This window comes from Desulfonatronovibrio hydrogenovorans DSM 9292 (genome assembly GCF_000686525.1).
GTDB classification, from domain to species: domain Bacteria; phylum Desulfobacterota; class Desulfovibrionia; order Desulfovibrionales; family Desulfonatronovibrionaceae; genus Desulfonatronovibrio; species Desulfonatronovibrio hydrogenovorans.
The window spans coordinates 57,672-115,342 of the sequence record NZ_JMKT01000016.1 but is presented as its reverse complement, the minus strand read 5'-3'; the positions used below and the strand labels follow the sequence as shown (position 1 = coordinate 115,342).

Below are 57,671 nucleotides of genomic sequence, written 5' to 3'. Positions count from 1 at the left end.
ATGGGCTGAATCATCAGCTTCACTCATGATCCTGTCCAGAAAACCTTTTTTGTAAGACTCACTCATGAAAACTCCTTGAACTGCCTGATGGAAACTGGTTCTCCAGGCAAAATATAACCTTCAAAACCAGGATATTATTCTAACCGGGCTCACCAGGCAAGGAAAAAATAACAAATATGTAATTTGCCAGACTGCCCGGCTTTGCCTCAGGTAGAAATCTTTTCAGCCAGGTCCATCATTTTTCTGGCTGCTGGACTGTCAGGATGGGTTTTGACATATATGTACCCTTCATCGCCACTGCGGACGATTTCCGGGTCAATGGGAATGCCGCCCAGAAAAGTTACGCCCATTTCCCGGGCCAGTTTTTCTCCTCCGCCTGTATTGAAGATGTCCAAGTGTTCATTGCACTTGGGACAGGAATAACTGCTCATGTTTTCCAGTATGCCCAGGATAGGAGTTTCCATTTCCCTGCAAAAGGTAATTGAGCGGCGTACATCGTCCACTGCAACAGCCTGGGGAGTAGTAACGATAATGGACTTGGCATCAGAACCCAGCAGCTGAAGTGCAGACATGGGTTCATCTCCGGTTCCAGGGGGGCAGTCCACTATCAGGTAATCCAGTTCACCCCAGGCCACATCCTGCAGAAACTGCCGAATTAGACCCATTTTTACCGGTCCGCGCCAGATGACAGCTTCCCGGTTGTCAGGCAAAAGAAATCCCAGGGACATGACCCACAGATTGCGGCCCCAGGGAACTGGTTCAATATAATCTTTTTCAATATGCGGTTTTTCTGATGAAAGGCTTAACAGTCTTGGAATGGACGGACCGTGTACGTCCACATCTAGAAGTCCAACCTGAAAACCCTTCATGGCCAAAGCAGCAGCCAGATTAGCGGCCACAGTACTTTTTCCGACTCCGCCCTTGCCGCTCATGACCACCAGCTTGTTTTTGATTTTGCCCATCTTCTGTTTTAATTTGGCATCCTTGTCTTCTTTTTTCTTGTCAGAAGAACAGGCGCATGATGAGGCCATTTTCAGATCCTGCATTGGAAAACCTCCGAAATTGTGTCCGGTGTCCTGCTGTTCCCAGTAACTGAGCATGCTCAGTTGCCGGGAGGCTAAAAAGCCACCGGTTTTTTGGTGTTAAGCCAAAATGTCTTGATTCAAAAAGACAATAACCACGAAGCACTCCCGGACCAGAATCTTAAAGATCCAAGGTCCTGGGCTATTCGTGGTCAATTAAAAGTGATCAGCGACCTTTTTATCACGAGTCTTTCTTTTTTATCACTTCCTGCCTAAGCCAGTCATACCATGAATCAAGACCTTCCCTGGTTTTGGCTGAAACCGGAAAAATCTCGATGTTTTTGTTGAGACTCTTTGCAAAGTTCGATGCCTTTTCCAGACTGAAGTCAACATAGGGCAGAAGATCGGTCTTGTTCAGGAGCATGACCTTTGACTCGGCAAATATAAGGGGATACTTTTCAGGCTTGTCATCTCCCTCCACCACGCTCAGGATGGTGATTTTATAGTCTTCGCCTACGGAAAATTCAGCCGGGCAAACCAGATTGCCAACATTTTCAACAAACAGGATATCCACTTTTTCCAGATCCATCTGTCCGGCAGCTTCCAGGACCATGGAACCGTCCAGATGGCAGCCACCTTCAGTGTTAATCTGTATGGCCTGAGCTCCGGTGGCCGCGACCCTTTCAGCGTCGTTGCTGGTCTGCAGATCTCCCTCGATGACGGCCATGTTAAACTCGCTCTTCAGGTCGGTGAGGGTTTTCTCCAGGAGAGTGGTTTTGCCGGCTCCTGGGGAACTCATGAGGTTCAAGACCAGGATTTTTTTCTCCTGAAACATGGCTCTCAGCTGATCGGATATGCGATCATTGGCTTCCAGGATTTTTCTGACTACCTTGATTTGCATCTTCAATCTCCGATTATGGGTTATCTATAAAGTAAGGTCGACTCTGTGACTGTTGAAGGATCAGCCCATGCCAGGGAATATGCTGGTTATGTTCAACCAGGCAGGGGACCCCTTATTCTGCTTCGATTTCGTCGATATAGAGCTCTTTTCCGGACACAATGTCGTGTCCGAACTCAGCACTGCAGTGCGGACAGGTCATAATCATCAGGTCATCTTCAGGAGAAAACTCCTTCTGGCATTCCCGGCACTTTGCAACCAGGGGAACCTCTTCGATTTCCAGGGCAGAACCCTCTAGGGAGGTCCCGGCGGTCATGGCTTCAAAAGCTGTTTGCAAAGCCTCGGGCACTATGGCTGAAATCCGACCGAATTTGACCTTGATCCTGATGAGCCTGGTCACGTTGTGCTTGGCCATCTCCTGTTCAATAATCCCAACCAGACTGTGGGCAATGGACATTTCATGCATATGCTAAGACCTGTGGGCAACCTGGTTGCCGGTCCAGGCAGGAGATGAAAATATGTCCAGACCTGTCCCATCCCGGCCACCAGGAAGCCCAGGGATTTATAGGTTCAGATTGTAGCTCTTAATAAAGTCCTTGATCCGCTTGGAAGACTGCTCCATCCGGACCTTCAAGGATTTTCTGTATTCAACCAGGTCTACTGTGGATCTGGCAACGCCGGACTTCATGGCTGCCTCTGCCACAGCTGTTGATTCCCATTCAATTATCCTGGGATCAAGTGGTTTGGGAATTACGTAGTCAGGGCCGAATTTCAGCTCCTTTAGTCCATATGCTTCAAGCATTTCTGACGGAACCGGCTCCTTGGCCAGTGCAGCCAGGGCATTGGCTGCGGCGATTTTCATATCTTCGTTGATTTTCCGGGCGTTGACATCCAGGGCTCCGCGAAAGATGAACGGAAAGCCTGAAACATTATTGACCTGGTTGGGAAAATCAGACCGTCCTGTTCCCATAATGCAGGCAGGGCTTGCCTCCATGGCCTCGGGATAGGATATTTCCGGATCCGGGTTGGCCATGGCGAAGATTATGGGAGAATCGGCCATGGTCCTGACCATGTCCTTGTTCAAGAGGCCCTTGACTGAAAGGCCGATGAAGGCATCGGCCCCCTTGATGGTTTCGGCCATTGAACCGAAATCTTTGGTCTGGGCAAACTCCAGCTTGTACTTGTTCAGGTCGGTCCGGCCTTTGTGCAGCAGGCCCTTGGAATCATACATGAAGATGTTTTCAGGTGGAAGCCCCAGGCTGACATAAAACTTGCAGCAGGCAATGGAGGCAGCTCCTGCACCGGAAACGATCATTTTCAGGTTTTCAATCTTCTTGCCGGTGATTTCCAGAGCGTTGAGCAGGCCGGCTCCTGAGATGATGGCTGTACCATGCTGGTCGTCATGAAAGACCGGGATATCCATTTCTTCAATGAGGGTTTCTTCGATCTGGAAGCACTCAGGAGCCTTGATGTCTTCAAGATTGATCCCTCCAAAGGTCGGTTCCAGCATTTTTACAAATTCAATAATTTTTTCCGGGTCTTTCTGGTTGATGTTCAGGTCATAGACATCAATGTCGGCAAAGGCTTTGAAAAGAACACCCTTTCCTTCCATGACCGGCTTTCCGGCCATGGGGCCGATATTGCCCAGGCCCAGCACTGCTGTTCCATTGGATATGACTGCCACCAGATTGGCCCGGTTGGTATACTCAAAGACCTTGGCCGGATTTTCAGCGATTTCCAGGCAGGCCTGCGCAACTCCGGGACTGTAGGCCATGGAAAGATGTTTCTGGTTGGCGCAAGGCTTTACAGGCACGACTTCGAGTTTGCCCTTCCTGCCCATGCTGTGATATTCAAGCGCCTCTTCTCTGGTAAATAAAGCCATTTTTGCCTCCAAATGAGAATTATGCATAAGAAATTTGACGATTTTGCCATATTTGGTCAATGCCGGTCTAAATTCATAGGTCAGATGACCATGGTTTTCAAGCACATATTTTGAGGAAAGATTGGACAGATTCAATAATTTTCAATCATTCAAGGATAATCTGGACTGTCTGGGTCAGTTTCGGATGGAACTTGGCCTTGGCCGGATGAAGCAGGCCATGGCCAGACTCTTTGCCAAGGGATTTGAGGTGACTTCTGCCCAGATTGTGGGGACCAACGGAAAGGGCTCAACAGCAGTTTTTCTGGAGAGTCTGGCCAGGCAGCATGGTCTTAAAACCGGCCTTTACACTTCCCCTCATCTGGTGAGCATGAAGGAAAGGATAAGAATCAGAGGCAGGACTATACCAGATGAAGACTGGCTTCAGGCGGGAAATGAGGTTTTTTCCAAGTGCCATGGGCTTGACCTGACCTATTTTGAGGTCCTGACCCTGATGGCCATGGTGATCTTTCAAAGACAAAAAGTGGAGCTGGCTGTGCTGGAGGCTGGTCTGGGCGGCAGATTTGATGCCACCACAGCCGTTGATCCGGCAGTCAATATCTTTACCCCAATAAGTTTTGATCACACCAAAATTCTTGGAAACAGTCTTGAGAAAATAGCATGGGACAAAGCCGGAGCCATGAAAAAGGGCCAGGTGGTCCTGGCCGGACAGGAACAGAAGGTCATGGAAGTCCTGTTGCAGAGGGCAGCAGATTTGGGGGCAAGTATCTGCCTGGTCAAAGATCATTTTCAGTTTGCAGATCAAGCTGTAAAGCATAGACATGACCCTTTAATGCTCATCAGGGATCTGGACCTGGGACTCAAGGGGGGGCATCAACTGGAAAATGCGGCCTGTGCTTTTCTGGCCTGGAAGGTGCTGGCTGAAGAAAAAGGCTGGAGGCTTGATCCCGGCCTTTGTGCCAGAGCCCTTAAAGAAGTTCACTGGCCGGGCAGGCTGCATGCGGCCCAGGAAAAACCTTTACTGATTCTGGACGGGGCTCATAATGAGCAGGCCCTGAATGCTCTTAAAAAAGCCCTGGATCAGATGGGTGTCAAACCGGAGATCCTTGTTTTTTCCTGTCTTAAAGACAAGGATGTCAGCAGGCTGGCCAAAATAGTGGCATCATTTGATGCCAGAATAATTTTTGTACCTGATATACATGGCAATCCCCGGGCCATGCCCAAGGAGGAACTGGCCCTGATTATCGGCCAAAAGGCCCGTCTCCTGAGTAATGTAAGTCAATTTCTGGCCGGTCTCAAAGATAACGACGGTCCGGTCCTGGTCTGCGGCTCCCTGTACCTGCTGGGTGAGATCTATTCAGAGTTTCCTCAATGGCTGGACAGCCGGGCAGACAGCTCCTGATATTGCCGGCTGAACTGTCTGGATTTTTCAGAACTGATTGATTAAAGTTGATTTTTTAGGTTTCAACAAGAAGTGCTCTGCTCATGTCCCATGGACTTATTTTTGGGAGCGACTCTTTTGGGGTAGATGTTGACTTGAATCCGTCCAGAGGCAACAATCCGGTTCTTAGGTGCACCCACTGGGTGCACATTTGCCGGAGATTCAGGTAGCTCTTGAAAGCTCACCATATATTGCCGGCAGCCATGAGTCTGCCTTTGGGTTTAAAGTCCAGGCGAATGCAAAAACTTGAGAAAAAGGTGTTCTTAGCATGATTTGCCCTTGTAAAATGATGACCGTTTCAGGAGGTTTTCTTGACCAGTTTATACAGACTGCTGCCATCAGTTGACTCCATCCTGGCTTACGTGAGCACTGAAAAGACTTATGGTGATCTGCCCAGGGCCTTTATCAGGGATCTGGTCAATGATTTTCTGGAGGTATGCCGGGAAGAGATCAGGGCCGGAGCAGTTAGAGATGAGCAGGATCTTGATCCTTCAAGGCTTAAGTCCAGGCTTGAGGCATATCTGAAGGTTCAGACCAGACCTCATTTTAGAAGGGTGATCAACGCCACCGGCGTAGTCATCCATACCAACCTGGGAAGGTCCATTCTAAATAAAAAGGCTGCTCAGGCCGTGTGGGAATCCTGCCTGGGTTATTCCAACCTGGAATTTTCTCTGGACACTGGCAAGCGGGGCAGCAGATACAGTCATGTGGAGGAACTTTTGTGCAGAATCACCGGGGCTGAAGCCGGGCTGGTGGTTAATAACAATGCCTCGGCTGTGCTCATAATCCTGGATACCCTGGCCAAGGGAAAGGAAGTGGTTGTTTCCAGGGGGCAACTGGTGGAGATTGGAGGTTCTTTCCGCATTCCAGAAGTGATGGCCAAGTCCGGAGCCATTTTAAAGGAGGTGGGTGCAACCAACCGGACCCATCTCAAAGACTATCAGGCTGCAATTAACGAACAGACCGGAGCCCTGCTCAAGGTGCATACATCCAACTACCGGATCATCGGCTTTCACAAGGAAGTTTCGTTGAAAGAACTGGTTGTCCTGGGAGAGAAATATGGTCTGCCAGTGATTGAAGACATGGGCAGTGGCAACTTTTTTGATTTTGCCGCCCATGGATACCATTTTATGGTTGAACCCACTGTCCAGCAGGTGGTCAAGGACGGGGTGTCAGTGGTTTCTTTCAGTGGCGACAAGCTTCTTGGAGGCCCCCAGGCTGGAATAATTGTCGGCAAAAAGGAATTTATTGATCAGATCAAGAAGAACCCCATGAACAGGGCCATTCGGATAGACAAAATGACCCTGGCCGCTCTGGAATCCACTCTGCGGTTCTACCTGGATCCTCTGGTGGCCATGAAGGAAGTGCCCACCCTGCGCATGATCACCATGAAGGCCGAAGAAATAAAAAAAGAGGCCCATAAACTCAGATCCCGTATAAAAAGAAACCTGGGACAAGAAGTCAAGCTTTCCATATTGCCTGCCCAGTCCAGGGTGGGTGGGGGAGCCTTTCCTGAACAGGATCTACCCACCTGGCTGGTGGGAATCAAAGTCATGTCTCTGACCTGTGACCAGTTGAAGGAAAAATTCCTGCGCACTGACCCGCCCCTTATCGGCAGGATTGAAGACGATTTTTTCTGTCTTGATCCCAGGACCATCAGCAGTGATGAATACAGTCTGGTGTGTGATGTCTTGAAGCAGGCTCTAAAATAGGAGGACTGACCATGGCCATACTGGAGGGAGATTTTAAAAGTCTGGTCCGCAAAAAGATCCTGGTGACCGGGGGAGCAGGATTCATTGGTTCTCATTTATGCCAGAGGCTTGTTGAGCAGGGGCATGAGGTTGTGTGCTGCGATAACTACTTTACCGGTCAAAAGGACCACATCCGGTCCCTGTTGACAAATCCTCAGTTTGAACTCCTGCGACATGACATTACTTTCCCCCTCTACATTGAAGTGGATGAGATATACAACCTGGCCTGTCCGGCCTCGCCTGTTCACTACCAGTTTGATCCTGTCCAGACCACCAAGACCTGTGTGCATGGTGCCATTAATATGCTGGGGCTGGCCAAGCGGGTCAAGGCCAGAATTTTTCAGGCCTCAACCAGTGAAGTGTACGGCGATCCGGAGGTGCATCCTCAGCGGGAGGATTACTGGGGATGGGTCAATCCCATAGGTCCCAGATCCTGTTATGACGAGGGCAAGAGATGCGCTGAAACTCTTTTTTTCGACTATCGGCGTCAGCACAATCTGGAGATCAAGGTGGCCAGGATATTCAATACCTATGGCCCCAGAATGCATCCCAATGACGGCCGGGTGGTGAGCAACTTTATCATGCAGGCCCTCTACAACAAACCCATTACTGTATTTGGAAAGGGGGAGCAGACCAGGTCGTTCTGCTTTGTGGACGATCTGGTTGAAGGTTTTCTCAAGTTCATGGCTTCACCGCCTGGACTTACGGGTCCGGTGAATCTTGGCAACCCTGTGGAAATAACCATTCTGGAGCTGGCTGAAAAAATTATTGCCATGACCAGGTCAGAATCAAGGATTGTGTTTAAGCCCCTGCCCAGAAATGACCCCAGGCGCAGAAGACCGGACATCACCCTGGCCAAAGAAAAGCTTGGGTGGGAGCCAAAAGTGGATCTAAAGAGCGGCCTGGAAAAGACCATTGAATATTTTAAACAGCTGATCCAGGACCAACCCTCTGTTTGAGCTGAGAGCACGGGCTGAGGGCAGTTTTTGACTGTCATAAAGCAATAGATAATTTATATAAAAAAATACGGAGTTTTAAATGGAGTTTGAACCCAAGAACTGCTGGGAAGTTTTTAAAAGTAAAAAACACGTTTCAGCCATGGACAGGCTGGCTGATCAGTATATTGACTTTTTGAGCCGGTGCAAGACTGAACGCGAAACCGTGGACTGGATTGTGAAAAGGGCTGAAGGGTCTGGGTTCAGACCAGGTTTTTCCAGTGCCGGATTCATGAAAGTTCATAAAGGCAAAAGCTTGATCATGGTCAGAAAGGGGAAAAAGCCCCTGGCTGAAGGCCTGAGGATCCTTGGAGCCCATGCAGACACACCAAGGCTTGATCTGAAACAAAGGCCCCTGTATGAAGAATGCCGGGTCAGCCTGGCCAAGACTCATTATTACGGTGGAATCAGAAAGCATCAATGGCTGGCCAGACCCCTGGCCCTGCATGGGGTGATAGTCAAGACCGATGGAACCAGGATCAACGTCTGCATCGGCGAAGACCAGCTTGATCCTGTTTTGACCATAGCCGACCTGCTTCCCCATTTGGCCTACAGACAGATTGAAAAGAAATTGTCCGAAGCCTTTGAAGCTGAAAAACTGAATGTAATCCTGGGGCATGTCCCTGAATTGTCGGCCAAGGACAAGGAAAAAAAATCAGCAAGGCATAATGTTTTGAAGATCCTCAAGCAGCGTTTCGGGATCATTGAAGAGGACCTGTACAGTGCAGAGCTTCAGGCGGTTCCGGCTGGCCCGGCCAGATATGTGGGGCTGGATAAAGGGCTGATCGGAGGCTATGGCCATGACGACCGGGTCTGCACCTTTACCGGATTTGAGGCCTTTCTAAAACAGGACAGTCCTGAATATACCCAGGTCCTTCTGATCTGGGATAAAGAGGAGATCGGGTCTGAGGGTTCCAGCGGAGCCAAGTCCCTGTTTATGGAATACTCCATAGAAGACATTATTGATGCCTGGGAGCCTGATACAAGAATCCGGACCGTGTTTGAAAACACCAGGGCTGTTTCGGCTGATGTGCATGCGGCCATGGACCCGGATTATCAGGATGTTCACGAAAAGCTCAATGCCTCACTCCTTGGATATGGACCGGTATTCTGCAAGTTCACCGGACACCGGGGCAAGGTGGGAGCCAACGATGCCCATGCCGAGTATGTGGGCTGGTTGAGGGGCATCCTGAACAAGGCCGGGATTCCCTGGCAGATGGCTGAAACAGGCAAGGTGGACCTGGGCGGGGGAGGAACCGTGGCCAAGTTCCTGGCAGTTTACGGAATGGACATTATTGATTTTGGTCCCGGAGTCCTGGGCATGCACAGTCCCTTTGAGATCTGCAGCAAGGCTGATGTGTATGCTACCCTGCTGGCCTATGAGCAGTTTTTAAAGAACTAGGGACTGCTTCTGAATGGGGTTTTTCTGGTGTCTTTGATTTCTAATGGATTTTAATTCCCACCGGGTTTAGTTGATTAGTTCGGGGCAGGACCTGGATTCAGGCAATCCCTTTGGAGCTGATCACAAGGAAAGCTTTTTCTGAGGAGACATAATGCCGGTAATCATGGGTACGGCCGGGCATATTGATCATGGCAAGACCACCCTGATCAAGGCCTTGACCGGAATAGAGTGTGATCGTCTGGTTGAGGAAAAGAAAAGGGGAATCACCATTGAACTGGGTTTTGCCTTTATGGACCTGGACAAGGATTTCCGTTTGGGCATCATTGACGTTCCCGGCCATGAAAAATTTGTCAAAAACATGGTTTCCGGGGCTTCGGGTATTGATTTTGTCCTGCTGGTCATAGCAGCTGACGAAGGAGTAATGCCCCAGACCAGGGAACATCTGGATATCTGCACCCTTCTTGGGATTGAAACCGGTCTGGTGGTTTTGACCAAGACCGACATGGTGGATGAGGAATGGCTGGAGCTGGTTCAGGAAGATGTGAGCGAGTATCTTCAGAACTCCTTTCTGGCTGATGCCCCGATTATCCCGGTTTCTGCCCATACTGGACAGGGTCTTGAGGACCTTAAGTCCCAGCTGAGAGAAATTGCTTCATCCTTTAAGCCCCATCGCCGTTCCGACCTGTTTCGTCTGCCTGTTGACCGTATTTTTTCCATGAAGGGACATGGTACGGTTATCACTGGGACCACGGTTTCCGGAAAAATATCCGTTGGTGAAGACATCATGATCTATCCTTTGGAGATAACCTCCAAAGTCCGGTCGCTGCAGGTCCACGGGGAGCAGAGACAGGACAGTCAGGCAGGAATGCGCACAGCGGTCAACCTCCATGGTCTCGAAAAAGAGGACCTGGAAAGGGGGTTTGTGCTTGGCAGGCCGGACACTCTTTTCCCCAGCCAGGTATGGGACCTGGAACTCAGTTATCTGCAATCCGCGCCTAAGCCGCTTAAGCACAGGACCCAGATCCATTTTCACCATGGCTCCAAAGAGGTCCTGGCCAGGATTTATCTGCTGGACCGGGACAAGGTTGAACCGGGGGAAAAGTGCGTCTGCCAGGTCAGGTTTGAAGATCCCATGGCCGGAGTTTACGGGGACCGATGTGTATTGCGTTCTTTTTCACCGTTGCGGACCATTGCTGGAGCCCGGATCATCAATCCGGTAGGCGGCAAAATCAAGCGGTTTTCCCGCGATGTCCAGATCCTGGAAAAGCTGGCTCAGGCCAGGGCCGAGGAAGTTATCCTGCTTCAGCTCGAACTGGCCGGGAGTCGGGGACTTTCCCAGGCCCAGCTGGTGATAATGACCGACATGGAAGTCAAGGAGCTGGAAAAAAAGCTTCAGATTATGGGGGGAAGGCAGGAGGTTTTTCTCTTTGACAAGGACAAGCGGATCTACGTGTCCGGGGATATGGTCCGGGAAATAGAAAAGAGCATGATGGAGCGTCTGGAGCAGTTTCATTCGGACAACCCCATCAGGGAAGGTTTGTCCAGGGGAGAATTGTCCGGCAAGTGGGCCAGGGACATCCCGGAAAAACTCTTCTTTTCTGTCCTGGAAAGACTGATCCGCCAGGAACAGATCATATCCGAGCAGGAATATTTAAGACTGCCAAGTCACAAAGTGTCTCTGGCCGCTGATCAGGAAGAGCTCAAGAAAAAAATCATGTCTGCGTACAACAGTTCAGGGATCCAGCCCCCCACAGTCAAAAAGCTGCTTGAAGACCTTGACCTGAAGATGAAGGAAATTGCTCCGGTACTCAGGATGTTGCAAAATCAGGGCAGCCTGGTCAAGATTAATGAGGACTTTTATTTTTCCAGCCAGGCTGTTGAGGACCTGAAAACCAGGATCGTGGGCTTTTTTAAGTCCAACGAGGAAATGGGCCCGGTGGAGTTCAAAGAAATCACCGGGTTGTCCCGCAAGTTCGCCATCCCCCTGCTTGAGTTCATGGACAAAGAAAAGCTGACCATCAGAGTGGGGGATAAGAGAAAGCTTCGCGGCCGGGGGTGATTTCAGGCCAGGGAAAAAAATGCGAATTCTGAATATCAGCGGAACCCATTTTGTATCCTCGTTCAGGTTGCTGGGACACCAGGTTCTCAGCATCGGCCTGTCAACAGATTGTGATGTGCCCATCACCAATCCCCTGGATATCAGAGGTCTCTGGAATGTTCTTGACTCAAAAGGGTTCTACCCGGATCTGGTCTTCTGGAACGATACCTGTCGGCCGCCTGAGGTATTCGGGATTGAAAGGCTTCCCGGGGTAACCATAGGCTTGACAATTGATCAGTACTGCAATCCCTGGCATATTCCCTACAGCTGGGCCTTTGACTGTCTACTGGTGGCACAGAAGGACTATCTTCATTTCTTTTCCGACCATCGTCTGCCCAGGAAGTCCATCTGGTTTCCTCTTTTCTGCAATGAACAAAGGGACAAAGACCATGGTCTGGAAAAAGATATCCCGGTAAGTTTTGTTGGTACACTGAACCCACCTCTAAATAAGGACCGAACGGTCTTCTTAAAAGAATCACCCCCTGTACATGCATCAGGGCAAATACTCGGAAGTGTTTTCCAGAAGCATGATAGTACTCAACCAAAGCGCTGTGGGCGAGCTTAATTTCAGGCTGTTTCAGGCGGCCTGCTGCGGAGCTGCCGTGTTGACCGAGGATACCGGCAACGGGCTGTTAGACCTGTTTGTTCCTGGAGAAGACATCCTGGCTCCCTATGAACGCGGCAATCCGGTACATGCAGCCAGGGCTGCCAGGGCTGCCCTGGAAGACCCCGAAAAAATCAGGGAAATAGCCAAATCCGGGCAGCTTAAAGTTAGAAGAGAACACAGCGTAACAGTCAGGGCCAAAAGGATAGTCAGCCTGGCTGAGCGGCTGATACATAACAGATCCAACTCCTGGAGAAAGGAAAATCTTAAACTCATTGACCAGGAGTTAAGGAAGAGTTTTGTTTTTCTTGCCTCTGACGACCAGCTCCCTTTATCCAGGGAGTTAAGGAGATTCTATCTGGATCTTGCCCAGGGTACATCCTGAGCCAGCTGCAGGAAAAAAGGACAGCTAAAATCCCGCAGGCACGGGCCATAATCATGGAGAGGATGAAAATGTCTGCATCAACCAGCACTGACCACTCCTTGAGCTCTGAAGAGTTTGTGCAGCTGCAAAAGGCGGTTGAACAGTTCAACAATAAAGCCTTTTATGCCTGTCATGAGACTCTGGAAGAGCTCTGGCTGGCAGATAAATCCAGTCAGCGTGATGTTTATAAGGGGATTCTGCAGATTGCAGTAGCTCTTTTCCACATGGAGCGAAATAATATCAGGGGAGCAATGAGGCTCTTGGAATCAGGAACAGGGCTGATCAGATCTTTTGAACCGGAATGGTCCGGGCTGGACACCCAAAGGCTGGGCAGTGATTCCAGGGAGCTTTTAAACTACCTGGCAACAGGCGGTGATATCCATGATCCAGCAGTTCCGGTTCCCACTATCCACTGGGTTGGCAGCAGCCTGGAAAAGCCTTAACATGGATGTTTTTTATCTGATTAAAAAAGACCCTGTTTTTCATCCGGAGGCAGCTTGGCCTCCGGATGAAAAAACCGGTTAAATGGCAATGATCATGGAGTTCTGACCCAGACCGGATTGGTCATAGCCAGGTTGCCCTGCTTATCTTCAACCACCAGAGCGTACCATGTGTCGTTTTCAGGGGTCAGGGCGGCAGAAACGATCTTTTGTCCTGCCCCGTCCAGGTCCTGCTTGTATACTGCCCCCTCGATCTCTCCATCTTCATTAATACTTGAACCACTGGATACCACAAAGGCCTTTTTCAAGCCATTGACTGACAATGCTTCAAACCTGAAGTCAAAGGTGTCTGAGGAAAGCTGGACAGTACTTCCGAAGTCGTACTCCGGATAGATGATAGGTCCGTATGAAGCATAGGAACGGCCCTTTTTCAGGGATTCGTAGAACTTTTCCAGGCTGAATTGACCATTTACCCTGGCGATGGTCCTGATGTTGCCTGAAGGATAGAGCCAGACATCATGGACGTCGCTTCCTCCGGCCAGATAATATCGTTCATTGTTGGTCCAGAAATCCCAGGTTCTTTGCAGGGCCTTGTAGTTATCCCTGTCGGCTATGGCACCGTTGATCTCAATGAGATCGAAATCCGGGTCCCATCCCCCTGGGGCCATTCCCTGGTCCAGGCTGTGGAAGTAGCCATAGGTGATGTAGGGATGGGCGATCATGATCAATGCATCCAGTTCCCTGGCCTTGGCAAATATTTCGCTGACCTTGGCCGATGGATCAATAAACACATCTTGACCACCCAAGGGTATGGGCAGAACATTGATATGTCCCCAGTTAGGCGAGACCTCAATTCCGGATATGGATGGCACATCCCTGGACTGGGCAAGCTTTTTGATCTTAAGGTTATTGGCAATGGAGTCATGGTCGCTGACAAAAATGATGTCCAGTCCGCTGGCCAGCTGGGATCTGACCATGTATTCCGGCGGTGTGACCCCATCCAGGATGTCTGAATGGTGGTGGAGATCTGATGAGTACCACCCTGATGCCGGGAGATCCAGGATGATTTCCAGCTCCTGGCTTAGATCATGGGTTCCAGATGGCTCCACCGAAACCTTGAGAGTTTCACCTTTTGAGATGAATCCCTGCCCGTGAGAAACTGTCAGTTCGTAGTCACCAGGAGCAACTACAAAATTTGCCTTGCCAGGGTTGTCAAGTTCAGTGAAAAAAGTCCTGGCTCCAACATATTCTACAAGTATTTCCGGTCCCTGGGTGACTTCAATCCGAGCATCCACAGGTTCTTGACTGTCTTTCTCAGTCACCTTTAAGTTTACGTTTCCGCCTTTTTCAATATCATTGAAGTTCAGCTCCATGCCCTGGTCCAGGCGGACCTGAGCCTTTTGCTTGGAAGTCAGGGAGTATCCTTTGGCTACTGCATGGACCTGGTATTCTCCTGGGGGCAGGTTTATTTCATAAGCCCCTTTGCGCCCAACAGTCCAGGCATAAAGGAGGTCCTTTCCTTCCGGTGTAGGCCTTTCAAAAATGACCACCGGACTGTCAATCAGGTTGCCATCAACAGACTTTACAGTCCCGCTCACTCTACCATAAGGCTCACCTTTGATGGCCAGGTTGCTCTCCACGACCTGGGCCGTGCTTCCCATATCTTCGAACTGTATCCAGGCGTCAAGTACAACATGATCACCAGGTTTCAGGGTTTGGTTCTGATAAAGGTCTCTCCAGCCAGTTCCCCAGGCAAAGTCTGTAACCCCTGGATAGTGGAGGGCCAGAGTGAAATTTTCGTCGTAACCCAGGACATAGTCCCCAAACCATTCTTCGGCTTTCTGACCATAGCCCCTTTCAGTCGTACCCCAGGGACCAAACATGTATCCGCTGAGGGTGCACAGAGAATAGCCAGCCAGAAGATCTTCGTAAGTCTTGTCACTGTTATTGGTCATGGAGGTGGAAACCTGCAGGGTCCTGCTGCCGGATTCAACAGTATAAGTGGTGACCAGATCTATGCCCTGATCATAATCCCTTCTGACTTCAATGACTGCAGTATCAGCGGTGCTTTCCAAAACATTGACTTCCTGGTAGGTGCTGGGCCAGGCTGACCAGCTGTGAGGCAGGAAATCAATGAGGGCGGTACGGTTGTCAGTCCACTGGCCGTCGACAAAGATGGCTGAATCAACTATTGACCCATGCGGAACACCCCATGGAGGAGTTGTACCTATAGCAAAGGAGATCTTATAGAACTCATTTGATACAGTTAGATCTTCTTCATGAAGAGCTATGCCGTTGACGATATCCGTGGGCCCGGTTTTAACCTCGACTCCCTGGGGGGAGGCAAAGGCTTGCCCGGAGACACTTGTCGCCAGGAGAATAAGTGAACAGAAAAAAAGCAGTAGGTTTTTCATGCTTACCTCATAAAATAGTATTTGGTTTATTGTTAAGACCAGATTACCCAAAAGTAACTGAATGTCTTATAGCTCCCTCCTTTAATTGATGGTTTTTTGTTTACTGGCAGTCTTTGTCCGTTTTTATGACCAAAGACTAGAGAGAGAAACTCCTGTCCAGGGGCACCCCTGTTTTTTCCAGGATGTCTCTGGCAGGCAGGCCTTTCTCATCCCAGCCTCTGATTTTGTAGTAGTCCTGGATCAGGTATTTCATATCTTTTTGAGAAATCCTGTGACCCTTGTATGGTCCGCTTTTAAGAGGTTCTTCAACAAATCTGCGGGGAAGCTTTTCATCTGAGGTGTCCATGCCTTCCCTGATGTTGAACAGCCGGGTGGTATTCCAGATTCTTTCACCCAGGTGGTTGAAGAATGATCCGTCCACATCAGTACCTGCGGCTGCATTCAAAAGCAGGGCATAGGTGTCCGGGGTTACGCCCATGGCCCCGAAGTCGCATTTGACCAGACAGTCGGTTCCGGCCAGGTAGTTCTGCAGGGAAAAAACCAGCTCAGCCTTGCCTTCCAGATCCAAAGCCTTGACCGGTTTACCTTTCCACTCCATGCCAGTAGCTTCATATCCAACTGGAAATCCCCGCTGATGGCAGGCTCCGCGGTCAGCAGTCATGTAGGCCAGGCCCATGCCGGGTGTACCTCTGGGTCCCCAGGCCGGCATTTCCATGCCCTTGACGTGCAGGGCCAGAGACTCGGCTTCATCCCCGAGCTCCTGGGCCGCTTTTTTTACCCCCATGGCCAAAAGTTCGCCCAGTTTACCCTTTTTGTGGGCAATCAGTCTGATCAGTTGGGCAGCTGCCTGGACATTGCCAAATTCCAGCTTGAGTTCAGACAGGTGACTGATCAGTCCCCTTTCTGCTGCTTCAAAGGCAAAGCTCAGGCTGGCCCCGGCAGAGATTGTGTCAAGACCCAGCTCATCGCAGAGCCTGTTCAGATGGGCCACTGCCCTGGGGTCTCCGATTTCCAGGTTGGTCCCAAGCATGGCAGCAGTTTCATATTCCACAATATCCGTGACAAAAGAGGCGAATTTGCCGCTTCGAACCGCACCCATCTGGGAACAGGCAATAGGACAGCCAAAGCAGGCCGATCTGCTCAGCCATAGTTTTTTTGCCTGCCCCTTGTCGCCCAGTTTGGCAGCCAGGGGCGAGGTTCCATCTGAAAAATTTCTGGCCGGGATCAGTCCGGTTTCATTGGCAAACTCAACTGATCCGGCAGTGCCGGTGGCCATTAGTCCCTGGCAATCCAGGCTCTGGGCAACTTCCTCATTGGCCCTGGTGACTGCCTCATTAAAGGCCTTGTGATCAAAGATTCTGACCAGCTGGTTGCCTTTAACGGCTAAGGCCTTGAGGTTTTTTGAACCCATGACTGCTCCGGCTCCGCCGCGGCCGGCCTGGCGGTTGGGATCGCAGCAGATCAGGGCGTAGGGAACCATGTTTTCACCTGCTGGTCCGATGGTGGCGGTTTTCAGTTCAGAGTCACGGTGGATTTTTTTTATGTTCAGGCTGCTTTCAATGGCTCCCTGTCCCCAGATATCTTTGGCCGGCTTCAGGGTTGGACCGGTGTGATCCAGGTGCAGATAGACCGGTTCAGGTGATTTTCCAGTGAAGATGAGTCCGTCATAACCAGCATACTTTATTTCCGGTCCAAAATATCCGCCAAAGTAGGAATCCAGAAAGGAATTGGTCAAAGGGGACTTGGTCACTACACAGGCCCGCATGGCTGGAGCAGAGGTGGAGGTCAGGGGTCCTGTCAGGAACATGAGCACATTTTCCGGCCCAAGGGAGTCAGCCTTGTCAGGAACAAGATCCAAGAGGAGTTTGGCTCCAATCCCTTTTCCGCCGATGTATGACCTGGTCAGCCAGGAAGGCAGAGCAGTATCGTTAAATTTTCCTGTGCTAAGATCAATGTGCAGAATTTTTCCCATAAGTGAATTAGAAGACATTAGATACTCCGGCTTTTATTCCTGACTTAATATTTCCAGGGCGTTGAAGGGACAGGCCCTGACGCACTCAGGGTCGCCTCCGCAGAGATCGCATTTGAAAGCCTTGCCTGTATCAGGGTCTTCGTGGATCATTTCTAAAGGACAGTACTTGGCACATAATCCGCAGGACACACACTTGGCCTGGTCGATGACTACGGTTTTGTTTTGATCATCTCTGGTAATAGCTTTGGCAGGACATACCTTGAGACACATGGGATGAACGCAGTGTTCGCAGACAACCGGAATATGGGCCAGGTTTTCCCACACGTGCTTTATTCTGATCATGGACTTGTTGGGATTAAATCCACCGAACATATGCATGGAACAGGCAGACTTGCATAGTGAACACCCTGTACAGAGATCAAAGTGAGTCCGAATGAATCTCTGTGGCCTGGGCTTTTTCATGGTCAGCTCCGAAAAATGCTAAAGGATAAGGTTGATTGATACGACATCACCCCAAAGACATGAAAGAAGGTAATTCATGTGTCTGGGACAGGTTCGCGGTGTGCTATAAGCTTTGGTATTGAAAAACAGCCAGGACCTGATGACCAGGAAGGAATCAGGCCCTGGCTGGATAGTCATTTTTTTAATTAGTTGGCTATGGCAGCTTCCACAATCGGCAGAGCGGGTTCACCGTCCACAGTGGTTACCCCATCCATCCAGCTCCTGTAGACCTCAGGGTTGCTACGAAGCCAGGCCAGGCCCGCATCCAAATGTTCCAGGGTGTTGTCTTCGTGGAGCATGGTCATGGCTTCATTGACCATGTCAATGGGTACGAGAAAGTTGTTCAGGAATTTGGCTACATTGGGCTGTTCCTGATCAAATCCGGATCTGATGTTGATGTAAACTGTAGCTGTTCCGTCATTCTCGCCAAAGGTGGTTTCATCGCTGCCTTTAAGGTACTGCATGTCAATGATGTTGTTCATCCAGTGTGGGGACCAGCCCAGAAAAACAATCCACTCCTGGTTTCTGGCGTAGCTCTGGACCTGGGAGAGCATGCCGGTTTCACTGGAGGGTATGAGTTCAAAATCACCCAGGCCGAACATGTTCTCGTTGATCATCATTTCAATGACTTCATTGCCATCATTGCCTTCTTCAATGCCGTAGATTCTGTGGTCCAGCTTGTCAGCGAATTTGGCAATGTCTTCAAAGTGCTGCAGACCGCCTTCATAGGCATAGGTGGGAACGGCCAGGGTGTACTTGCAGTTTTCCATGACCGGATCAAGCTGTTTTACATTGCCGCTTTCAAAGTGAGGTGCGGCAATGCTTTTCATGGTGGGCATCCAATTGCCCAGAAACACGTCTGCTTCATTGGTGGCCAGGGCCTGATAGGCAATGGGCACGGAGAGCATCATGCTGGTGGCATCATAACCCAGTTTGTTCAGGATGAATTCAGCCACTTCGGTTTTAACCGAGACACAGGTCCATGGAACGTATACGAATCGGACCTGGTCTTTGGCCCAGGCATTGGAAGAAAAGCCCAGAGTCAGTAGAAAAGTTAAAATCACCAGTGTTCTCATCAGTTTTTTTCCCATCTTAAAAGCTCCTTGGTTGATGGTTGTCAAAATATAAAACAATTATTTTGGGTGCTTGTAGAAATCCAGATCGGATTTGGGCAGAGGCGTATTGCCCAGGATAATGTCAGCAGCCTTTTCTCCGATCATGAGAACAGGGGCGCAGATGTTGCCGTTAGTTATCTCGGGCATAATGGATGCATCCACAACCCTTAAGTTTTCAACTCCGTGGACTTTGAGCTTGCTGTCTACCACAGACATATCATCATAGCCCATTTTGCAGGTGCAGCTGGGATGGTAGGCACTTTCACCCTCCCTGGCCACGAAATCCAGGATCTGTTCATCAGTCTTGACGCCTTCACCCGGGGAAATTTCTTTTTCCCTCAATTGGTCAAAGGCTTTCTGGCTGAAGATTTTTCTGGCGCATTTTATGGCCTCCACCCATTCCTTGCGGTCTTTTTCCGTGGAAAGGTAGTTGAACAGGATTTTGGGGTATTTCGTTGGATCACTGGAAGTAATTTTTACGTATCCCTTGGCATCACTATACATGGGGCCCACATGGACCTGAAATCCGTGACCTTCACTGGGCGCTGTGCCGTCGTAGCGAATGGCTATGGGCAGAAAGTGGAACTGGAGATTGGGGTAGTCTACTTCGTCGTTGCTGCGGATGAATCCCCCGGCTTCAAAGTGGTTGCTGGCGCCTATGCCCTTTTTGGCAAACAGCCATTCCAGTCCGATTTTGGGCATGTTCCAGGGCTTTAAGGCCGGGTACAGGCTGACCGGTTTTTTGGCAGCGCACTGGATGTATACTTCCAGATGATCTTTGAGGTTTTCACCCACTCCTGGCAGATCCATAACCACTGGTATATCCAGGGCTTTAAGATCGTCTCCGTTTCCAATGCCTGACAGCTGCAGGAGCTGTGGGGAATTAATAGCACCTCCGCAGCAGATGATTTCCTTGCCATGGACAGTATATTTGTTTTTCCCTTTCATGTATTCTACTCCAACGGCTCTTTTGCCCTTGAAAAGAATCCTGGTGGTTAAAGCCTTGCTTATGACTTTAAGGTTGGAACGATGCATTACAGGGTGCAAATAGCCTCTGGCCGTGCTCCAACGTCTGCTGCGGTAGGTGGTGCTTTCAAACTTGGCAAAGCCTTCCTGCTGATAACCGTTGACGTCTTTGGTCAGGGGATATCCGGCCTGCTGAACCGCCTTGAAAAAGGCGTCAAACAAGGGATTATCGCACTTTGGCGTAGTCAGGTACTGTCGTCCGTTATCCCCCTGATAGGCGTCGGCTCCTTTGAGCCTGTATTCCATTTTCTTGAAGTAGGGCAGGCAGTGGGCGTAATCCCATTCTTCCAAGCCTTTGATGGCTCCCCATTTTTCATAATCCATGGCATTGCCCCGGATGTGAATCATGCCGTTAATAGAGCTTGAACCTCCAAAGACCTTACCCCTGGGCTGGGCAATTCGACGGTTGTGCATGTATGGTTCGGGTTCGGATTCATAGGCCCAGTTGTAAAATTTATTGGTCAGGTTGAAAGACAAGGCTGAAGGCATGTGGATCCTGAAGTCAAGGCGATGGTCCCGGCGACCTGCTTCCAGGACCAGAACCTGGCGGTCCGGGTCGGCACTGAGGCGGTTAGCCAGGATGCTTCCGGCTGTTCCTGCTCCAATAATGATGGCGTCGTATTTCTTTGGCATATTTTCTCCCTGTGAGTTTTTCGGGTTGACAGTGTTTTGATGACGTTGGTTTTTACAAAAAAGCGGTAATTCTTTTCTTTTTGTTCTTTAGCCTGGCAAGGCCAGGCAGCCAGGCTGATCTATTCTGAACTGTCCGGGGGCTGAGGGCTGGTTTGGTCTAAAGTCCTGGCAGACAGCTCTTTTTGGATCTGTTCCGCTTTTTTTCTCAAAATCATATAGTGATAGCTGATAAACGATTTGGCCTTGATGGGATCAGAAGCAGCGATTTCTCTGGCAGTGTCCTGCCAGTTTTTGACAGCATAGTTTCTGTACTCATGATCTTCATAAAGGGCATTGTCCATGGAACTGAACCCCAGCTGGACCGCGCGCATAATCCATTCAAAAATAGGATTCTTGGTCATCTTGGCAAAAAGAATATTCAGTTCCTTGTCCAGCTCTACCAGCTCTTCCTGGCTGGTCCCGTTGTTTTTGACAGCCTCAGCCAGTTGGTCTGCTTTAGTGCTGAGCAGTTTTTTTTCTTCAACACTGCCCTTGGCAATGGCCAGGTCGGTTATAACGTAGTCAATGCTTTCTCTAAACTCGATAAGATGCATTGGATCTGTCTGGTTCTGGCGAAGGAAAAGGGCAAAAGATTCACTGACGCTGACCACTTCAAGATTCTTAATGTAAGCCCCGCCTTTTGCCCCTTTTCGGATTTCTATCAGCCCTTTGTGCTTAAGCACCTTGAAGGCCTCACGGACAACTCCACGTCCGGTTTTGAAAAGGTTCTGAAGCTCGCGCTCGCTGGGCAGCCTTTCTCCAGGCACGATACTGCCGCTTAAGATGGCCGCCTGGATCTGCAGGGCTATGTCCTCGCCTGCCCGTCCGGCTTTGACCGGTTCAAAAAGATGTTCAACTCTCACTGGTTTTCCTTATTAATGGGCCTACCATTTTTTGGGTCTTGCTGAAAGATGTTCTGAGGATTTATCTTAAAACATATTTAAATGACTAGTATTACCCGCAGCTTGGGTCTTTTGTCTTGCTTAATGGTCAGACCATTATATGGGTTGAAAAAGTTTTGTCAACCTCATCCTGGTGGTGGACAGCAGGTTAGAATCGGTGTGGACATGTCCTGGACATTGGATCTTTACAGGATATCCTGTTCTAGGGTACTATTTTTTATGATCCACCCAGAGTCCGATAAGCTGGTCAAGAGCTATTCTGGGCTGGATGGACAGTATGATAGCGGACCTTGATCTTTTGATATCTCAAATAAGCATCAGTAAACCAGGATCAACAAGTTAATGTCATTTTTCAGTTCGCAGCCTCTGGGTCTTCGCACTACCACCCCCTTGACTGATAAGGAGTTTGAGGAACTGCGCTCTTTTATCTACCAGCTGGCCGGGATAGATGTTCCCAAGCAAAGAAAGTATCTGCTTGAAAACAGGCTGCGTTCAAGGATTATTGAACTCAAGCTCAAGAGTTTTTCCGAATACTATCAATATCTTCGTCATGGTGCAGACAGAAAACAGGAAATAGAGGTCTTCTGTGAAAAGATGACCACCAATGAAACCAGCTTTTTTCGGGATCAGAAACAGTTGGATGTGTTCAGGGATTCCATCCTGATGCCCACTCTTGACGAGCAGAAAAACTCAGGCAGAAAAAGTCTGAATATCTGGTCAGCTGGCTGTTCGTCAGGTGAAGAGCCCTACACACTGAGCATGATGCTTCATGAAATTCTCAAGCTGGGCATAATCGGATGGAAAATAAGGATTACTGCCAATGATATATCAAGCGCAATGATTGAGAAGGCAAAGCAGGGTCTTTATAATGATTATTCACTTCGCAATACCCCCAAAGACATCATAGCCAGATATTTCACCAAGGAGCCGGGCGGATACCGAATCCATCCCAAGGTCCAGAAAAATGTCAATTTTCAAAAGATTAACCTGAACGATACTGCTGCCTTGAAAACCATCCCAAGATCGCAGATCGTATTTTGCCGCAATGTGATTATTTATTTTGACCTGGCCATGAAAAAGAAGGTCATAAATGCCTTTTACGACAACCTTCAGCCTGGTGGATATCTCATCCTCGGCCACTCAGAGTCACTGCACAGTATAACCAACATATTTCAGCCTGTGAGAAAACCCGGAGGAATGGTCTATCAAAGAATGGAATAGGCCCGGAGTAGAATGTGACTGACTTGATTGAAGCTTATTTTGGCCATCAGCTGGTGGTTTACGTTGAAATTTGGAGGTTCAGGAGTGAAAAAAGTCTGTACTGAGCACCTTCAGCCTGGAATGGAGATAGGCAAAGACGTGCCTGGAGTGGATGACAGTGTTTTCATTCCCAAGGGTACTCTTTTGTCCGTTGGACATATCCAGGGTCTGATTGATCTGGGCATCAGCTGGGTCCGTGTCATATCTCAAGGGGAGCAAGAGGATCTGGAAGACCTGGCCAGGCGCTGCCAGGAGCATGTCCGGCCATATTTCAATTATGTTGATCCGGACAGCCCAGTCTTCAACAGCCTGTACAGGGAGGTCCTGGAGAGTACCATGTCCCGCCTGGTCCAGGCCGGTGACTGGGTCCTGCCATGCGGGCATGAATTCCGGGCCACTGAACATCAGGGGATGCGGGATCTTTTCTTTAAGGAAGAGGGAGGTCCTGAGGATATTGTCAGCCATGAGATGGAGCTGATTTCAGTTCCAGATACCTATTTCAGGTTGCAGGAGATTTTAAAGTCTCCGGACAGTTCAGCCCGGCATGTAGCCGATGTTGTGCGTCTGGACGTCAATCTTACCGCCAAGCTGTTGCGTCTTGTCAACAGCCCCATATATGCTTTCCCATCTCAGGTAGATTCAATTGAAAGGGCTGTGGCCATCATCGGAGTAGAGGGTGTATCCAGTCTGGCCCTGGGGATTATCGCCATGCCCATGTTCAAGGACATTCCCTCGGACCTGATGGATGTGTCTACTTTCTGGCGCCACTCCATAAGCTGCGCTATTTTTTCCAAGGAACTGGCCAGGTTGTGCGGGTTCGAGGGCGAGCAGTTTTTTACTGCCGGGCTTTTGCATGATGTGGGGCGTTTATTGCTTTTGAAAAACCTTCCCCAAGCTTACCTGCAGGTTCTGCTTCATGCCAGAGGAAATACTCTTCCCCTGCCTGAGGCTGAAGAAGTTATTCTTGGCTTCAATCACGCCGGACTGGGAGAAAAACTCCTGAGGGCCTGGGGCTGTCCGGACAGGCTGGCCAGCCTGGTTGGCAATCATCATCAGGCCAAAGGTTCAGACCTGCCCCGCCAGGCCGCAATAATCCAGCTGGCCGACAATATGGCTGTGGCTTTTGCTATTGCCGGAGGCTGGAGTTATGTTTTGCCTGGAATGGAGGATGATTTCTGGCAGGAACTGAAGCTCGGCACAAATCAAGTGGTTGATCTTTTCCAAAAGCACGGGGAAGCCTTGAGACAGGTTTCCCACATGCTTATTTGAGTATCCAGGCCAAGAGGCCTGGGTTTTGCCCGGAAAAAATTGCCATTTAACAGTTGACCCTGAAAAAAGTGGAGTCCATTATAACTCCATGGCTGAGCAATACAATGTCGAATTCATAAACCCGGTTCTAAACGCAGTCCAAAGTGTCCTCTCCAGTATGGCGAATATCGAGGTTGTTCCTGGAAAGCCTTACCTGAACAAAAAAAGAACATCTGTCGGCGATATCACTGGTCTTTTGGAAATAGATGGCTACTCCAAGGGAGTGTTGTCCCTTAGTCTTGGCAAAGACGTTATTTTATCCATAGTCAATAATATGCTTTTTGAGAACTATACTGAACTCAATGATGATATTGCTGATGCTGTGGGCGAGTTGACCAATATGATATCCGGCCAGGCCCGTAAGGAGCTGGCCGAGTCAGGCATGGTTTTTAAGGCTAAAACACCAAGAGTAGTTCAGGGAAAAGGCCGTAAACTTGACCATATTCCTTCTTCCCCTATCCTGTCTGTTCCTTTTTCCTGTGCCAAAGGCAAGCTGGTCGTGGAAATAAGCATTGCAGGCCAGTAGAAACTGGTTGCCTTGCTACCAGGTTCTGAGGACTCTTTTCTATATATATCCAAATAATCTGGCCGGCTTCTCCGTTTGGATTCCAGCAAATTAAATTCAATAAGTTTTTAAGGATCTGGCATGAAGAAAATTTTGATTGTTGAAGATGACCAGACTGCAAGGACCATTTTAAAAAAGACGGTTCAGAAACATGGCTATGAAGTGTGTGCTGAAGCCGGAACAGGGGATGAGGCTATCAAAAGCATTGCCCGGCAACCACCGGATGTGGTCTTAATGGATATCATGCTGCCTGGTGAAATGGACGGCATAGAGGCCGCAGGAATTATCAGAAACAACTGGTCCATACCTGTAATCTTTATTTCTGCTCTGTATGATGAGCATACCATTCAAAGGGCTGCCGAGACTCTTCCATATGCTTATCTTAGGAAACCAGTGGAAAGCGGGCAGCTGGTGGCTGAAATTGATCTTGCTCTGCGCAGGAAGCAAAAGGAAGCCGAGCTGGAGCTGAAGCGTAGAACTGTAGAAAATAAACTGAAAGACAGTGAGGAAAAGTTTCGCCGACTGTCTCAGGATATGCCCATCATGGTCTGCACTTTTCATAAAGATTCAACTCTTTATTTTGTAAACAATGCCTATTGTGATTTTTTTGGAAAATCTGCTGATGAACTCATAGGAAGAACGTGGCATGACCTGTTGCCGGCAGAAGTCAAGGCTGAAGCCCACAAAAGGCTAAATAAACTGACCAGAGAGAATCCGATTGATTATTATGAGTTTGCTGCCACCAGGCCTGATGGATCTGTGGGTTGGCAAAAGTGGACTGCCAGGGCAATGTATGATGGAAACGGGGAGTTTCTTTATTATCAGGCAATCGGAGAAGACACCACCAGCCGGAATAGGGCGTTGATGGGCCTTGAAGAAAACGAAAGGATACTCAACTCTGTTCTGCAGGCCATCAATGTATCTCTGGTGGTGGTGGATATTGAGTCCAGAAAGATAGTCAGGTTAAATGAAGAGGCTGAAAAATTATTTAAGGACAATGACCTCCTGGGTAAAGATTATGATCAGGTGGTTAGAAAAGTCTTTGACGGGCAAGAACTTGGTTTTGATTTTTGTACTGAATGCCTGCCTGTGTATCATAAAGAGATCAAACTCAAAGATCATGCCGGAGAAGTGGTTCCTGTTTCCTTTTGTGCTTTTGAGGAAGAATTTCAACAGAAAAAATCAGTCGTCCTAATTTTCCACGACATTTCTGAGCGCAAATCCCTGGAGATGCAGCTGGCCCATGCCCAGAAGCTGGAAGCAGTGGGAGAACTGGCTGCCGGCATAGCTCACGAAATAAACACTCCAGCCCAGTATGTTGGGGATAATACCAGGTTTTTGAAGGACGTCTTTGAAGATATCATGGGTCTGGTTGACGAATATGACACAATTGTCAGGGAGTTGTTGGACCGGGATTTAGTCAAAAACCTGGATGCAGCCAGGGAGAGGGCAGATTATGATTTTCTCGTTTCCGAAGTTCCCAGATCCATAGAGCAGTCCCTGCAGGGGCTGGAGCGGATCAGTACTATAGTCAAGGCCATGAAAAAGTTTTCCCACCCTGGTGAACGTGATGAAATGACCTACTTTGATCTCAGGGATTCTCTGGAAAACACCATCGCCATATGCAGAAACGAGTGGAAATACGTGGCAGAAGTTAAGACTTCTTTTCCCCCTGACCTGCCAGGTATCCGGGGCTATCCTCATGATCTTAATCAGGTTTTTTTAAATCTTATTGTTAACGCAGCCCAGGCTATTAAAGAAAAGGTGCAGGGTACGGATGAGAAGGGACTGATCAAGGTCAGGGTTGGTGTAGCTGAAGGTTATGTGGAAATACAGATTGAAGATACCGGAGCAGGGATTCCTGCTAAATACCAGGACAGAGTGTTCAACCAGTTTTTTACTACAAAACCCGTGGGTAAGGGCACGGGCCAGGGCCTGGCCATAGCTTATTCCATCGTTGTAGACAAGCATGGGGGCAGCATCACATTTGATTCAACGCCTGGCCAGGGAACTCTTTTCTCGGTCAGGATACCTCAGCCGTAAGCAAAGGAGGAGGCTTGTGCATGTAAAACAGGTTCTTTTTGTAGATGATGAGCAGAACATCCTTAGTGGCTTGAAAAGAATGCTCAGGCCTATGCGGACCGAGTGGAAGATGTTTTTTGTTCAGAGCGGGTCAGAAGCGCTGGCCCTTATGGGTAAAGAGCCGATGGATGTCGTTGTTACAGACATGCGCATGCCGGGTATGGACGGTGCAGAACTGCTGACCCAGGTAATGACGAAATATCCGCGCACCATCCGGATCATCCTGTCAGGACACTCGGATATTGACTCAGTCATCCAGACAGTCCTGCCTGCTCACCAGTATCTCTCAAAACCCTGCAGTTCTGAGCAGTTGAAAGCAGTGATTGAAAAGGCCGTGGCTATCAAGGACTTGATCGAAGATGACTCAGTCCAGTCTGTTATAAACAGCATCGGTTCTCTTCCGGCTGTGCCTGAGGTTTATCATCAGGTAGTCAGGGAGCTTTCAGGCCCAGAGCCTTCTCTGGCCAGAATCGGCAAAATTATTTCCCAGGATGTGGGGATGTGTGCAAAGCTGTTAAAGCTGGTTAATTCTTCATTTTTCGGGTTCTGCAGGCATATTTCCAGTCCGGAACAGGCCGCCACCCTCCTGGGCACAAACGTGATCCGGTCCCTTATATTGTCAGTACATATTTTTTCTGTATTTGATTTTTCCAGGGTCCCGGGTTTCTCTCTTAAGGATCTGTGGGAGCATTGCCTGACAACAGGAAGGCTGGCTGAAAAGCTGGGGCGGGCTGAAGGAATTACCAAGGATATGGCTGATGAATGCTATATTGGAGGTTTGCTCCATGATGTGGGCAAGCTTGTTCTGGCAAGTCAGCTTCCAGACCGTTACAACATGATCCTGGAAAAGGTGCGTCAAGAAAATCGGTCTGTACATGAAGTGGAGCTGGAGATCATGGGCACGACCCATGCCGAGATAGGTGCATATCTCATGGGGATATGGGGACTGCCGATTTCCATTGTTGAGGCCATAGCCTTTCACCACAATCCCTCCAAGCCGGTCCAGACCTTTAACCCGGTCAGCGCAGTTTATGCGGCCAACATCCTGGAACGCAAATACTATATCGTTAACCCTGACTACTTCGTTCCTGATTTTGACCTGGAATATCTGGGCAGAATGGGGCTGTTAGACAGACTGGAGTCATGGCAGGCTCTGGCACTTAAGGACGGCAGGACAGCAATGGAGTCTGATGAAGACTGACTGGAGTCTGTCTGAAAAAAACCGGGGCAGGTCAACCTTCCCGGGTTAATGATTCTTTTTTCCTGCGGATTTCCTTTGGAGGAATCAATACTGAAATGGGCTGTTTGACTCCATAGGTCTTTTCCAGACTGTTCAGTCTCTCCACCTGGCTCAGAGTCAATTCGCTTCCTTTTTGAAGCAGGAGCATGCCGCTTAAAGACAGGATCTCATCTCCAGCAATCATGTAAGGCAGCAGATCTTTCACTGAGACCCTGCTATATGAGTATTGTTCCTCCAGCTGAAGGACTTCAATAAATGCCTTTATTACTTTTGGATCATAGCGTCCCTTTCTGTCCAGCATCCGCAGTAAACTGTCTTTTCTCGAAAACCCTCTGTTTATGAGCAGGTCATAGTCCAGAACGATCTTTAGAATCCGAGATCCCAGAGGGATATCCCTGCCTTTGACCGTGCCAGCTGGGAACCCATCTCCATTGTAATGTTTTTCCTGGTAGGCGACCATGTTGCCCAGCTTTTCCAGTCTGGGTATCTTGCTGATCAGATTCGAGGCAATAAAGGGGTGTTGACTGAACAGCTCCAGCTCTTCATCTTCAAGTTTTTCCCCGGTTTTAATTTTCTGCAGGATTGCCTGGGGCAGGACAACGCATCCGATCTGGGACAGTAAAGCTCCGGTCTCATAAAACCAGACATCTGTCTCACCCAGGTGCAGAGCCACGTCCCGGACGAATCGTTTGATTCTTGTTGCTCTGCCCATGGCTTCTTCATTGGTGATGGTCAATATGTCCGTCAGGGTGTCGGTAATCCCGGTAACAGTCTTTTCCATGATGTCCTTTTCCAGGGTGACCAGACGATACTGTTCAATCCCTGCCTGCAAGGCATTGTCAATCTCATGGGGTGCGCACGGTTTGACCAGGAAGCGAAATACATTTCCCTGGTTTATGGCTTCCATGGCCACATTCAGGTCTCCATGTCCGGTCAGCATTATTCTGACAGTCTCTGGAAACAGTTTTTTGACTCTGGAAAGAAATTCAATGCCGCTGATTTTGGGCATTTTAAGGTCGGCCACCACTACAGCGTATGGACCTTTTTCATTGATGGTCCGAAGTCCCTGCATTGGGCCAGTTGCAGTTTCCACCTGGAATTTTTTGCGCAGGGTGCGCTGGAATCCTTCAAGGATGTTTAGGTCATCGTCAACAAAAAGGACCCTCTGATTTACCATATGCTGCTCCGGGATATTGAAAAGAAAGGGATCAGGATAAGTTACAACTTGTTGATCTTTAATAGGTGTATAGGTACTAATAAGGGAAGTTGTCAAAAGAAATCGATGAATGATCAGGCGGTCTCAGGAATCCTTGGAGATGAATGAAAGTAATGCAGATTGAAACGGAGCTGAAGTTCAGGGTAGAGGGCTTCAGGGAAATAACCACAAGATTGGCTGGAATGGAAGCTCATTCCAGCCCATGGTATTTTGAGCAGAATATTGTGCTTGATGACCAAACCGGGCGACTCAGGAAGAGAGACTGTCTTTTAAGGATTCGTTCTGGAATGGCCAATAAACTTACCCTTAAACTTCCTGTCCCTGATGCCGGGCCTGGGATCGCTAAAACCAGGCAGGAATTTGAAACGACCATTGGAGATGCCGGAGAAGTCTTTGCAATTTTCTGTTCCCTAGGATACTCTATTTGGCTTAAGTATGAGAAGTTCAGACAGGTATGGAAAATGCAAGATGTCAAGATCTGCCTGGATATTCTCCCTTTTGGCAGATTTGTAGAACTGGAGGCAGCTGAAGAGGTTATTGTTAAGAAAGTTCAGTGCCTTGGTCTGGACATGGAAAACTCCACTGCAAAGACATATCACGAACTGAATCAGGACTGGATTGCTGAGCTTGGTCTGGAACCAACCAATGACTTTATTTTTAGCCCTGAACAGATTATCAGTCTAATGCACGAATTGAACATCAAAGGAGATGAAAATTGTTTACCACGGAAGAATTGGACAGGTACGCCCAGGTCATGATCTGGGGCATGAAAAAGGCCCGTAAAAATCCATTTGTCAAAGATAATATCGTTTTGATCAGGACTGATAAGGCCTGTCTTCCACTGGCTGATGAAATATACAGGCAGTTGCTGATAATGGAACTCAACCCGGTGGTCAGGATCAATCTGCCTGAAGATCTTGAAAAAACCTTCTTTACCAGTGCCCAGGACCATCAGCTTGAGTTCAGAATCCCGGGGGATGCTGAACTTTATTCCTCTCTTAATGGTCTTATTTCCCTTTTGGGGCCTGAATCACTGACCCACCTCAAAGATGTCGATCCTTCAAGAATTGGTAAATATGCTGTTACCAAGAAATACTTAAGAGACATACTGGAAGACAGGGAGAATAAGGGTGAATTTGGATGGAGCCTTTGCCTCTACCCCACCGGGGAACTTGCCTCCAAGGCTGGGATGGAGATTGATGAGTATAAAAGGCAGATAATCAAGGCAGCATACCTGGACCAGGCTGACCCTGGAGCCTTGTGGCAGAGCATTTTTGAGACCTCAAAAAAGGTCAAGACCTGGCTCAATCAGATGGATGTGGAATACTTTCATGTTGTGTCCGAAAATACGGATTTAAAGGTCTTTCCGGGATTGAAAAGAAAATGGCTGGGTGTGTCCGGTCATAACATCCCCAGTTTTGAAATTTTTCTTTCTCCGGACTATCGAAGGACCCAGGGTGTTTTTTATGCTGACCAGCCCTCGTATCGGAGTGGCAACCTGGTCAGGGGGGTCCGGCTTGAGTTTCAGGACGGCAAGGTTGTCAAGGCCGAAGCAGAGGAAGGGCAGGAATTTTTGCTCAAACAGGTAGCCCTTGATGAGGGAGCTTCTTTTCTGGGCGAGTTTTCACTGACAGACAAACGGTTTTCACGCATAGACAAGTTTATGGCTCATACTTTGTTTGATGAGAATTTTGGTGGCCCTAATGGCAACTGCCATGTTGCCCTTGGAGCTTCCTACTCAGATACTTTTTCAGATGACCCAGACACACTGACCAAGGAACTGAAAAAAGAGCTGGGCTTTAATGATTCGGCCCTGCACTGGGATCTGGTGAACACTGAAAAGAAAACAGTGCGTGCGCATCTGAAAAATAAGGATGTGATAACTATCTACGATGATGGAATGTTTACCATGGGCGGGCTTTAGAGCGTTTCAGCCCTGACGGTCTGGTTTCTGCCCTGTTTCTTGGCCTGGTAAAGGGCCGCATCAGCCATTTTCAGGAGTTGATCCTGGTGGAGGGAGTCCAGCTGATATTCGGCTACTCCAAGACTTATGGTAAATTTAATGACGGTTTGGTCATAATTGAAACTTGTTTCCTCCATGGCCGTTCTTAAGCGTTCAGCCATCATGTAGGCTCCATTCATATCAGTCTGAGGAAGGATGATGGCAAATTCCTCGCCGCCCAGCCTGCCCGGAACATCAACCTGACGCAGGTGTTTTTTGACCAGTCCGGCCAGGTGCTCCAGGATACTGTCTCCTGCATCATGCCCGTATTGATCATTGATCTTTTTGAAGTGATCAATGTCCAGCATGATCAGGGAAAATCTCTGGTTGTAGCGTCTGGCCCTTTCCATCTCTTTGTTTAGTGTGTCCATGAAGTGTCTTCTGTTCCAGAGTCCGGTCAATTCGTCAGTTGTGGCCAGATAACGCAGGCGTTCTTCAGCTCTCTTTCTTTCAGTGATGTCCTGGGCAGAACCGACAATATGTGTGATTTTATCATTCTGAAAAACAGGAGTCAGGGTTGTGGACCATACTCTTTCTCCTCCTGGCAGGCTAAGCTTTTCTTCATAGGAAACAGACTCCCCAGCATCCAGGCATTTTTTGTAATTTGCGGCAACCAATGATCCTACTTTCTGTCCAAGAAGGTCCTGAGGTGTTTTGCCCCTGAGTGCTTCCAGGGTTAAGCCGGTGGCTTGCTGGTGAAACAAATTGTTTCGGATGAATCTAAAGGTGGTTTCGTTTTCCACCTGCATCAGAAACAAAGCGTCCTGCGTACCGTGAAAGACTTTTTCGTATTCGTTGGATACCTTGTTGAGCTGGTCCTGGGTAGCTTTAAGAGAACTGATGTTTCTGGCCACATGTACGTATCCGGTGATCAGGCCTTTATGGTCTGTCATGGGGGTGACCTTGACTAGAAAATGCCCTCCCAGGGTTTTACTGAAGATTTCTTTGGTCAGTTCCAGGTCGTTTTCCAGCATGCCTAGATCAGGAAATTCATCAAACGGGTTTTCCTCGGTGCAGGCCAAAGAAGAACACTGCCGGCCGCGAATCTGCTCCAGATCAAGGCCCAGAGAATGAAGAAACTCCTTATTGGCTTGCATAATCCTGTGGCCTTTATCCAGAATGACAATGGGGTCGGATATGGAGTCAAAGGTCTCTTGCCACTGCAACTGAGCTTTTTGCAAGGCCTTTTCTTTATCCTCCAGTTCTTCCTCAATAATTCTGGACCGGAGCAGAGTCCTGATCCTGGCCAGCAGTTCTTGAGCATGCAGAGGCTTGATCATATAACCATCAGCACCTGCATTCAGACCTTGAGCCTGGTCAGTCGGGGAAACCTTCATTCCGGAGATCATGATTATTCGGGTGGTTGAGAGGGCTGGATCATTTTTGATCATGCGGCACAGCTCCAGTCCAGAGACATCGGGAAGCATGATGTCCAGCAGGATAAGGTCGGGACGCCGGTAACGGGCCATTTCCAGACCCTTGGTCCCGGAATTAGCTGAAAGTACATTGAATCCGGATTTGGAAAGAAGGTGTCCCAAAGAAGTGAGCATAATCTGATCGTCGTCAATAACTAGGATCGAACGGTTTTCAAATTCAGAGCCTGTGTTCTCTCTAAATTCCGGTGAGAGAGCCCTGGAATTGTTTTCCTGATTGATCATTTGGCTCCTTTGTAAAACTTGCAGCAATATGATCCAGCAGTCTGCTCTTGCTCATGCAGACTTTGACCTTATGCCACCATTGTTTGGTTTCTGCCCTGTTCCTTGGCCCGGTAAAGGGCCTGGTCTGCCATCTTGAGAAGCTGGTCCTGGTCAGTAACTCCTGGTTGGTGCACGGCCAGGCCCACACTCACAGTGAATTTTATTTCCTCTTTATCATCGTAAATGACCAGAGCCTGTTCCAGGGCAGTCCGCAGCCGTTCAGCAGTTCTATATGCCCCATCCTGGTCGGTCTGGGGAAGAATGATGGCGAATTCTTCTCCGCCCAGCCTGCCCGGTACATCCACCTGACGCAGGCTGGCTTTTAATATCCCGGCCAGGTGTTCCAGGACCTGATCGCCGGCTGCGTGGCCGTACTGGTCATTGATCTTTTTGAAGTGATCAATATCCAGCATGAGCAGGGAAAACCTCTGGTCGTAGCGTCCGGCCCTTTCCATTTCTCTATTTAATGCCTGCATGAAATATCTTCTGTTCCAGAGTCCGGTCAGTTCGTCAGTGGTGGCCAGAAAATGCAGCTTTTCCTCGGTTTTTTTTCTTGCACTGATATCGCTGAAAACTGAAACCCCACCGGTTACTCTGTTGTTTTCAATCATGGGTCCGGCAGTCACCTGAACAGGAAGCACGGTCCCGTCTTTGCGCTGGAACCTGGTTTCCTGGCTGAACACATCACCCCTGGATATGGTTTTAAAAAGCGGGCAGTCGGCAAGAGATTTCTGACCTTTTTCTTTTTCACACGGTACAAAGAGTTCGTATCCGATTTTGCCTACCAGCTCCCGAGGCTTGTAGCCGAGGATGGATTCAGCCGCTGGATTGGCAAAAGCAATGCGCCCTGTCTGGTCCACAACATACAGTCCTTCAGCCATGGTATTGGTCATGGTCCTCAGGGTAGTCCGCTCCTTGCGGACTCGTTCCCGGTCTTTGATAACCACTACAATGCTCCAGGCCAGGGCGATCATGAGGACAGTGGCCAGAAATAAATTGAAGAGGAACAGGTGCTGGGTGGCTTTGATCTGGGGTGCAGGTGCAAATGACACCAGGTATGCTGCCGGGCGCTGGGCAATATCGTGGATGGCTGTAAAGGCAACGGTATAGTAGCTGTTTCCGATTTTTGCTTTGAATGCACCAGACTGCCCATGATTAAGGGTTGTTACCAAGTGTGGATTCCTAGACAGGCTGCTCCCCAGAACCTTGGCGATTCCGGACAAAGGAGAATAGGGATGGTTCTTGTCTGGAGTCTCCACTACCCAGTTGGGATGGATCAGGCTGGGCTTGTATGACCCGGAAAATTCTTCCAAAAGTATGGACCCGGCCAGGGATCTGTTAATCAAAAAAGCATGCTCGCCCTCTCTGTCAAGATCAGCAAGCTCCTTGAGATAAGCGGTTAGCGGCTGGCTCAGTTCAACGCTGCCCAGGTGATCATTATTCCAGATTATGGGGAAGATATTTCGGAATGCAGGGGCCATTATCCCGATTTCAAAACCATGCACCGGCTTTAGCTCAGTATTGGCAATTCTTATGCCGGGACGGACTTCAGCCAGGGAGTCGCCAAATCTTTCAGGTGAATGAAGCCTTAGAAAGCTTATCTTGTCCGGGGTGTGGAAGTGGAGAAGCTGGATGTCCCGGCTCAGGAATATTTCTTTGTACAGGGGAGTCAAATGACTGAGGATCTGAGACCTGGCAATGGTTTCGCGCTGGCCGCCTTCTCTGGCCACCTGGAGCATGCCCATTATTTCAGGCTGCATGATAAAGGTGGTGAAATAGGCTCCCATTCCCATTTTGTGCTGGTTTAAAGTGGCCTGCAAGGCAGTCTGCTGAATGGACAGGCGTTCTCTCAGGATGTTATGAATATCCTTTTGTCGCTCATGGTTCAGGTAGGCAACTGTTCCTGACCACAGAATTGCAAAGGAGACAATAATGGTCAGGGGGTGCAGAAGAAATTTGAATCTCAATAGTTTCTTCATACTTGAACCTTGGGTCAGGAACACAACATGGTAAAGGTCAATCAGCCCGGCCCGGAGCATGCCAGTCAGGATATTCTTATTAAGTTGGTTAAAAACTGGATGATGCGGTCCTGCTGTCCCAGGTTGTTGCTATTTTCAGCCGGGATAAGTATCTGTCTGAAAACCTGCTGGATCAGACCTGAATACTTTCATATCTGCCACTGGTTTTGAAACCTGTCCACTTTTATTTGGCGCCCAAATAAATGGTTGCCGGCTAAAAGGAGCAGGAAATTTATGGACTAGGGGTTTTTCAAAACTGAGGTAAGTGAACCAAGGGCGGCCAAACAGCCTGGGAAGAATATCAGGGTCAAAAGGATTGATGAATCTCAGCCTGTACAACTGACTTGTCAAGTTATAGAAACCGCTAATACCCTCATCATCAGACATGGAAATATCATTTTTAGTATATCCTGTGATTTTTCTGGCCTCCTTTGTCCTGTCCATGGCCGGGCTGGGCGGAGGGCTGGTTTTTGCGCCTCTTTTTGTTCTGATCGGGTTCGGACAGACCCCGGCTGTGGCTTCGTCTTTGCTGCTCAACGCTCTGGGCGCATCAACTGCTTCGTATGTGTATATCCGCAGCAGGCTTGTTGATTTTTCCCTGTCCATCCCCCTGATCATCACTTCCGGTCTGGCCGCTCCAGTGGGGGCTCTGGTCAATAATATGGTTGACCAGAAATACTTTATGCTGGTCTTGTCCCTGGTCATCCTGGCTGCTGGCCTGCGAATGCTGATCGCCTCCGGCATGCAGCCGGGAAGCATCAATCAGAAACATGTCTGGTCCATGACCAGGCTGATCCAGTCATCGCTGATGGGTCTGATCATCGGTTTTATCGGCGGCATGCTGGGCATAGGCGGAGGGGTGTTTGTCGTGCCCCTGCTGGTATACTTCCTCCATGTTCATCCCAAGACAGCTGCAGCCACCACCGCCTTTATTGTCTGTTTTTCATCTTTTGCCGGGTTTTTCACCCATGCGGCCATGGAAGCCCTGGACTGGAAATTTTTGATTCTGGCCGGATTATTTTCATCAGCCGGAGGGCTGCTTGGGTCAAGGCTGATGAGTACAAAACTGAGCGGTAATTTTGTCAAAAGGCTGTTTGGAGTAATTCTTTTGTTTCTGTCTATCTATCTGTTTTACAGAGGAATTTTAAGTTGACATGGTTTTTCTGGCTGCTAGGACTGGTATCTGCTGATTTAATAACCAAGGAAAGGTTATGATGATTCCCTACAAGTTCAACCGTCACGAATTTGCCGGGTCTCTAGGTGATCTGGGTGTGGTCCTGCCCATAGCCATCGCCATGGTCCTGGTCAACGGGCTGAGTCCTCTGGGTCTGTTTTTTTCTGTGGGCCTTTTCTATCTTTTATCCGGAATGTACTACCGAGTCCCGGTTCCGGTGGAACCCATGAAGGTCATTGGTGCATATGCCATTGCTGCGGGACTTTCAGCATCCGAGATCATGGCTTCCACTCTGCTTATGGGGATCGTGCTGCTGGTTATTGCTCTTACCGGGGCCATGAGCCTCATTGGCAAATACACTCCCAAGGCTGTCATCAGGGGAGTCCAGCTGTCCACCGGGCTTTTACTCATGGCTGAAGGAGTCAGGTTCATGATCGGGACTTCCACTTTTCAGAAGTTGCGTCAGGCTTCTGAACCATATCTTGTACTTCAGGACCTGGGCTTTCTGCCTATTGGAATCGTACTGGGTATACTGGGCGGACTTACAACCCTGCTGCTTCTGGATAACAAACGACTTCCGGCCGCCCTGGTGGTGGTTCTGGGTGGAATGTTCATCGGTCTGGCCCTGGGAACCAGAGAAGGACTGGACAAGCTGAGCATAGGCATCAATATTCCCGAAATATTGCCATTTGGTTTTCCCTCAAAAGCAGATATTTCCTTTGCCTTGCTGGCTCTGGTCCTGCCCCAGCTGCCCATGACCCTGGGTAATGCAGTTATAGCCAATGCTGATCTGTCCAGACAGTATTTTGGCGAGGCTTCCAAAAGGGTTACCTACAAGGCTTCCTGCGTGAGCATGGGGCTGGCCAATTGCTTCAGCTTCCTGGTGGGAGGAATGCCTCTGTGTCACGGGGCTGGCGGACTGGCTGCGCATTACAGATTCGGGGCCAGGACACCTGGTTCCAACGTGATCATTGGGGTTATCTTTATCATTCTGGCCGTACTTCTAGGGTCGCACATTCTGAGCGTCCTCTACCTTATACCCATGGCTGTTTTAGGGGTACTTCTGATCTTTGCGGGCAGCCAGCTGGCCCTGACCATTATGGACATGAAGGAGCGCAAGGACTTCTTTGTGCTGTTCACCATTGTGGGCATTACTCTGGCCACCAATCTGGCAGCTGGATTTATAGCAGGCATGGTGGTGGCCTATATGCTTAAGTGGGAGAGGCTGTCTATATAGCCAAAGGGCTGATCATGGCCAAGGTTCATCATGTAAAAATATGACAATCAATTTGGTGCTGGTATAATGCCTGGAAACACAAACATATCAAACAGGTCCTTGGAGCAGGCCGGATGCACCCCTGGTCAGCCGGATGCATCCGGCCTGGATGCTGAATGTCCATGTTCAGGGTTGAAGACACTTAAGGAAGTAGAGCCCTGTGGTCCGGACATAGAGGACAGAGCACCTTGCTGAGGTCCGGAAAACATTCTGCCGCCGGAGGCGGCAGGTGAGAGGGCCGGTCTCAAGGCCTGGCATTTTGTTGAGGGATGGGTACAGACTCCTCTTGGAAATGTTCCCCGAGTCAGGAATATATTGTCCTGGAAAGACAAGATAGGTGGGCTTGGTGCTCGAACCGGGATCATTCGGGACAACTACCGCATTTGTCCGGGTCTTTACGCTCTGGGTCAGCCTGACCAGGACAGCCCGGTCCTGGTTACCTGTAACTACAAGCTGACCTTTGATATCCTGCGTAAACAACTTGGTGGTGGTTCGTTCTGGATCCTGGTGGTTGAAACCTATGGAATCAATGTCTGGTGCGCAGCTGGTAAAAAGAGTTTCAACACCCAGGAGGTGGCCAGGCAGGTCCATAAGTCCTTACTGGACAAAATCGTCAAACACCGGACACTTATTATTCCCCAGCTGGCTGCTCCATCGGTTGCAGCCCATAAGTTGAAAAAAATGTGCGGGTTCAAGGGAGTTTTCGGCCCCCTGAGAATAGAAGATCTGCCAGAGTTCATTAATAAAGGAATGCAAGCTGGTCCAGGTATGCGGGAGGTGGTTTTTCCCCTTAACCAAAGACTGGAAGTGGCCCTGGTTGAGGTTTATGGGGCCAGAAAATTTCTGTTCTGGGCCTTTGTGGTCTGTCTGATCCTGGCAGCCCTTGGTCCGGGCGGATTTTCATTTTCGGGTGTTCTGTTGTCCGGCCTGAGTGCTTTTACAGTGGTTATGATCGGCTTCTTGACCGGTACTTTTATTGTTCCAGCTCTTTTGCCCTGGATTCCCTTTAGATCCTTTGCAGCTAAAGGGATTGCTGCTGGAATGTCGGTGGGGGCAATCCTGACCCTTGTCCTGGCAGGCTCCCTGGCAGAAGGCTTTGCTGCAATGGCCGGTAGTGCAGCTTTTGCTTCCTGGTTTGCCATGCACTACACCGGCTCAACTCCCTTTACGTCCCTGTCTGGGGTGGACCAGGAGATGCGGCTTTTTATGCCGGTCCAGGGAGTAATGCTTGGGCTGGCTGTGCTGGCCTGGATGGGCGAGGCCTGGTTCAGGCTGATCGTGGGATGAAAGTATTATGAAGACATTCAGACACCTTCCAGACGTAGCCACCCTATGCTTTGATAAGAACCTGTGCATAGGCTGCGGCAATTGCCTTGACGTTTGTCCGCACCAGGTCTTTGCCCTGCAGGATGGGAAAGCACTGATCCTTGACCGGGATGCATGCATGGAATGCGGAGCATGCATGACCAATTGCCCGGTTGAAGCCGTGTATGTCCGCCCGGGAGTTGGCTGCGCCCAGGCCATCTTGTATGGATGGCTGGTCAAAGTGCCGATCCTGCGCAAAGTCTTGTCCCCAGATTCCTGCTGTCCATAGTCTTTTTGTTAGAATCGCCTACATAATTCCTGGCCTTTTTTCCGGACAGGTCATTGAGAATTCTGCTGCATAGTTGTCAGACAGCAGTAATTCTGTTAGGGTTTTTTATAACCTTAATCTTTTGAATAAGGAGGAACAAATGAAGAGAGTTCTACTGACTTCAATTTGTCTTGTTATGCTGGGTAGTCTATTCATGTTCGGTTTGCAGGATATGAAGCTCCAGGCCGGAGACGGACAGGCTATTATGGAAACCAGATGCACAACCTGTCACGGAGCAGGACGGATTGAAAGAGCCGGGCACGATCTGGATGGCTGGAAAAGTACTGTTGACAGGATGATGGGTAAGGGCAATTTCGGTCCTGCCCTGAGTGATGCAGAACGCCAAGCTTTGCTTAAGTATCTTGTGACCCTGTAACATAAATGCGGGGCTTGAGCATAAAGCTCAGAGCCCCGCCACCTGAACCAGGTTCGATTTTGAAGGTTATGGTTTCAGGTCGAATCAACTATTTTTGATGACAGGTCAGGCAGTTTTCCTTGTTATCTGCAAAATAAGCATGATCATGCTCACCATAGATGTTTCCTCCTGAATGATACAAATGGTGCTGCAGCTCTTTGTTGGCCCGCAAATCTTCAGTGTTCTCATGGCATGAATAACAGGCTGATGACAAAGGGGCAGCGATTCCAGCCCCTGACAGGTATTTGTCCTTGCCTTTGTCTGCGATCAGCCCCAGTCTCTTAAATTCCTTGCCCACAGGATTGTGAGAATCATTAACATGACAGGCAGCACATTCCAGGATGGTGTTGGGATAGGAAACATATGAGTAGCCTCCACTGAAATGCCCCTCAACAGTATGATCCCGCCTGCGGTCAAACCTTGTCCTTTTTTCTCCTGTCCCGTGGATTGCGTGAATCATATACATAAAGTCCACGTTTCCCTGAAGCGCACTTGCGTCCCGGGTCATGGAACCGGCATTGTGGCAGGAGACACAGGTGGTGATATCCTGGTCAGCATAAGTGCCATGCCGGCCCATGGTTGCATGGCAACCCAGGCAATTGTCAGCAGTAACAATCTGGCGGCGGTCATCCAGGAAGCTGTTTATTCCCTGCCCCAGGGAAATTCTCTTCAACCTGCTGTTCAGACGTATTTCTTCGGGGCCAAATTCAATGATTACAAAGCCGTTTCTTCCGGAATAAGCTGGCTCGGGCAAAGGTAAGTCAAATGTGGTCACTGCTGTGGTCTGGTCCTGACCTGGGATAGTATTGTCGATATGGGCTACCTCATGAAAAGGGTCTCCCATGGCTCCTGAACTCCTGGGGCCGATTCCCTGGTTGGTCCAGTCTTCTTTATGCCCCCATCCAATACCAAGCCGGACTGCACCTCCTTCATCAAACAGGTCCTTATCTTCAGTAAACAGGAAAGATCCGTGTTCACCCGAAAAGAGATCCAGGTACTCATCATTTTTACGCACCCGCCAGGTAACCACCGGTCTTTGACCTGCTACGGCGTTTTCCACCCTGGTGACTTTCATGACATGTTGTCTGGAAAGGGCCAGCCTTTCCTGGCGTTCGGTCACCTTGTGGTAGTAGTCTGCATTGTGTTTAATTGGCCTTTGTCCCCCTCCATGACAGCTGGAGCAGTCATAGCCACAGTCATATGTCCTTGAGATGTATTCATAGTCAGGATCGTCAGGCTGGGCTTCCCAGAAAACGACTCCTCCTTTGCCATGACAAGTTGCGCAGCCCTCTGGGTCGGGATTTGGTCTTTGCCAGGCGTAAGTTGCATCACTATCCGAATAAACATGACATGAGGTGCAATTGGCCACGCCAGGACTGTTGGGATACGGGATGTCCTGGCTGGGTCTGGGAGTTCTGCCCAGGGTCCAGTCCGGGAACCTGACCTGCTGGTAAAAATAGGCATCTGCTGCATAACCTTCGATCCCGGCATGAATTTTATGGACCATTGTTCTTAAATCCAGGCTGGGCCAACCGTCCACTTCTGCGTATGCATTGCGGGAATCCCAGGTATAGGAGTTATGACAATTGGCGCAGACAGTTGGATCATGTCTGAGTTCACTATGCACCCTGTTGGTGGGGAAACGCATGTTGTCCCCATGACACCCGTTGCAGGAGCCTGTGGCCACGGCTTCTCCGGCGGTATGCCTTCGTTCATGGCTGTCTAAAATCCGCGCACTGCTTTTTCCATCAAATTCAAAATCAGTCACTGCGTTAAATCTGATATAGCCTTCCTGGCCCCTGTTCCTTTCAGTTACTCCAATACGGTAAATCCCTTGTTCCCAGGCTCCATTTCTGTTTATTTCATCAATTATTCCGGCCACGAATTCATGGTATAGGCTGTCATCCGGATGGCCGTAGCTTGCCGGATTGTGGTCGCTGCTGCGGCGCCACTGTACTCCATCTTTGAAGGTGATGGGCATCAGTTCACCTGACAGGTTTCCAAAATCACCTGGTCCGGCTTTAAGCCAGGTTGAAAAACGCATGCCACCGCTGACCGGCTCTCCACCGGTTAAGGCAGAGCCACTTTCCAGGCGCAGATTTGCCCCCCGGATTACCTTGGCTCCGTCTCCATACCTTGGGTCGCTTTGCGGTCCGCGCTCCCTGGTCCTCTGCAGCATGCTCATCCATGTATTTTCATGTTCAAGCCATTTTGCCATGGTCAGCTCCACATGGGCGGTGTCATGTTCATAGCCTGGAATGACAAAAGTAACCTTAATCTCTGAGTTGTTGCTGATGTAGATTTCTGTGATTTCAGCCATGACTGCTTCAGGGGTATCAATGGCATGACCTTCGCTGAAAAATATTCTGGGGCCTTCAGGAAGGATGGGAGCTATCCAGTATCCTGACGGATCATACTTGGCTCTGGCTCCGGCATCCCTGTTCTGAAACATGATAAAGAGGTTCAGAACGAACAGGCCCAGGATCAACATGAGTATATGTTTATGGTTTTTTAGCATTGGACAGCCTCCTTGCCTTGCTGTGGAGTATTGCGGTCAGGATTTCAAAAGGTTGTTTCATTCGGTCATGATCCGCTCTTGGGAGATGAACCCTTCAGCTTCGGGGCCAGCTCTTCATCCCACCATTTTTTATGCTCCATTCTGACGTAGGTCTCGCTGACCTTGCCGCTGATCATGCCGGGCAGGGCCCAGTAAACCAGGGTGAAATATACGTGGCCCAGGGTTGTAATCACAATGATGAATACAGCGATATTGTGGAGTACACCCATGAAGTTGAATACAGGTGGTCCCATGTAGCCGACTCCCAGCCACATGGACAGTCCGGATATGGCCAGGGCAAGATAGAGAATACCCATCAGGATATGATGAATTTTATGCCCGGCGTTAAGTTTTCCCTGAGGCGGTATACCGCCGGTATGGCCCAGAATATATCGGGGCATGGCCAGGTGAAATCCTATATCGCTCTTTTCAAATTTCAGGGTATCGCTGATGAACTCCCTGAATCCTTTGGGATCTATGACAATATAGACAAAAGGGGCTAAAAGAAAAATCACTGCAAAGTATCTGTGCAAAGTACCGGCCAGGCCGCTTTCGGTCCATTGGGACAACAAAGGAGTAGTATATAGAACACCCGTACACAGGAGCCCGAAAAAGGCAAAGGTGTGAAGCCAGTGCACGAATCTGCGCCTCTTGTTGAATCTTTGGATCAAGATTTCGCTGCTGTTATTTGACATCTTTTTCCTCCTGCTCAATCTGTTTGAGTCTGGCCAGCTCTTTGAGATGGTTACGGCGGGCAAAAAAGTAGGTTACTCCTAAAATGCCTGTTGCCATAAGGGAAAGAAGCAGCGTGGTCGGGCGGACAATATCTTTCCAGAATGCCAGAGAGGTATCCACCACTGCTGCAGCGGTGGGGCCGGGCAGGTCGTATTTGTCCGGGCTGCCAGCCAGTATCCAGATGAGGTTCAGGTCTTCTTCTCCGTAAAGCTGGGCCTGGGGTAAAGAATAAGTTGATTTGATCTGAGCCAGGCGTTCTTTGGCCATAGCCAGAATGTCCTGTCGAAAATTAAAATGCAGGGCGTCTTCCGGGCAAGCCTGGGCACAGGCTCCGCAACTTGTACACCTGTTCACCCAGACATTGCGCAGGTTGAAATAGGCTGTCTTGGACATTCTGGGGTGCTTGAAGGGACAGGCGTCAACACAGTACCCGCAGGCTGCACATTTCTGGGAATCATAACTGACCAGACCGTTTCCCCTGAGAAAAGTCGCTCCTGTGGGACAGGCCCTGACACATGCCGGGCGGATGCATTGCATGCAGGAGTTGCGCCTGGTAATGTGGACCGGCAGCCCTGAAGCGTTCTGGCTCATATAGATGACGCTTGCATGTTCGGGCAGCCCGTTGACCCTTTTGCACGCTTTTTCGCAGACTCCGCAATTGATGCATTTTATGCTGTCATAAAGAAAAGCTGACTGTCTGGACAGGTCAGGACCTGCCCCAGCCAGGCCGGGCCGATAAAGCAGTAGAGCCCCGGATGCTGCAGCCCCTTTCAGGAAGTGGCGGCGTTTCATTCTTTCTTCCTGCATTCAACACCTCCAGGCTTAATTAATTGGATACTTAAATTTTTTAATAAAACTATATCCTGGAGAGTGCCGAGTAGCAAGGTTTTTTTTAAAAAAGGCCAATGAGTTTGCTTTTTTTATTTAGCACATATCTTGTCCATCTGCCCTTAAGCGCAGCAGTGTTAATGTGCCGACAGCCATCAGCACCGCTGCTAGCCCAAAACCAGCCACTGGGGATACAGCAGTCCACACCACGCCAACGGTTGCACTGGAAACGAACTTGGTCGTGCCATTGACTGTACCCAGGGCACCGTAGCAAGTGGTCAGGGTGTCTGGCTGCACCATCTCTGCCGTGACTGTGGACTCCAGTGCTTCCTGAACCGCAATAAAAAGGCCCGCAATGAAGAAAATGAAGGCCAGCAACGACACGCTGTCAATGTTCATCCAGAAGGCCACTGCCATCAGCATGGCCGTAAGCACGCCCAGAGCATACCCTGCAATCAACACCGGAAATTGGCCGATGCGATCAGCAACTACCCCTATTGGGTAGGACACGGCAACCTGCGCCACATTGCGCCAAACGTAGAGTAGCCCTGCCACTTGTGCTGCCTGGACTACTCCCAGTGAAGGGGTGAGCAGGGTGGTGGCTGCCAGAATCAGCAGAGTGTGGGAAAAATCGCCCATGCCGAAGATCCCGACTGCTCCGAGATAACCTTTGAAGCGCGAGGGAAGACTGCGTAGTGTGCTGAAGAAGCGCATGGCCGGATTGGGCATGTGCTGTGGGTCATTGACCAGCATCAGAAAGGCCAGAACCGCCAGTCCTCCAGGAATCAGGGATAACCAGAGGACCATCCGGAATGGCCCTGAAGCATCACTCCAGTACAGTCCTTCTGCCCAGCCCAGCAGGGCCACCCCGAGCAGGGGCCCCAACACGGCCCCTATGGTGTCTGTTGCCCGGTGGAACCCGAAAGCACGACCGCGTGTTTGTGGTGACACGGCCTGGGCAACAATGGCGTCACGCAGGGGGCCACGCAGCCCCTTGCCGAACCAGGATAAGGTGCGTCCGACCAGAATCAGCGGCCAGGATGCGGCCAGTGCGATCAGAACCTGCCCGAGGGGCGTCAAGCTGTATCCGGTCAGTACCAGCAACTTTCGATATCCCAGTTTATCGGCTATGTAGCCTGAAACCATCTTGGTGAAGCTGGCCACGGCATCGGCAATACCTTCAATGAGTCCAAGAATCGCAGCCGGCAGACCAAGCACGGCCAGAAAGCCTGGCAGGATTACGGTCGTAGTTTCATAGCAGAAGTCCCCCAGTGCACTGGTGATGCCTGCTCCTACAACAGTTCGGTTGAGCCAGCTTCTGGGTTTGCCGCCGGTTGGGACTTTTATGGGACCAGTTTCTTTTATCACACACCACGCTCGAGTTTTCTAATCAGCTGAGTCTGCGAACAGACGCATGTGTTGTTGTGTCTGTCATGCCTGCAGACAATGGGTTTCAGGTGATGATAATCAGCAGGTACATCTAAGATTCCCTGGGGTTACTGGGATTTGTGGGGTTCGTTGCAGCTTTTTTCATGGGCCTGGAATACGCGCTGGGCGTAGGCATCCAGCAATGCCTCGCAGCCCTTGAGTCTTTCTGCTGCCTCGGTTGCCAGGTTGGCCCTATAGAAGTCGAGCCTAGCGATCTTTTCCAGCCAAGACTGGAGTTTTTTAAGATCGACATCGTTCTCTTCCAGTTCAGCGTAGGTGAAGTGCTGGACTTGGGTTTCATGTGCGATTTCAGCTTCAAAATCCGAGCACTTGCCGATGAATTCCTTATATTGCTCGTCCCGGTCAGCCCTGAAGCGGGCAATAACCTTCTCCTGCTGTGCCGGATCAAGGGCGGTTGTTTCCAGCAGAATGGATTCACCTGCCATCTTGTTGATCTCGTTTTCGATGATTTTGAACTGGCGGGTGTGGTCGTCTGTCTTGGGCAGCAAGCAGACACCGTTTTGCAGGTAAACAGCGCCCATGCCCTTGAGCTTGCGCCACAGCGCAATGCGCTTTCTAGCCGGTTCAGGGGGCACCTTGTATGTTAGCAATAGCCATCTTTCTGAGTTCATTTGAACAATTTAAATGTTACGATGGTTACATGTCAAGGGCGATTTTGCAGGCCAAATTTTCATATAAATTGAGGCGCCAGACAGCAGGTAGGGGACTGCTTTGCTGCCGGTCAATGCAGATCTTTTTTCCAACCGCTGGTTTTCCTAATCTCTGCAGTAGCTGATTATTGTCTAATGTTCAGGAAGATGATGATTATTCATAGCCTTAATATGCTACCTAAAGTTGACATCCTCGGCAAAGTGCCTTTGTCCAGAGTTGAATTCTGGCTCAAGACTGAAGTGAGGTAGGCATGAACACAGTGGTCCAGTACGAGTATGACAGGCTTGCCAAAAACTTTTTTCTATATCAAAATTCGATATCGAAATTAGATAAAGGAAAATGAAGATGGAACACCACGATCTTTTGTCCGGCCTGGTACGGTTGCACGTGCTGCATCATTCTGCAGAACATGAAGTTTACGGTCAGTGGATGATTGATGAGCTGGCCGAACATGGCTACCGGTTGAGTCCAGGCACTTTGTATCCTATGCTCCATTCTATGGAGAAAAAGGGATACCTGGTTTCCAGGAAGGTCCGGGAAGGCAAGGTCCAGCGCAAGCTTTACCGGATCACGGAAAAGGGAGTCCAGGGTCTGGATTTGGCCAGAAAACACCTCCAGGAGCTTATAAAAGAGACAGGAAACAAGGAAGAACACAAGGAGGTCGGCTCATGACAAGTTCTGTATTTTCAAGATCAATTGAAGTGTTCAAAGCCTTTCTCTTGCTTGGGCTCAGCTCCTTTGGCGGACCTATTGCTCATCTAGGCTATTTTCGGACCGAGTTTGTTGAGAAGCGTAAATGGCTGGATGAAAAATCGTATGCTGACCTGGTGGCCCTGACCCAGTTTTTGCCTGGTCCGGCCAGCAGCCAGGTTGGCTTTGCCCTGGGTCTGATGCGCGGAGGACCCTTGGGCGCAGCTGCGGCCTGGACTGCCTTTACTTTGCCTTCAGCCATAATTCTGATTCTGTTCGCCCTGGGCGCGGCAGTCATGGAGGGACCTGTTGGAAGCGGGATTATCCACGGTCTGAAAATCGTGGCTGTAGCCATTGTGGCTCATGCGGTCTGGGGCATGGCCAGATCGCTCTGCCCGGACCGGGAAAGAGCCAGCATAGCTCTGGGAGCTGTGCTGATCGTGGTCCTCAGTGCAGGTCCCCTGGGCCAGGTGGCTGCCATTGCAGCAGGCGGCCTGGCAGGACTGTGGCTGACCAGGAATATGGCCGACCAATATGCCGATGATCTTCACTTTCCAGTATCCAGGACAGCAGGGATCCTCTGTTTGACCCTGTTTGTGGTGTTGCTTCTGGGTCTTCCTCTGCTGACCCTTGTGTTTCCGATTCAGTCCCTGGCTGTTTTTGATTCATTTTACCGGGCCGGATCTCTGGTCTTTGGCGGCGGGCACGTGGTCCTGCCTCTTTTGGAGGCAGGTGTGGTCCAGCCGGGCTGGGTCACTCCGGACCAGTTCCTGGCCGGTTATGGTGCTGCCCAGGCCGTTCCTGGTCCGCTGTTCACATTTGCTGCGTACCTGGGCTGGGTTTTGGAGCCATTACCCAATGGTCCGGCTGGCGCAGCCATCGCCCTAGCAGCCATTTTTGTGCCCGGGTTCCTGTTGTTGGTGGGAGTTCTTCCTTTCTGGAATTCATTCAGGAAGATGGCCTCGGCCCAGGCTTTGATGCGAGGAGCCAATGCAGCGGTCGTGGGAGTACTTGGTGCGGCCCTGTACAAGCCGGTATGGACCAGTGCCATTCTGGGTCCTTATGAGTTTGCCCTGGCGCTGACCGGTTTTATCCTGCTGGAAACATGGAAGGCTCCATCCTGGATGGTGGTGATTGTCTGCGCTCTGGGAGGGCTGGTTATCAGCCTGGTGTAGCATCATGACATATCAGAAGAACAGGAGGATCTGCCGGTGTGTGAGGTGGAGGCAGCTAGCAATATTGCTAGCTGCCTGGAAGAGAACAAGGTACTGTTCATCTGTGACTATTTTTGGATCACACAGTTTCAGCCCTGTGGAATAATCGTGTCCAGGTAATCTATTTTTCACGTAGTTGTTTTTCTGTATTCATGTTCCCAATTTCATACAAAAAATTATGATGCAGCAGGCTAGTTGAACAAAGCGTTCCTGCTTGCAGGGGGTTGGGGCGGCTGTTAGGATGAAGCTGAGAATTGCTTTGATTGGTCGGGGAGCAGTGGCTTGTTTAAATACAATCAGATAGTTGAGGCCAGGGAGTTTCAGGTTTTGATTGAAAATAGCGTCCATACAGTAATGGAAGACCAGGAGTATAAATTGGTAAGCATTGACCATCTATTGTCCAAAACTGAAAACAATGAACCCCTGACCAGGGAGGAACTGATCCATCTCCTTTCATTTCCTCCGGATTCTCCCGAATCTTTCAGGATCATGGGTCGGGCCGGAATGATCTCCAGGGAGGTGGTATCATGCAGGGCTGAGATTCATGGTCAGCTGGCTCTGGATCTTGCTCCGTGCGTCTGTGGCTGCAAGTTCTGCTCGTTTGCCCAGGAAAACAGGATCTTCAGCCAGGAAACCAGGATCAGCCCTGAAGATGCTGTAGGATATGCAATGCAGTTCGCAAGACAGGGGGTAAACGCTCTGTACGTGATGACCACGGCCCAGTATCCCTTTGGCCGGTTTATTGAGATCTCTCAGGAAATCAGGAATAAACTTGATCCGGGGGTGATAATGGTGGCCAATGTGCCGGATCAGTCCCTGGAGCGGGCCCGGCGGATCAAGGATGCTGGTTATTCGGGTGTTTACCACGCCCTGAGAATGAGGGAGGGCCAGGATACCCTGATTCCACCGGAGAAGAGAAAGCAGAGCATCCGCAATTTCCAGGAAGCCGGATTAAAGGTGGGCACTTGCGTGGAGCCGGTGGGACCAGAGCATTCCCACGAAGAACTGGCTGATGCAATTTTGTTTGCTGGGTCCATTGGTCCGGCTTTCAGCGGTGCTGCCAGAAGGATCATGATTCCTGGGACTGAAATGGAAAAAAGAGGTATGATCAGCGAGTTGCGCATGGCCCAGATAGTTGCTGTGACCAGGCTTGGAACTCCCAGGTCGGTCAAAGGGTTCTGCACTCATGAGCCTTGTACCCTGGGCGCTGTGGCCGGCGCCAACCTGTTCTGGGCTGAGACCGGTTCCAACCCCAGGGATGTTCAGGAAAAGACCGAAAAGGGCCGGGGGCTGAGTCCAGCCGAGTGCAGAACCATTTACTCTGAAAGTGAATGGAAAATTCTGAACGGACCTTCGGTCTATTTTTCATAGCCTTCTCAATTTAGCGAATCAAGTTTGAGATGTGCGTTCTGGGAGCAGGGAGGTTGCCCCCAACCAATCCTGCTGTCTCCAGACCCTGCCCAGGGTTTTGAGCATTCAGCCCCAACCAAGGATCTGACAGGAACTCTAACCCATCAGTCTATCTCGCCTGTCTTCAGTTCTGCACGAGATGACTGGTATTATTTTCTAACTTGTTGACAGCATATAAACGATTGTTTATATGTTTATCTAAACCAAAATCATGGAGATGATTTTTGTCTGATAGGTCCAGAAACAAAGAATCTTTAGGCATTTACTTCAACGCTGCCCAAGTAGCCAAGTCCCTGGCTGATGAAAACCGGTTGCGCATCCTGGAATGCCTTGAAGATGGAAAGCACTCGGTGAGTGCTCTGGTTGAAAAGCTGGGGCTTTCCCAGCCGCTGGTATCCCATCATCTCCGTGAACTTAAAAGGACTGCTCTGGTCCGGGTGGAAAGAAAGGGGCCATTTGTCTACTATGAATTGACTGACGCAGGCGTACTTGACCTGATGAGGTCCTTGAGCCGAATGGCAGATTTGCTGCTCAAATCAAGAATACATTTTTAATAAAGCTAACCAGGAGAAAACAGCTTATGTCTGACTCCATTAATAGCATGCAGGGCCAGATTCAAAGGCTGATCCATGCTCTGGAACCTGATGCTGCCCTGGAGGTGTTGGGCTCACTTTTGAAAGATCTGCTTGTTCAACTGGATGAACAGGATCGGGTTGAGTTTATTCTGGGTCTTGTTGGGCATGAGGACACAGACAAGCTCAGCAGCATGGTCCATCTCTGAATGGCCAAATGTCTGGACGAAGGTGTCGATCCAACCCAGATGTGCAGATCCCTGGTGGACAGGATTTCCAGGTCTGAAGTTCTGAAAACAATTGCCGAACCTGAACTTCTGCCTCTTTTTGAAGACTGGCTTGAGGAGCTGGAAAAGGAATTGATTGCCCAAATGCAAGACAGAAAAAATGAAAGCCTGATTCAGGTGGCTGAGATGCTTGGCCTGTCCAGGTCAGGAGCGGCGTTTCTAAAGGCCAAACTGGAGCAGGAAGGAAAACTGTAAACCAGCTCAAGGAGACTGGGATGAAGCCAAAACAGACTATTTTGTTTGTAGGGCTGGCCATAGGATTGGCAGGGCTGGCTTTGTGGCTGACCAACAGGCCAGAACCAGTCTATCAGGGTTCATGGGAAACCGCCCTTCAGGAAGCCAGACAGGGCGGGTACGAACTGGTGGACACCCATGGTCTCTGGGAGCTTTATCAGACCGATCCAGATCTGCTCATAGTCGACACCAGGCAGAGCTGGGAATATCGGCTTGGTCACATTCAGGGCGCAGATAATTTCTCCATGGACCCCACGTGGTGGGACCGCTGGCGAAAACGCGGCGAAATGAGGGAGTTTCTGGGGGAGGACAAGTCCCGGCCCATTGTCTTTTACTGAGACGGCCTGGATTGAGTCATCAGTGACTCTGCAGCCCGGGTGGCTGTTAATCTAGGTTATGAACAAGTGCTTCGTGATCCCCTGGGATTTGAGGAATGGGAACAGCTTGGTTTTCCGGTTGAAAGAGCTGATCCGGACCGCCCCATCCAGTCTCTGCCTCCTGAACCTCCAGGTCCCCTTTCTGGCCTGGCCCTGCTGGGCACGCTTCTGGGCGTCTTTCTGGGAGGTCTGGCCCTGAATCTGACTCCATGTGTGTATCCCCTGATTCCAATAACGGTTTCATTTTTCGGAGGCAGAAGCGGCCAGAGCCGGGGCAGGCTTGTTGTTCACGGTCTTTTGTATATTGGAGGTCTGGCCCTGACCAATTCTATTCTTGGAGTGGCCGCAGCCCTGACTGGCGGGCTAATGGGCGGTCTTCTCCAGAATCCGCTGGTTTTGTGCGGACTAGCCATGATTCTGATTGTCTTTGCCCTGAGCATGTTCGGTTTCTGGGAGCTGCAGATGCCAGCCTCCCTGAACAAGGCGGCATCCAAATCTTTTGGGGGTTATTTTGGCAGCCTGTTTATGGGGCTGACCATCGGAGTTGTTGCCGCACCCTGCATCGGGCCCTTTATACTTGGTCTTTTGGCCTGGGTGGCAGCCATGGGCAGTCCTGTCATGGGCTTTCTGATTTTTTTCTTTTTAAGCCTGGGACTGGGAACACCTCTATTTTTTCTGGCTGTGTTTTCTGGCAGGCTGCAAAGCCTGCCCCGTTCCGGAGAATGGATGCTCTGGGTGCGTAAGCTCCTGGGTTGGGTCCTGGTTGGCATGGCCGTTTATTTTCTCAGGCCCCTGGCCGGAGAAATGATCGGACTGCTGATGATGGCTGGAGTACTGCTGGCCGCAGTAGTGCATCTGTCCATACTGGACAGGACGGTTGCTGGATTCAAAGGGTTTTACTGGATGAAGTCGGCTGTAATCCTGGTGGGATTGTTTACAGCCCTGTTTCTGGTTGGATCATGGATTTTCAAGGGTCCGGGAGTGGACTGGAAGAATTATTCTGAGGAACTCCTGGAACAGGCCATGATGGAGAACAGGCCGGTGATCCTGGATTTTTACGCAGACTGGTGCGCGCCCTGCAGACGTCTGGAGAATGAGACTTTCCACGATCCTGACGTGGTGGAGCTTTCCAGGGAGTTCGTCAGCATCAAGGTGGACCTTACCAGAGGAGGAGTGCCTCTTCACGAATACCTGGTGGAAAAATACAGAGTGCCCGGTGTGCCCACGGTCATCTTCCTGTCCCCGGACGGAATGGAAATGAAAGATTTGCGGGTTATTGACTATATGCCGCCGGAACGTTTTTTGGGACTGATGCAGAATGCATTGCAAACAACTAGGGGTTGATCATGCTCAGTGTAACATTCTTTTTAAATGAGCCCATGGGCAAAACCTGACGCCATTTCAAAGAAATGATGTCCGGTCTGGACAAAAAATATCCTGTACAAATCAATGTGGTTTCCAAACCGTTTAGTGAATATAGAAACCTTAAATATCAAGAAAGCAAACTTCCTGTGGCTCCAGCCATAATGATCGGCCAGGAAGTGCTGGTGCAGGGTCAAGACATCCAGCAGCATGATCTGGAGAAAGCCATCAGGGCAAGGCTTGGGAATTGATAAATTATCAGTACCTGGGCCGAAGCTGACCGGAAAAATATTCAGCTGAATCTTTTAATACAGGGAGAAAAATGAAATGTTGAAGGTCCATTTTTTTCTTAATGAGCCAAGTGGAAAGCCGTGAAAGGGCTTTCTGAAAATGATGCCCAGGCTGGGTGAGAAATACGATATCCAGATTGAAACTACTTCCAAACCCATTGCTGACTATCAGACAGACGAATACTTTGAACTGGACCTTCCAGTTGCTCCAGCGGTCATGGTTGGAGATGATATAGTGGTTGAAGGAAGCGGAATCGATCAATACGAACTGGAAAAGGTTATCTGCAAACACCTTGGCCTGGAACCGCCTGATCCTGCTCCAAAGGGTATTCTGGGCCGTCTGCTGGGCAGGTAGGGAGAAGGTCGTGACTGGACAGCATAATTACCTGATCAAGGCTTTTTTATTTCTTATGTTCATCCTGCTGGCCGTTTATCTGGTCAGGTTCAGTCCTGTCAGCGGATTCTTTTCTCCCAGGGCGCTGACCGAACTGGTGGAGGAAGCCGGGTTCTGGGCGCCGGTATCTTTTATCATTCTTTACGCTGCCGGGGTGTGCCTGTTCATTCCCGGTACTGTGCTTACCGGAATTGGTGCAGCCATATTTGGACCATACTTCGGGTTTGTCTATGTCTGGTTCGGAGCCATGCTGGGAGCCTCTGGAGCATTCTTCATTGCCAGATACCTTGGGCGCGACTTTGCTGCTTCCCTGATCAAGGGCAGGCTGGCCAGGTATGATCAGGCCATTGAACGTAACGGGTTTGCCACAGTCTTGTATCTTCGTCTGGTCTATTTTCCGTTTACACCAATGAATTTCGGCATGGGCCTGACCAGAGTCAGGTTCTGGGATTATTTTGCCGGGACAGGCCTGGGCATTATTGTGGGAACCTTTATCTTCACCTTTTTCATAGGGACCATCAGAAATGTCTGGCTTTCAGGTGACTGGTGGGGACTGCTTTCCTGGCAGGTGTTTTTGTCTTTGGCCTTGCTCGGCTTTTCCCTTTACCTGCCAAAGCTGGTCAAGAGGATTAAAGGGGAGTCTTGATAGTGGCTTTGCCGGAACTGGCCAGCCAAGTCCTTGGAAGATGCGAGCTCTGTGGGCTTTGCTCTGAAAACTGTTCTTTTTTGAAGAAGTGGGGCCTTCCAGGGGATATTGCCCGTTCTGTTCTGAACCATGAGTCCCGGACAGATCCTTTTGAGTGCAGCCTGTGCAGTCTGTGCACAGGTGTATGCCCGGTGGGGGTTGATCCTGCCGGCATGTTCCTGGCCATGCGCAGGGAGTCCCTGACCCGCAGTCCGGCAATACTCAGAAAATACTGGCGTCTTTTGCTCTATGAGCGGCTGAATAGTTCAGCCCTTTTATCCTGGTATAAGCCTTCCCGGACCAGCGAAAGTGTGTTTTTTCCCGGCTGTGCCCTGGCCGGAACCAGACCGGATGCCACCTGGGCATTGTTTATTGAGCTTAAGAGGTATATGCCCGGATTAGGAGTGGTTCTGGATTGCTGCTGCAGACCTTCCCATGATCTGGGCAATACAGTCCTGGTTGAAAAACGTTTGCAAAGGATGCTGGAAAGGCTTCATGTTCAGGGAGTCAGGCAGATAATCACGGCCTGCCCCAGCTGTTATTCCCTGTTCCAGGTCTGTGCTCCCAAATTGTCGATCAGAATGGCCTGGGAGGTTCTGCCAGGAATGAGGCTGGCTCATGAAAAAGCCCCTAAACACAAACTCCGTCTGCATGATTCCTGTGCCTTACGGTTTTTTCCAGGAGTTCAGGCCGGAATACGTGACTATCTTGCTGAATCAGGCCTGATTTGTGAAGAATTTCCAGATAATTTTGCCTGCACCTTGTGCTGCGGGGAGGGCGGGGCAGTGGGGTTTTTGAACAGGGATATGGCTCTGGCATGGGGCAGGGTACGCAAGGACCAGGCCGGTGATGACCTGGTGCTCACTTATTGCGCAGGTTGCACCGATTATCTCAGACTTGCCGGGATCAAGGCCGTTCATTTGATTGACTTTCTGATTCATCCGGAAAAGGCCCTGGCTGGTAATACAAGCCAGGTAAAATCGCCCTGGACCTATTGGAACAGGCTGAGGCTTAAATTCCGGTTCATCAGGGAAGTGTCAAAGCCGGAGAATTGCCAGTGAGCCAGTCCAGACAAGTCATGGAAATATCCGTTATTGTCCCGGTTTTCAGGGAACAGGCCGGAATCAATGCCTTTGTCCGCCATCTGGTGGATATTTTTCCTGTGGACAGACATGAGATTATTGTTGTTGACGGCAGTCCGGACGAGGAGACCCGGAAAGCTCTGGATGTTCCAGGCATATCTACGCTTGCTTCTGACAAGGGCAGAGCCAGGCAGATGAATGCCGGAGCAGGCCAGGCCACGGCCCAGGTCCTTTTATTTGTCCATGCAGACACCAGACTTCCGGCCAATTCCGCCCAGCTCATTCCAAGCGCACTAAAAGATGAAAATATTGTTGGCGGATCCTTTTCCCTGGGTATAACCTCTGAAAGGCCATTTCTCAAATTGGTTGAGCAGGTTGCTAATCTGCGTTCCAGGTGGACCAGAGTGCCGTACGGAGATCAGGGGATATTTGTTCGCAGGGATTATTTTTATAAGATTGGAGGTTTTAAAGACATTCCCATTATGGAGGATCTGGAGTTCATGACCAGGATCAAAAAGTCAGGAGGAAAAATCGAAATTCTTCCGGAAAGGGTCAAGACTTCTGACAGACGCTGGGAAAGAGAGGGGCCTCTTTACTGTACATTGAGAAACTGGCTGATTAGAATCATGTATCACTGCAAAGTATCTGCAGACAGGATTTCAAGTTTTTACAGGTAAGACTGGAGATCATGGCCAGTTCTGGCCGGGTTCTTGTGCTGACTAAAAACGGCCCCAGCCTGGATTGACCTGTCCGCGACAGGGGAGCTCAGGAAGGGTTGATTCTTTAAAAAAGGTTTAAACTTTGTTTCTGGACATTGCTTTCCAGACATTAATCAGGCCGTTGGTGGAAGGATCATGACTTGAAACCTCCAGATCATCCTCCAATTCAGGCTCAATGACTCTGGCCAGTTCCTTGCCCAGCTCCACACCCCACTGGTCAAAAGAGTTTATGTTCCAGACTGCTCCCTGGACAAAAATCTTGTGCTCATACAGAGCAATGAGTGCTCCGAGGCTTTTGGGAGTGAGTTCAGGCAGCATGATGGAGTTGGAAGGCCTGTTTCCGGGGAACACTCTGTGGGGAAGAAGATGGCTTATTTCTTTTCCCGGTCTTTTGCCAGCCTGCATCTCTTTTAGAACCTGGGCCTTTGTCCTGCCGGTCATCATGGCTTCTGTCTGGGCCAGGTAATTGGCCAGCAAAAGTCTATGCTGTTTGGGATGATGGTTGGGCTGACGGGCAAAGATTATGAAGTCGCAGGGCACAAGCCTTGTCCCCTGGTGCAGGAGCTGGAAAAAAGCGTGCTGGCCATTTGTGCCGGGTTCGCCCCAGATCACCGGCGCGGTTTCATAGTCGGTCTGCTGGCCATCAAGGGTCACGGACTTTCCGTTACTTTCCATTTCAGCCTGCTGCATATAGGCGGGGAACTCTTCCAGATACTGGCTGTAAGGCAAAAGAGCATGGGTCTGAGCCTTGAAGAAATCTGAGTACCAGATTCCAAGCATCCCCATGACAGCCGGCATGTTTTGTTCCAAGGGGGAGTTTCTGAAATGTTCGTCCATTTCATGGGCTCCTGAGAGCAGTTCTATAAAGCTATCCATCCCAATGGACAGGGCTATGGGCAGGCCGATGGCCGACCACAGGGAAAATCTTCCCCCAACCCAGTCCCAGAAGGAGAACATGTTTTCAGGATCGATTCCAAACTCCCGGACCCTGGAGGTGTTGGTGGATACTGCTACAAAATGGGCCGGGATATGCATTTCATCCATTGCCCCTTTTAAAAACCATTCCCTGGCCCTGGTGGCGTTGAACATGGTCTCCTGAGTTGTGAAGGTTTTGGAAGCTATGATGAACAGAGTGGTTTGCTGGTCCAGTGTTGCCAGAGTATTTTCCAGGTGGGCCGGGTCCACATTGGATACAAAGTGGATGTTTAAGCCTGGTTTGGCATAAGCTGACAGGGCTTTTGTGACCATCTTGGGGCCCAGATCCGAGCCGCCGATGCCGATATTGACCACGTCTTTGATGGGCTTTTTTGTCCAGCCTTGCCACCGGCCCTGTCTGACCCTGGATGAAAAACTGCTCATCTTATCCAGGACCCTGTTCACTTCCGGCATCACGTCCTGGCCGTCCACCATTATGGCCCGGTTTGACCTGTTGCGAAGTGCTATATGCAGGACACTGCGGTGTTCTGTGAAATTTATCTTTTCTCCATTGAACATGGCCTGGATTCGTGGCTCCAGATCCATATCCCTGGCCAGGGAAAACAAAAGTTTCATTGTTTCCTGGTTGATCCTGTTTTTTGAATAATCCAGAAATACCTGTCCTGCCTGGAGAGAGTAATTTGAAAACCTTTTACTGTCTTTGGCAAACATGTCTTGCATGTGTTGTTCTTTAATCTGCTGGAAATGCTTTTGCAGCTTGGGCCAGGCCTGGGTCTGGGTTGGCTTGGACATTAAAAATCTCCTTGGTTTTCTGGCGTTGATCACTCTTAACTATCTCTTAGAAACAAGTCCTTGGCAATGCAAAAAAATTAACAACTTGCAGTTTGTTAAGCCCTTAGGTAATTCTTGGATTTAGAAAAGTGAATGGGGCTGTTAAGTCGGTCCTGATGGTTCATTAGAATTTCGGATGGTCCTTAAGGGAAAAATGTTGGAAATTCCATCAATGGCATATCTTCATGGAGAAGTGCTTGCATGAAAGAGCAAAATACCTGCCTGGCAGTAATGCTCAAGTATCCAGAGCCGGGCAGAGTCAAAACCAGGCTTGGCAGGGTGATTGGGATGAGCCAGGCTGCCAGGCTTTACAGAGGGTTTGTTCTTAGATTGATGGAGTCCTGCAAGTCGGTTGGATATGAAGTGGTGCTCAGCTGTCATCCTGATCGCCCTGTCCATGATTATAAAAAATGGCTTGGGTCGGGCTACAGGTTTGTGGTCCAGGATGGTGATGATCTTGGTCTAAACATGATGGGCTGCTTTGAACGTGTTTTTGGCATGGGATTTAAAAGGGTTGTCCTTGTTGGCAGTGATTTGCCCCACTTGTCCATGGGATATATGAAAACTGCCATCCAGCGGCTTGAAAGTAATGATGTAGTGGTTGGACCTGCCAGAGACGGTGGATACTATCTGCTGGGCATGAGCCAGGACGCTTATAGCCCAGTTTTTTTTCAGGATATTAGCTGGAGCGGACCTGATGTTTTCAGCCGAACTATGGAAATTGTGGAGGATAATAACCTGAAGAGCTTTATTCTTCCCTGTCTCAGAGATGTGGATACTGTGGATGATTTAAAATTTATTCTGATCCGTGAGGGAATCGAACTTGACAGACCTGGCGGTTTGAACAGGGCTGTGGAGGAATTGATAGGCAGGTATGGCCTGTTTTGATACTTAATCCGGGCTTGACTTTGGTAATGTGGACATTT

The 57,671-nt window shown here is 49.7% G+C and carries 52 protein-coding genes and 1 pseudogene (1 of these 53 only partly in view); 32 read left to right on the top strand and 21 right to left on the bottom strand.

The features are described 5' to 3' along the window. From P771_RS0113490 to P771_RS0113470, 5 genes are all read right to left on the bottom strand, one after another. Positions 1-66, bottom strand: partial view of a tetratricopeptide repeat protein gene (locus P771_RS0113490; protein WP_028575548.1) — the 5' portion only. The gene continues 591 nt to the left of window position 1, outside the view; the window shows 66 of its 657 coding nt (coding positions 1-66); its start codon is at positions 64-66; its stop codon lies beyond the left edge, outside the window. A 140-nt stretch (positions 67-206) separates the two neighbouring features. Continuing rightward, positions 207-1,046, bottom strand: a complete 840-nt coding sequence (locus P771_RS0113485) for an Mrp/NBP35 family ATP-binding protein (protein ID WP_150112205.1) — start codon at positions 1,044-1,046, stop codon at positions 207-209. A 217-nt stretch (positions 1,047-1,263) separates the two neighbouring features. Then, positions 1,264-1,923 (bottom strand): hydrogenase nickel incorporation protein HypB, encoded by a 660-nt coding sequence (gene hypB, locus P771_RS0113480; protein WP_028575546.1) that lies wholly within the window; start codon positions 1,921-1,923, stop codon positions 1,264-1,266. 112 nt (positions 1,924-2,035) lie between these two features. Beyond that, positions 2,036-2,386, bottom strand: a complete 351-nt coding sequence (hypA, locus tag P771_RS0113475; RefSeq protein WP_028575545.1) for a hydrogenase maturation nickel metallochaperone HypA — start codon at positions 2,384-2,386, stop codon at positions 2,036-2,038. Between the two features lie 96 nt (positions 2,387-2,482). Then, entirely contained in the window at positions 2,483-3,802 is a 1,320-nt protein-coding gene (locus tag P771_RS0113470) for a malic enzyme-like NAD(P)-binding protein (protein WP_028575544.1), read from the bottom strand. 121 nt (positions 3,803-3,923) lie between these two features. Between P771_RS0113470 and P771_RS0113465 the strand changes: the two genes are divergently transcribed. The 8 genes from P771_RS0113465 (at position 3,924) to P771_RS17695 (ending at position 12,957) form a co-directional block, all read left to right on the top strand. Then, positions 3,924-5,201, top strand: coding sequence for a bifunctional folylpolyglutamate synthase/dihydrofolate synthase (locus P771_RS0113465; protein ID WP_028575543.1), 1,278 nt, complete (start codon positions 3,924-3,926; stop codon positions 5,199-5,201). Between the two features lie 350 nt (positions 5,202-5,551). After that, positions 5,552-6,952 (top strand): L-seryl-tRNA(Sec) selenium transferase, encoded by a 1,401-nt coding sequence (selA, locus tag P771_RS0113460; RefSeq protein ID WP_028575542.1) that lies wholly within the window; start codon positions 5,552-5,554, stop codon positions 6,950-6,952. An 11-nt stretch (positions 6,953-6,963) separates the two neighbouring features. Beyond that, positions 6,964-7,950 carry a UDP-glucuronic acid decarboxylase family protein gene (locus P771_RS0113455; protein WP_208595976.1) on the top strand — a complete coding sequence of 329 codons (987 nt, stop codon included), beginning with the start codon at positions 6,964-6,966 and terminating at the stop codon, positions 7,948-7,950. Between the two features lie 79 nt (positions 7,951-8,029). Next, positions 8,030-9,388 carry an aminopeptidase gene (locus tag P771_RS0113450; RefSeq protein WP_028575540.1) on the top strand — a complete coding sequence of 453 codons (1,359 nt, stop codon included), beginning with the start codon at positions 8,030-8,032 and terminating at the stop codon, positions 9,386-9,388. Between the two features lie 151 nt (positions 9,389-9,539). Continuing rightward, on the top strand, positions 9,540-11,447 hold the full coding sequence (gene selB / locus P771_RS0113445) for a selenocysteine-specific translation elongation factor (protein ID WP_028575539.1): 1,908 nt from the start codon (positions 9,540-9,542) through the stop codon (positions 11,445-11,447). Positions 11,448-11,466: 19 nt separating this feature from the next. Then, entirely contained in the window at positions 11,467-12,051 is a 585-nt protein-coding gene (locus tag P771_RS19140; protein WP_244147335.1) for a hypothetical protein, read from the top strand. After that, positions 12,014-12,475 (top strand): glycosyltransferase, encoded by a 462-nt coding sequence (locus P771_RS19135; RefSeq protein ID WP_244147334.1) that lies wholly within the window; start codon positions 12,014-12,016, stop codon positions 12,473-12,475. The genes P771_RS19140 and P771_RS19135 overlap by 38 nt, the downstream gene beginning before the upstream one ends. A gap of 68 nt (positions 12,476-12,543) precedes the next feature. Next, the gene (locus P771_RS17695) at positions 12,544-12,957 is read left to right on the top strand and encodes a DUF309 domain-containing protein (RefSeq protein WP_161635985.1); all 414 of its coding nucleotides are present in this window, start codon (positions 12,544-12,546) and stop codon (positions 12,955-12,957) included. Between the two features lie 92 nt (positions 12,958-13,049). Here P771_RS17695 and P771_RS0113425 read toward each other — a convergent pair whose 3' ends face one another. The 6 genes from P771_RS0113425 to P771_RS17685 form a co-directional block, all read right to left on the bottom strand. Further along, positions 13,050-15,368 carry a CehA/McbA family metallohydrolase gene (locus P771_RS0113425; RefSeq protein WP_028575538.1) on the bottom strand — a complete coding sequence of 773 codons (2,319 nt, stop codon included), beginning with the start codon at positions 15,366-15,368 and terminating at the stop codon, positions 13,050-13,052. A 136-nt stretch (positions 15,369-15,504) separates the two neighbouring features. Beyond that, positions 15,505-17,358, bottom strand: a complete 1,854-nt coding sequence (locus P771_RS0113420) for an aldehyde ferredoxin oxidoreductase family protein (protein WP_028575537.1) — start codon at positions 17,356-17,358, stop codon at positions 15,505-15,507. Positions 17,359-17,373: 15 nt separating this feature from the next. Continuing rightward, entirely contained in the window at positions 17,374-17,802 is a 429-nt protein-coding gene (locus P771_RS17690; protein ID WP_035244628.1) for a 4Fe-4S dicluster domain-containing protein, read from the bottom strand. A 185-nt stretch (positions 17,803-17,987) separates the two neighbouring features. Beyond that, complete coding sequence (locus tag P771_RS0113410; RefSeq protein ID WP_028575536.1) at positions 17,988-18,932, bottom strand: ABC transporter substrate-binding protein; 945 nt, start codon at positions 18,930-18,932, stop codon at positions 17,988-17,990. Positions 18,933-18,974: 42 nt separating this feature from the next. Beyond that, positions 18,975-20,615, bottom strand: coding sequence for a choline dehydrogenase (gene betA, locus P771_RS0113405; protein WP_028575535.1), 1,641 nt, complete (start codon positions 20,613-20,615; stop codon positions 18,975-18,977). A 119-nt stretch (positions 20,616-20,734) separates the two neighbouring features. Beyond that, positions 20,735-21,517, bottom strand: coding sequence for a FadR/GntR family transcriptional regulator (locus tag P771_RS17685; RefSeq protein WP_035244626.1), 783 nt, complete (start codon positions 21,515-21,517; stop codon positions 20,735-20,737). Positions 21,518-21,898: 381 nt separating this feature from the next. Here P771_RS17685 and P771_RS0113395 point away from each other — a divergent pair, with 381 nt between their 5' ends. The 5 genes from P771_RS0113395 to P771_RS0113375 all read left to right on the top strand — a co-directional run bounded on the left by P771_RS0113395 (position 21,899) and on the right by P771_RS0113375 (position 27,972). Then, positions 21,899-22,777: a CheR family methyltransferase gene (locus P771_RS0113395; RefSeq protein WP_028575534.1), complete on the top strand. Its 879-nt coding sequence runs from the start codon at positions 21,899-21,901 to the stop codon at positions 22,775-22,777. 84 nt (positions 22,778-22,861) lie between these two features. Further along, a complete protein-coding gene (locus P771_RS0113390; protein ID WP_028575533.1) occupies positions 22,862-24,085 on the top strand; it encodes an HDOD domain-containing protein in 1,224 nt (407 codons plus the stop codon). Between the two features lie 88 nt (positions 24,086-24,173). Then, the gene (locus P771_RS0113385) at positions 24,174-24,650 is read left to right on the top strand and encodes a chemotaxis protein CheX (protein ID WP_028575532.1); all 477 of its coding nucleotides are present in this window, start codon (positions 24,174-24,176) and stop codon (positions 24,648-24,650) included. A gap of 120 nt (positions 24,651-24,770) precedes the next feature. After that, on the top strand, positions 24,771-26,732 hold the full coding sequence (locus tag P771_RS18480; RefSeq protein WP_051617346.1) for a PAS domain S-box protein: 1,962 nt from the start codon (positions 24,771-24,773) through the stop codon (positions 26,730-26,732). Between the two features lie 16 nt (positions 26,733-26,748). Next, the gene (locus tag P771_RS0113375) at positions 26,749-27,972 is read left to right on the top strand and encodes a response regulator (protein ID WP_028575531.1); all 1,224 of its coding nucleotides are present in this window, start codon (positions 26,749-26,751) and stop codon (positions 27,970-27,972) included. 31 nt (positions 27,973-28,003) lie between these two features. Here the strand turns inward: P771_RS0113375 and P771_RS17675 are convergent, their stop codons facing one another. Beyond that, positions 28,004-29,188: an HD domain-containing phosphohydrolase gene (locus P771_RS17675; RefSeq protein ID WP_051617345.1), complete on the bottom strand. Its 1,185-nt coding sequence runs from the start codon at positions 29,186-29,188 to the stop codon at positions 28,004-28,006. Positions 29,189-29,331: 143 nt separating this feature from the next. Here P771_RS17675 and P771_RS18475 point away from each other — a divergent pair, with 143 nt between their 5' ends. Then, the gene (locus P771_RS18475) at positions 29,332-29,985 is read left to right on the top strand and encodes a class IV adenylate cyclase (protein ID WP_051617344.1); all 654 of its coding nucleotides are present in this window, start codon (positions 29,332-29,334) and stop codon (positions 29,983-29,985) included. Continuing rightward, entirely contained in the window at positions 29,943-31,151 is a 1,209-nt protein-coding gene (locus P771_RS0113355) for an aminopeptidase (protein ID WP_028575530.1), read from the top strand. Before P771_RS18475 ends, P771_RS0113355 begins: the two co-directional genes overlap by 43 nt. On the opposite strand, the gene P771_RS18470 is transcribed toward P771_RS0113355, so the two are convergent. The 3 genes from P771_RS18470 to P771_RS0113340 all read right to left on the bottom strand — a co-directional run bounded on the left by P771_RS18470 (position 31,148) and on the right by P771_RS0113340 (position 35,331). Next, positions 31,148-32,887: a GGDEF domain-containing response regulator gene (locus P771_RS18470; protein WP_051617343.1), complete on the bottom strand. Its 1,740-nt coding sequence runs from the start codon at positions 32,885-32,887 to the stop codon at positions 31,148-31,150. The two genes, P771_RS0113355 and P771_RS18470, sit on opposite strands and share 4 nt — an antisense overlap. A gap of 68 nt (positions 32,888-32,955) precedes the next feature. Next, positions 32,956-34,905, bottom strand: coding sequence for a sensor domain-containing diguanylate cyclase (locus tag P771_RS0113345; RefSeq protein WP_161635984.1), 1,950 nt, complete (start codon positions 34,903-34,905; stop codon positions 32,956-32,958). Between the two features lie 135 nt (positions 34,906-35,040). Then, complete coding sequence (locus P771_RS0113340) at positions 35,041-35,331, bottom strand: hypothetical protein (protein WP_084301927.1); 291 nt, start codon at positions 35,329-35,331, stop codon at positions 35,041-35,043. On the opposite strand from P771_RS0113340, the gene P771_RS0113335 reads away from it, so the two are divergent. From P771_RS0113335 to P771_RS0113315, 5 genes are all read left to right on the top strand, one after another. Further along, on the top strand, positions 35,330-36,097 hold the full coding sequence (locus P771_RS0113335) for a sulfite exporter TauE/SafE family protein (RefSeq protein ID WP_084301926.1): 768 nt from the start codon (positions 35,330-35,332) through the stop codon (positions 36,095-36,097). The two genes, P771_RS0113340 and P771_RS0113335, sit on opposite strands and share 2 nt — an antisense overlap. A gap of 58 nt (positions 36,098-36,155) precedes the next feature. Continuing rightward, the gene (locus tag P771_RS0113330; RefSeq protein WP_028575526.1) at positions 36,156-37,355 is read left to right on the top strand and encodes a putative sulfate/molybdate transporter; all 1,200 of its coding nucleotides are present in this window, start codon (positions 36,156-36,158) and stop codon (positions 37,353-37,355) included. 66 nt (positions 37,356-37,421) lie between these two features. Continuing rightward, on the top strand, positions 37,422-38,681 hold the full coding sequence (gene hgcA / locus P771_RS17660; protein WP_252989041.1) for a mercury methylation corrinoid protein HgcA: 1,260 nt from the start codon (positions 37,422-37,424) through the stop codon (positions 38,679-38,681). A 7-nt stretch (positions 38,682-38,688) separates the two neighbouring features. Continuing rightward, positions 38,689-38,988, top strand: a complete 300-nt coding sequence (hgcB, locus tag P771_RS0113320; protein ID WP_028575525.1) for a mercury methylation ferredoxin HgcB — start codon at positions 38,689-38,691, stop codon at positions 38,986-38,988. A gap of 139 nt (positions 38,989-39,127) precedes the next feature. Continuing rightward, entirely contained in the window at positions 39,128-39,403 is a 276-nt protein-coding gene (locus P771_RS0113315) for a c-type cytochrome (RefSeq protein WP_150112204.1), read from the top strand. Positions 39,404-39,491: 88 nt separating this feature from the next. On the opposite strand, the gene P771_RS0113310 is transcribed toward P771_RS0113315, so the two are convergent. The 5 genes from P771_RS0113310 to P771_RS0113290 form a co-directional block, all read right to left on the bottom strand. Next, entirely contained in the window at positions 39,492-41,960 is a 2,469-nt protein-coding gene (locus P771_RS0113310; RefSeq protein ID WP_028575523.1) for a multiheme c-type cytochrome, read from the bottom strand. Between the two features lie 65 nt (positions 41,961-42,025). Further along, positions 42,026-42,694, bottom strand: a complete 669-nt coding sequence (locus P771_RS0113305) for a formate dehydrogenase subunit gamma (protein ID WP_028575522.1) — start codon at positions 42,692-42,694, stop codon at positions 42,026-42,028. Further along, on the bottom strand, positions 42,684-43,541 hold the full coding sequence (locus P771_RS0113300; protein WP_028575521.1) for a 4Fe-4S dicluster domain-containing protein: 858 nt from the start codon (positions 43,539-43,541) through the stop codon (positions 42,684-42,686). The genes P771_RS0113305 and P771_RS0113300 overlap by 11 nt, the downstream gene beginning before the upstream one ends. 117 nt (positions 43,542-43,658) lie before the next feature. Then, the gene (locus tag P771_RS0113295) at positions 43,659-44,930 is read right to left on the bottom strand and encodes an MFS transporter (protein WP_208595975.1); all 1,272 of its coding nucleotides are present in this window, start codon (positions 44,928-44,930) and stop codon (positions 43,659-43,661) included. Positions 44,931-45,058: 128 nt separating this feature from the next. Continuing rightward, positions 45,059-45,601, bottom strand: coding sequence for a Chromate resistance protein ChrB (locus tag P771_RS0113290; protein ID WP_208595974.1), 543 nt, complete (start codon positions 45,599-45,601; stop codon positions 45,059-45,061). Positions 45,602-46,007: 406 nt separating this feature from the next. On the opposite strand from P771_RS0113290, the gene P771_RS0113280 reads away from it, so the two are divergent. The 11 genes and pseudogenes from P771_RS0113280 (at position 46,008) to P771_RS0113220 (ending at position 54,936) form a co-directional block, all read left to right on the top strand. Beyond that, positions 46,008-46,334: a PadR family transcriptional regulator gene (locus P771_RS0113280; protein ID WP_028575518.1), complete on the top strand. Its 327-nt coding sequence runs from the start codon at positions 46,008-46,010 to the stop codon at positions 46,332-46,334. Further along, positions 46,331-47,527, top strand: a complete 1,197-nt coding sequence (gene chrA, locus P771_RS0113275) for a chromate efflux transporter (RefSeq protein WP_028575517.1) — start codon at positions 46,331-46,333, stop codon at positions 47,525-47,527. The genes P771_RS0113280 and chrA overlap by 4 nt, the downstream gene beginning before the upstream one ends. A 321-nt stretch (positions 47,528-47,848) precedes the next feature. Beyond that, complete coding sequence (locus P771_RS0113270; RefSeq protein WP_208595973.1) at positions 47,849-48,937, top strand: radical SAM protein; 1,089 nt, start codon at positions 47,849-47,851, stop codon at positions 48,935-48,937. 263 nt (positions 48,938-49,200) lie between these two features. After that, complete coding sequence (tsoR, locus tag P771_RS0113265) at positions 49,201-49,530, top strand: ArsR/SmtB-type metalloregulator TsoR (protein ID WP_028575515.1); 330 nt, start codon at positions 49,201-49,203, stop codon at positions 49,528-49,530. A 26-nt stretch (positions 49,531-49,556) separates the two neighbouring features. Beyond that, a complete protein-coding gene (gene tsoA, locus P771_RS19195; protein WP_334290382.1) occupies positions 49,557-50,030 on the top strand; it encodes an LULAXC motif selenoprotein TsoA in 474 nt (157 codons plus the stop codon). Positions 50,031-50,050: 20 nt separating this feature from the next. Next, positions 50,051-51,790 (top strand): rhodanese/DsbD fusion-like selenoprotein TsoB, encoded by a 1,740-nt coding sequence (gene tsoB / locus P771_RS0113245; protein ID WP_332113278.1) that lies wholly within the window; start codon positions 50,051-50,053, stop codon positions 51,788-51,790. Between the two features lie 62 nt (positions 51,791-51,852). Beyond that, positions 51,853-52,059 (top strand): annotated as a pseudogene (gene tsoC / locus P771_RS19190) (NEPxGxxU motif selenoprotein TsoC); the annotation flags it as partial. Between the two features lie 76 nt (positions 52,060-52,135). Continuing rightward, a complete protein-coding gene (tsoC, locus tag P771_RS0113235; RefSeq protein ID WP_332369879.1) occupies positions 52,136-52,453 on the top strand; it encodes an NEPxGxxU motif selenoprotein TsoC in 318 nt (105 codons plus the stop codon). 10 nt (positions 52,454-52,463) lie between these two features. Further along, positions 52,464-53,138, top strand: coding sequence for a TVP38/TMEM64 family protein (locus P771_RS0113230; protein WP_028575508.1), 675 nt, complete (start codon positions 52,464-52,466; stop codon positions 53,136-53,138). Positions 53,139-53,140: 2 nt separating this feature from the next. Then, a complete protein-coding gene (locus P771_RS17655; RefSeq protein ID WP_161635983.1) occupies positions 53,141-54,238 on the top strand; it encodes a (Fe-S)-binding protein in 1,098 nt (365 codons plus the stop codon). Further along, positions 54,235-54,936 (top strand): TIGR04283 family arsenosugar biosynthesis glycosyltransferase, encoded by a 702-nt coding sequence (locus tag P771_RS0113220; protein WP_208595972.1) that lies wholly within the window; start codon positions 54,235-54,237, stop codon positions 54,934-54,936. Before P771_RS17655 ends, P771_RS0113220 begins: the two co-directional genes overlap by 4 nt. A gap of 117 nt (positions 54,937-55,053) precedes the next feature. Here P771_RS0113220 and pgi read toward each other — a convergent pair whose 3' ends face one another. Further along, positions 55,054-56,706: a glucose-6-phosphate isomerase gene (gene pgi / locus P771_RS0113215; RefSeq protein WP_028575507.1), complete on the bottom strand. Its 1,653-nt coding sequence runs from the start codon at positions 56,704-56,706 to the stop codon at positions 55,054-55,056. Between the two features lie 240 nt (positions 56,707-56,946). Here pgi and P771_RS17650 point away from each other — a divergent pair, with 240 nt between their 5' ends. Then, on the top strand, positions 56,947-57,633 hold the full coding sequence (locus P771_RS17650) for a TIGR04282 family arsenosugar biosynthesis glycosyltransferase (protein WP_051617340.1): 687 nt from the start codon (positions 56,947-56,949) through the stop codon (positions 57,631-57,633). The last annotated feature ends 38 nt before the right edge of the window (positions 57,634-57,671 follow it).

Bases quoted from the DNA above. Each gene is read 5' to 3' on its own strand.
- P771_RS0113485 (WP_150112205.1), bottom strand. From the start codon at position 1,046: ATGCAGGATCTGAAAATGGCCTCATCATGCGCCTGTTCTTCTGACAAG.
- hypB (WP_028575546.1), bottom strand. From the start codon at position 1,923: ATGCAAATCAAGGTAGTCAGAAAAATCCTGGAAGCCAATGATCGCATA.
- hypA (WP_028575545.1), bottom strand. From the start codon at position 2,386: ATGCATGAAATGTCCATTGCCCACAGTCTGGTTGGGATTATTGAACAG.
- P771_RS0113470 (WP_028575544.1), bottom strand. From the start codon at position 3,802: ATGGCTTTATTTACCAGAGAAGAGGCGCTTGAATATCACAGCATGGGC.
- P771_RS0113455 (WP_208595976.1), top strand. From the start codon at position 6,964: ATGGCCATACTGGAGGGAGATTTTAAAAGTCTGGTCCGCAAAAAGATC.
- P771_RS0113450 (WP_028575540.1), top strand. From the start codon at position 8,030: ATGGAGTTTGAACCCAAGAACTGCTGGGAAGTTTTTAAAAGTAAAAAA.
- selB (WP_028575539.1), top strand. From the start codon at position 9,540: ATGCCGGTAATCATGGGTACGGCCGGGCATATTGATCATGGCAAGACC.
- P771_RS19140 (WP_244147335.1), top strand. From the start codon at position 11,467: ATGCGAATTCTGAATATCAGCGGAACCCATTTTGTATCCTCGTTCAGG.
- P771_RS19135 (WP_244147334.1), top strand. From the start codon at position 12,014: ATGATAGTACTCAACCAAAGCGCTGTGGGCGAGCTTAATTTCAGGCTG.
- P771_RS17695 (WP_161635985.1), top strand. From the start codon at position 12,544: ATGTCTGCATCAACCAGCACTGACCACTCCTTGAGCTCTGAAGAGTTT.
- P771_RS0113425 (WP_028575538.1), bottom strand. From the start codon at position 15,368: ATGAAAAACCTACTGCTTTTTTTCTGTTCACTTATTCTCCTGGCGACA.
- P771_RS0113420 (WP_028575537.1), bottom strand. From the start codon at position 17,358: ATGTCTTCTAATTCACTTATGGGAAAAATTCTGCACATTGATCTTAGC.
- P771_RS17690 (WP_035244628.1), bottom strand. From the start codon at position 17,802: ATGAAAAAGCCCAGGCCACAGAGATTCATTCGGACTCACTTTGATCTC.
- P771_RS0113410 (WP_028575536.1), bottom strand. From the start codon at position 18,932: ATGGGAAAAAAACTGATGAGAACACTGGTGATTTTAACTTTTCTACTG.
- betA (WP_028575535.1), bottom strand. From the start codon at position 20,615: ATGCCAAAGAAATACGACGCCATCATTATTGGAGCAGGAACAGCCGGA.
- P771_RS0113395 (WP_028575534.1), top strand. From the start codon at position 21,899: ATGTCATTTTTCAGTTCGCAGCCTCTGGGTCTTCGCACTACCACCCCC.
- P771_RS0113385 (WP_028575532.1), top strand. From the start codon at position 24,174: ATGGCTGAGCAATACAATGTCGAATTCATAAACCCGGTTCTAAACGCA.
- P771_RS18480 (WP_051617346.1), top strand. From the start codon at position 24,771: ATGAAGAAAATTTTGATTGTTGAAGATGACCAGACTGCAAGGACCATT.
- P771_RS17675 (WP_051617345.1), bottom strand. From the start codon at position 29,188: ATGGTAAATCAGAGGGTCCTTTTTGTTGACGATGACCTAAACATCCTT.
- P771_RS18475 (WP_051617344.1), top strand. From the start codon at position 29,332: ATGAAAGTAATGCAGATTGAAACGGAGCTGAAGTTCAGGGTAGAGGGC.
- P771_RS18470 (WP_051617343.1), bottom strand. From the start codon at position 32,887: ATGATCAATCAGGAAAACAATTCCAGGGCTCTCTCACCGGAATTTAGA.
- P771_RS0113345 (WP_161635984.1), bottom strand. From the start codon at position 34,905: ATGAAGAAACTATTGAGATTCAAATTTCTTCTGCACCCCCTGACCATT.
- P771_RS0113335 (WP_084301926.1), top strand. From the start codon at position 35,330: ATGGAAATATCATTTTTAGTATATCCTGTGATTTTTCTGGCCTCCTTT.
- P771_RS0113340 (WP_084301927.1), bottom strand. From the start codon at position 35,331: ATGTCTGATGATGAGGGTATTAGCGGTTTCTATAACTTGACAAGTCAG.
- P771_RS0113330 (WP_028575526.1), top strand. From the start codon at position 36,156: ATGATGATTCCCTACAAGTTCAACCGTCACGAATTTGCCGGGTCTCTA.
- hgcB (WP_028575525.1), top strand. From the start codon at position 38,689: ATGAAGACATTCAGACACCTTCCAGACGTAGCCACCCTATGCTTTGAT.
- P771_RS0113315 (WP_150112204.1), top strand. From the start codon at position 39,128: ATGAAGAGAGTTCTACTGACTTCAATTTGTCTTGTTATGCTGGGTAGT.
- P771_RS0113310 (WP_028575523.1), bottom strand. From the start codon at position 41,960: ATGCTAAAAAACCATAAACATATACTCATGTTGATCCTGGGCCTGTTC.
- P771_RS0113305 (WP_028575522.1), bottom strand. From the start codon at position 42,694: ATGTCAAATAACAGCAGCGAAATCTTGATCCAAAGATTCAACAAGAGG.
- P771_RS0113300 (WP_028575521.1), bottom strand. From the start codon at position 43,541: ATGCAGGAAGAAAGAATGAAACGCCGCCACTTCCTGAAAGGGGCTGCA.
- P771_RS0113280 (WP_028575518.1), top strand. From the start codon at position 46,008: ATGGAACACCACGATCTTTTGTCCGGCCTGGTACGGTTGCACGTGCTG.
- chrA (WP_028575517.1), top strand. From the start codon at position 46,331: ATGACAAGTTCTGTATTTTCAAGATCAATTGAAGTGTTCAAAGCCTTT.
- pgi (WP_028575507.1), bottom strand. From the start codon at position 56,706: ATGTCCAAGCCAACCCAGACCCAGGCCTGGCCCAAGCTGCAAAAGCAT.
- P771_RS17650 (WP_051617340.1), top strand. From the start codon at position 56,947: ATGAAAGAGCAAAATACCTGCCTGGCAGTAATGCTCAAGTATCCAGAG.